Raw genomic sequence first — 57671 nt, 5'->3', positions numbered from 1 at the left:
AATATCATCTGAGAAAATATTACTTCTTAATTTTCTTATCAAATTCTCCATCTTAATTTTTTTCTTATTATATCTGCTATTAAGGAAATGGATTGACGGTAGCAGCTTAGCCAATTGATTTGTATCGACACTGAAGATTTCATTTAACCTATTAACCCTACCAATTAAGTTTGTAACCTCTTTTTCTCTTAAACCATTTGAATGCATTATAAATAGGGTGTCAATAGGCAAGTTTATTCCTTCCAAAATAACTTTGTTGGCTATTACTATATTTAAATCAGTATTTTTTTTAAATTTGTACTCTAGGTATTCCTTTATAATCTCTGGCATTCTTCCATGTAAATAAATAATCCCTTTTTTCAACAACTTTGTGATATAAAAATCTTTATGTACTAGTTCCTCTAATTCCTTAATTAAATCCTCAGTATCACTACTCACTTTTTTAATTGGAAAACTATGGGATAGTTCTTTGGAAAATTCCTCAATTTTTCTGGGTGCTTTATGATAAATAAAATTCTTATTACCTTTTTTCTTCTTTATATAAGTTATATACCCAGGTTCATTTCCGTTTATCGCTATATCACCAGCTGGATAAAACTCATTTACAAATCTGTTATATAAGAATATTCTTTGATCTTCCCTATATTCATATAGCTCTGGTTCCTTCATATTAAATTCTATTTTTTGTTCAACTATTTCTTTTTGAAAATCCAATCTAAGGTTATTACTATCATTTATGAGAGGTGATAAATAAATTACTTTTTGGTTTTTATTTTTTTTGGCATTAAACCTCAGAAGTCTTGAAAGTAAAATACTCCTGCTATCTCTTTCAAATAAATTGTGTGCTTCATCAATATAGAGTATATCAAACCCTATATCATGATTTTCCAACAATCTTAAGGCCCTTTCTTGAGTTAATACGCCAACAAAACTTTCTTCGTCTCGATACATCTCATCGTGTATAATTATTCTACGATTTAAATCAGATGTCCTCACTAATTTATAAGTTTGAGCCAAAAGAGACTTTGTGGGTACAATTATACCTATCTTATTATGGTTTAAGTTACTTTTTATATGCTCTATAATCACCGAACTTTTCCCATAGGAAGTAGGAGCGATATAACTAATATTTTGACCTTCATGATTTAATAATCCTTGTCTCTTCGTATGTTGCTCAAGTGTTTCAGTATAGTTATCGTAATGATACTCATCTAATTTCAAGCTTGCTAATTCATCTACTAACTTCATTTCAGGTATTAATACATTTTCATGTATAGCTTTTGCTATTGGAAAGAATCCAAAGTTGATTGCGAAATCATAAAGTGGCCTATAATCTTGATAAGTTGTAGAATATTTTAAAATAATATAATATGCAAATTCTAAATATGATGTATGTCTTTTATCAGATTCATAACTTTTGATGAAAAGAATTGCAACAGATAGAACATAGGTTTTTTCTTCATTATTTAATTCATGACCTAATGTTAATTTTTCAATGCAATCTTTAAACATCTTTATCTTATTTACTCGTGTTAGCTGCATCTTTTCTTTGCTGTCCATAATTATCCTCCCTTTTAGGAACATCTAAGAAATTCATGAATAAATCCAGAGATCTTTTTGTGCAACATAAAATTATTAGTTTTTTATATTTAAATTTTGAAATACCTTTAATAACCTTTTTATATATTTCTTCAACATCGTACTCTTCCCATTCTCCATTTAAAAACACGGTGGCAGCTGGCATTATATTAAAATTTTCCGGAGTATGATACTTTTTGGTTACGAAGTCATTTGAAAAGCTCTGTAATATTGATAGAATTGTATCAGTAGAATCGACATCTTTAGAATTTGCATGTTGGTATGCGTTTTGCCATGGATCGTTTTTAGCTACTCCATTCAACTGATCCTTTAAACTTGTATATGCATCTTTTATTTTATCCGAATGAGAAACGCTTTCATGTCTTGCATTGCCGGATTTACTGTCTAATATCCATTCCTCATCTTCTCGAGAATAGTAACCGTCAAATCCCTTTTTGACAGAAGTCTCCTCCATATTTAAAAACATACACTCTTGCCTAAAGTTAATGCTTCTTAAATATAAATGCATAAAAAATTCAGCAGTGGCACCGTTTCTTGTTCTTTCATCCTTTCCTACAAAAAAATTATACGCTGTCTTTTTAATAATTTCTAAAGGGGTTTTATTCTTTTGACCTCGACAAATACTTACAAAATTTTCATTTATAAACTTGACTAACTTGGAATCAAAATCTTTAATGCTAATATAATGAAATTCAACAATATTGTTAATACTCCTTATCTGACTACTAAATAGAGTTTCTGACAAATGTGTCACCTTCCTTTTTAGATTAGCTATTTTTTCTTAATTAAACTTAGAAAAGAGATTTAGTTCTTTTTCCATTTTAGATTTTGAATATTTTATACATCCATTGTATCAAAAAATATACTAATATTGGAAAACTTTCTAATTAATTATTTTACTGCTAAATAGCAAGCAAAAAAAAAATAAGAGCCTAACCAAGTTTTTAGTCTCGATTAGGCTCTTAGATTGCTGCTTTTCTTCCGATTTCATATGCTACTTTGGCTGCTTCAAATAGCTTCTGATTATTCTTCATCTTAGCTTGTTTCATAATGACCGCAGCATAGTCTTTCAAAGTTATGTCGAGTCTCGTATCAGAAGTGAACAATACAAACATAACTGGAGATAGAAAGACAGTTGGTTCCTTCAGCATGACTTTCATAGCTTGTTCTGGACTGTACTTTTTTCTCTTTGTATTTTCAAGATACTCTCTAGACTTATTAAACGGTTCAGATTCAGTTGTTCCTTCTAGCATTCTAATCAAATCTTCAATCATTTTATCGTCCTCCTGAAACTGCTTTAGCAATTATGCTTTGAATGTCTTCATCTTCTTCAATAGAATCGAAATCCATTTCGAACATATTCACATCATTAAGAACTGAGCTTGTAAGAAGTTGTCTTGATGCTGGGTCTAATTGCAGGTCTTTCAATTGCTGACTTAATCCTCGTTGAGTCGTATTTCTGACTGTTACTAAAGGACTTACAATAACTTTCTTCATACCTGTGTTGTCTTTTCCAATAGTCGTAGTTCCGTTCTCTTGAAGGTCCCTTTCAATCTCTGAAAGTAGATCAATCGTATTAGAAAGAGATACAAGTGAATACGTATCTATTTCTTTCAAATGAACGTTTAGGGAAAGTTTTTCAAGGTTTGCAAGTAGAATTTGATAGACAAGTTCGCTTCGAAGCTGAAAATGTTTCGGTGGAGATAAATCAACTGCTTTGAATTGCTCTTTCATTTTTTCTTTCTGTTGTTTGTTCTGTTTCTGCCTAAATGGATTCGAATCTTTCTTTAAATGACTCGGTTTAATGTTCATCCAATCACCCTTTCTAATTTTCACTGGAGTTCTCAAAATGTACAGGCGTTAAAAGTTACACTCCCACAGTTATTAAACGTATATTACTGTTTTTGTTCTGGAGGGTAGGCGGTACTTCTCATCCTACATAAATTTTTCATTCAAACCATCTTCTAATGAATCCATAAGAGACTTCTCCATTACCCATTGATCTTAAGGATAGATTCACTCTATCCAATAGGTTCGTTCGTGTCATATCCTTACCTTTGTTCTTTATCTCATCTAAGTAGTAATCAATTAAGATTGTTGCAGCTGCAAACCTAAACTTATCTTCATCTATGATTCCCCGTACTATTTGTAAATGATTTAGTTTCTCTTTCATTTGATATATACCATCCTCTCTTACTTAACTATTACTAATTGAGTTGTTAAACCCTGTAGGGATATAAGCCAAGTGCTTAACTCTTCATATGGAATATCATTATCGAATGTAGTTATTGTGCAGTTACTAAAGAGCTTCTCTCCAGACAGTAGGTCGATATATACATCAACTTCATTTCCTTGAACGTATTCTTCTCTTAATGTTGCATATGCCTCATCATCAGTAATGAATGCTTTATTACAGGCTATTGAGAATACTTCTGTATCAGTGCCTTCTACTGAATGACTTAAGGTAGCATTTCGTTGGGCAGCTAATGCTATATTTGTTCCTGCTTTATGGATGTAGACTTTACATTTCGTTCCTGGTCTTTTTGCCATTCTTATTACCTTCTTTCAATTAAAATAAAAAAAGAGCTAGAAATTAATCTAGCTCTCAGTTTATGAAATATTTCGCATAAACAATTATGCTGAAATTGTTCCTTTAGCAACAGCTTGGTAGTTATGAACTGATCCATCACAATACATTTCAGCCATAAATAAAGTGTTACCAGAAACACTTACAATTGAATCTTTTCCAAGCTTTGTAACAACAACATCGTTAGAAATCGCTAATGTATAAGCGTTTGCAATGTCAGCAAAGATAATTGGAACTTGTCCGATTGTATCTCCTGCAGCAATAGCATTAGTTACTTCAATTTCATGTTCCCATAAAGTTGCAACAACTTTATTATCAATTGTTTTCGATTTAACGATATATTCACCGTTAACAATGATTTTTGCAACTTTCTCAAAATATTGCTCAGACATATACCATTTGCAGAATGGGCGATATTCTGAATTAACTTTTAAATAAAGAGCTCGAAGTAATAATTCTGTTGGAGCAATTGCAATATTTACTGATGGTACTAATACGTCAGGAGCAATACCGTGCAAACCAGTTAATGTTCCATCACCAACTAAAATTTCTTCTTCAATTTTTTTACCAACCCGACTAACTAATTTTGACTTGCTATGTTCCTCTAAAACTCCAACCTCATTTAAAAGAACATTGCTGAATCTTTGTGCGATACCGATTCTCTTCGGACTTAACTTAGTTGCTTCTGCTAAGTTTAAGCTGACTTCTGGAATAGGGTCCCCATCAAGAACAAATTCCGCATCCGATAATCCTGTCTCGTATGGAAGTTTCAGTTCTTGGCCAACAAGCTTAATTTTACGACTTTTAGCTACTACATCGCTTGTATTTTCTAACAGCTCTGTGATCGGTGCGACTTGTTTCGAAATAGTTGATTGGCCTGCCCCAACACTTTGTAATTCTCTTATTTCTTCCTTTAATTCTTCTATCATTTTTTGTTCCTCCTGTAATTTTGAAAGTTCATTTCTCTTTTCTTCTAATACCTTCTTTGTTCGTTCAAGATAGGACCTACTAATATTACTGTCACTCAACTTAAACATTCGTTCAGCACTAGAAACACTAGCTTTTTGTTTTTCAAATTCAATTTGAGTTTTTCGAATTTGAAGGTCTAAGTCTTGTTCTTTTCGAACTTCTTTAACTTCTGGTTCTTCAACTTGAATTTCTTCAATTTCTCGGATTTCAGGGTCTTCGATAATTTCTATTGACCTCGCAGCAATAGTAGACTGGCTATACGCAGGGTCTTTCACAACCGAAACTTCGTATAAAAGAAGTTCTTCGATAGTACGTTCATAAAGATCTCCTGCAGTCTTTTTCCATGAATCGCGAATATTTTTAAACCCAAAACTCATGTTTCGTAAAATTCCAGATTTTATAAGCTCATACGAATCCTTTCCGTAACTTGTCTTAGCAATCTTAGCTGTCATTTTAAGACCAACAGAATCTTCTTCTAAATGAAGACTTCCGTTTCTCGTACTAGACAAAATCTGATTTGACTTATGTTCAAGCAAGAAATCGATGTCTCGTTGCTTATTAGCAATAGCCCTTTGGAAGGCACCTCGTCGTATTTTTTCTTTGAACCTCTTACTAGAACCAAGTACTTCTGAAAGTTGCTCCGTTTTATTGACATAGCCTGATACAATCATTTCATCTTGATTCTCTGAAACTAACTCAACATCCTGAACACGCAGTTCCATTTTCATATTTTCTACTCCCCTTCTAGTTCCTCAAAACATTCAGCAGCTAAATCTTCTAGTATGGAATCTGTGATAAAGTTTCCATCACAAGTTCGGTCTTCTGCTGTACGAAGAACTTTTCCTTCTGAATTTTCTAAGGTATATATTCGTCCGTTTTTAACCCATCTATAATCATTTTCATCGTAGTTTAATTTCGACATTAAATGTCTCCTTCGAATTAATATTTTGCTTTGAAAGCAAACTTAAAAAATCGCAAAAAAAAAGCCATAAAAGTATGACTTTTTCGTATAAAATAGAGAAATTCAGTAAATTTAATAAGAGAAGAAGTCAATAATCGGAGTAACTGACTTGCTCTCTTATTATATTTAAAATTGGAGGTGTTGAATGAAAAGCTAACCTCCAAGAAAAGGAGTCGAAAAAGAGGAAACTAGCTAAACATTCAACTTAATTCATGAATATTAAAACCTTAATTGAAAAACGTTCTACTCAACGAAGAAATGTAAATACTTCATAGGAATGAGGGATAAGAAAATAGAAGTAAACTTATCTCTCTTATAATATATATATATATATATATATAGCTCAGATAAGTTTTTATCTCTCTAATGTATATATATATTGCTAGTGTATTTTGTACGTACTATTTATATTTAAATGATTAAAAAAATAAGACAGCCATTAGCTGCCTCAATCAAGTCAAAGTAAGATGAAAAAACTTCATAAGCTTCTTTCGTAGGAACTTTAGAAATTGATTTTTTAGGAGTTCCTCCATAAAGCTTTCTGCAATCACTATAAGCAATTTTATTAGCTTCTTTCTTATACTCTTCAATTGCTTTAAGTTTTTCACTTTTTAAAAAATTATCTGATTCAAGAACGAGTAAGAAATCGGTTAAGTACTCCGAGTACTTATCATTAACAAATTTTATCATTTCAAAATATTCATTCCGATCAATTTCTTCTCGAAATCCATCATCTATTGAAACAACATAATAAGTATATTTATTTGGATCCAACACTTTAGAATACAACTCCGCAGTCTCCGTATTAAAAGAAACTCGTTTTTCTTTTGGTAGGACTGGAGGAAGAAACTTGTACTTTCTGAATAACCCAATGTATCTTCCAACCGTGTGTCTTTCAAGAGTTCCTGGAATCTCATAGCCAATATCTTCATATCCAAGAATTGTACAGTTCCTTTTCAATAGAACATTTAGTATTTTTTCAGCAGTACTTTCTCTTGGAAAACTAACTTTGCAATCAGATATTTTTTCACATAGCTTTATGAATTCTGATGATTGTTCTTCTTTATAATCAATAATGTCATAAGCAAAAATTCCTTTTGAAACTTTATATCTGTCGCTATGAACGTATTCTTTCAAGTTGTCTTTATACGTTCGGCGCAAAGTATTCGTTTTAATGTTAAGAGATTCAGCAAGCTCTGTTTCAGTGTAAGTTTTTAATTCTAGCATATTAGGATGTCCTTTCTTGTTTCACTTCTTAGGATGGTAAAAAAACTGTCAAAGTAAATGTTCCAACATATATTTATATTATTGTGGTAAGTGTTCATTGACAGTTTTTATTGATTAAATGAAGATCCTCTTGAAATTGAAAAGTATCTTTGAAAACATAGACCATTTTATCTGGATGAAATTTATTGGATTCGATATGTAAAACTTTATGCCCCTTCTTAGAAAGCATCAGAGCAAGTGTTTTTTTGAATATACGTTTTTTAGACATTTGATTATCTCTCCTTTTGGATGTTTTGGATGTTTTGCTGGAATAAAAAAACCTTCCAATAGTAGGAAGGTCATTCTTCAATTACTTGAAAAATAGGTGATGAAGCATTTTGAATTTTGTCTTTTAAATACGAGTAAATTAATCCTCGTGATATCGCCGATTTATTTAAATCTTTCGATTTGCAGTAGTTAGAAAATTCTTCATATAAAAATTCTGGAATTGAGAAAGAAATGGTTTTAGTTTGCATCTTGGTAAGCCTCCGATAAATTGGATTTATTTTATATAACTAATATATCCTGCTCACGCAAAACGTAAATCACCCAGAGAAACTTTTTTAGAATGAATTCTAGGGGACTTTTAAGAAGATTAATATATATCCATTAGTCAGATAATTAGAGTCCAGCACGGGTCAATCTGGAGCTTCTGAGTATAGGTATGAGGGTTGATTATAGATATATAAAATGAAAATTTTATTATTTATTCTTTGAATTAACGGACTTAGATCATAATTTATTGTGTTAAAATAAGGAAGTTAATTAGGGGAACTATCTAAATATTTACTTAAGGGGGCATTTATATAGGATACTGTATTTATTATCAAAAATCAGATCAATATTTACGTTTTGATAAAGAAGAACATGTAATACCAGCAGGTTTAGGTGGGATACAAACACTTGAAAAAGGCTCGGTATCAGATGAAGCAAATGAAAAGTTTAGTAAACTTGAAACAGTGGCCTTAAGAAATTCCTTTATTGGTTTTAACAGGATGAATAATGGACCGGGTAAAAGAGGCAGCTTTAATGTAAAAAAGATCAAAAATCCTATTGTGCGAGTGCTAAAAAAAGAAGAAGGAAGTCCTGAAGATTTCCTGTTAGGATTTATATTTACAGGGATGCATTACATTATCCCACAAATAATTATTAATTTTGACGGTGACAAGATTTCTACAAACTATATGTCTAACACTTTAAGTGAGAAGTCTGTTGATGATTTCCCTCAAAATTTAACTAAAATGCTTATGCATTTTTTCAAAAGTAAGAAAAGGTTTTATAAACAAGTTATTATGCCATTTTTTTATATGCCATATAGAAATAATAAACATTTTGTCAATATTGGTTATTATCAAGGGAAATGGTATGTTGCAACATCTCACAAACAGTTAAATATGGACTTTGTAGCGCTTACTGTGTTACCAATGCTAAATAAACCACTCCAAGAATCTAACAAGTTGAACAAGCCGGAACTATTAGATAACGTTATCTTAAAATATAAGGATAGAATTGATACAGATGCTTCAAAGTTTTATTTTTTATATTTAAAAACTGCCTTTAATGCGTTAACTCTATTTAAAGGAACAGATTTTATAAGTAATGAGTTTTTTGATGAAATTCGTGAAAGTATTATCGAATTAAAAGATGTAAAGAAATTTGTATTACCGAACGATAAAGTTATGTATGAAACTGAAATTGGAGAATATGCTAAAAACATTCCTGATAAAGCCCATTATGTAATTATCTCATCAAGAGATAATATGCTAATTGCATATGTTAGTTTCTATGGTGAAATTCCTGGAAGATTTAAATTAACAGATAAATATCAAGGCGAGGATTTTATAGACGGACTTATTTGTGATTGGAAGAATAGAAAAGAACTTCGTTTTGAAGATTTACAAGTGTGAACTTTTTAGGAAAAGGCTATAAACTAAATAGCTAGTTAAAGATGAAGACAAAGAACTTAGACCACATCAAGTGGTCTATTTAAATTAAAATGCTGATTTAATATAAAATATTGATTTTATGTTTAATAAGAGCATTAAGCTCGAACATTCAATTTGATTTAGAAACTTTAGTTTGTCTGTCTAAACGCTTCATTGAGTATCCATATAACTGACTTGATTCTGAAGGGATCCATCCCTTAATAAGTGAATAAAGACCTGAACCCAAAGCTCCGCCAATTTTCCATTCTAAAAATATTTTGGCCTCTCCAACGGAACTAAAAGTTCCTAACTTCTGATTATTTTTATAAAGCTCGCAAGGGATTCCGGCGTGGTTACTTGGATCGTAGCTTTCAGAATGACCAAAATTAATATCTCTTAATGGGATAGTATACAATTCCTCTGGATACTCTTTCTGGGGTGCGAACTCAAAACGATACTGGTTTGTATAAGGAAATTTCCTAGAAGAGAGTTTCGGAGTAGGATAGGCATTAGTCGCTAAGCTTTCTCTAGCCCATCCTATACTCATAATGTTATTTGAATTAGACCATTTTATAGCTTCGTTCAAACTTCTAAACAATGCAATTTCTTCCTCACTCTTTTCAGTCTTTTTGTAAAGTAGAACCGGTCTTCTGTCCCATTGATTGGGCATATTTATCCCCACTCCTTAGATTAGCCCAGATTGATTTTTTATATCTTTATATTTAATTATATTAAAGGATATTTATAATTCAATCTGAATCATTCTGTAAATCTTCTTTGAATGATTATCTTACTTATTCTTAATACAGAACTCGAATGTATCCAGATTATCATTTCTACCGGTTCGTAAAGGTGGAGTAATTACTATTCCTCCTCTTCCTTATGAATTCGGTTAAAGTACATATCATGTACTCCAACTTTTCTAGAAAGGAACTCAATATCTTTTTCAAGATTAGAGAGTCGTTCTTCCTTCTTTACTTCTGAACATTTTCTAGAGTTAAAATACTCATCATACATCATATCCAATAATTTCCAACGTTCTCCATTTTCCAATTCACCAATCATTTTTAAGACTTCTTCTGCTTTCATGAATTGCACCTCCTATAAAATACTCTGTATTGAATTCTATCCTCAACCTATATAAATATATATAAAATTAATTCTGATACAATACAGAGCCACTGAGGACCTCTGAGGGTCTATTGATTAATCAGAGTAGAACCTTCTTTATCTTTAAGTGATTTTAAATTTTTATAAACCCTTTTAAATCTCTGCTCAATATTCTCTTCAAACTCTTCAATTCGTTCTTCATTCAATCTGTCTACCTCTTTTATAGCAGCTAAGAGCTCTTTTTTTGTATCTCTAAGAAGATGTATAAATAATAGATCTCGTTCAATTATAGCTGATTCATGTATCTTACCATACTTAGGCTGTTGTGCTACTCCTGATTCTTGTACTAGTTGCACTGCTGCTTTATTCACTGACATACCAGGTTCGTTCTTCAACAATATTAACCTACGAAACAGATTTACATCATCATAAGAAAAAGTTAATTTTCCTTTTTGATTTCTCTTAAAACGATAATTTTTTTCTTCCATAAGTAAATAATACTTTTTAACAGTAGATGAACTTACTCCCAACATATCGGCCACACTAACAACAGTAAAAGAATTGTCCATATCAGTTATAACCTCCAAAATTTGTTAAAACCATTATAACTCAGTTCTCTAACCAATTAAAGAAGTTGGAGGTTTTTTTATTGGTTTTGTTATAGGAATTACTATTAGTTAGTTCGTACATCACATTTTCATAATCAGCGAACTCTTCAGATCTTTTGTACTCATTATGATTCGCAATTTTTTCGAGACATTTGTAAGCAAAGCCTTTAATCTTATCCTCTGGAACATTTATGTAACGCTCACTTTCAATTGTGTCATTAACGAATTTTTCTATTAAGGTATTCCATTGTTTTTTTGAATATCTACCTAATGAAAACTTTGTATAGAACTTATTAGATTCATTAGTTAATAATTCTCTAAATTTATCAGATGATAAAGGTTTCTTGAAATTACAATTGTAATTATCTTTATTTGTATTTATTTCTTTGTTATCTTGTTTATTTGTATATGTACTCTCAGTACAGTTCTCTGAGTATTGTACTATAGGTACTTTAGTAAAGTCGCTCTGTTGCACCGAAAGTACAACAGTAATTTTTTCAGTAATGACAAGGTTTGAGTGAATCATTGTATCTAAACTTTTTATTACAAATCCTTGCTTTTGAAGTCCTTTTATCTGATCAATAACGAATTCATCGAACTCATCTTGATTAAATGGTACATCTGATACATTGTAAAAATAATTCTTCTTTCCATCTTTGTAGCAACTGAATCCGATAGCATATTTTTTCTCAGCTAGTTCTTTCCATCCCGCATCAACATTTTTTCGTGAATAAAAACCTTGGAGCTGAGTTTTGTACAATGTCCAATCTTCTGGCAAACTCATGATATGAGATAATAGTCCAACAGCTCTTAAATCTTTTAAATCCCCCTGTAACGGATTATTGTGAATTTGAGCATAGTTGGAAGTCTTTCTTCTTTTGATAATAGACATGTTTTCTTCCCCTTTGACACTGCTAAAAAAGACATGCTAAAATATAATAGCAGAGGTCTATCTTCTGTGTTTTGTATTAAGGGAGTGGGAAGGGTCCTAATCTTACACCACTCTCTTATTTAATTATATCATTTTCAGAATATTCCGAACACTAAAAAAACGAGAGATAATATATCCCTCGAATTTTAAATTCTCTTATGAAATTCTATAGTAATTGTTGGTTCAACTCGTTCTACTTTTGTGTCATGATTACTACTCATGTTGCTGCTAAAATTAATCTTTTTAATAATCTTTTTTAAAAAGGCATTGGTTTCAGCATTTTCTAAATCATTTATATTGTTGAGAGTAAATAAATTTCTTTCTAATCTTTCTAGATCTTGATCAGTATTAGATAGATTTTCAAGTTGCATATTAAGTAATTCAATTTGGTTTTGGATATTCTGAATTTGTTCATTAACTTCATTTCTTAATTCTTCAAATTCTTGCTTTGTAATTTCTCCATCAGAACGCATTATTGCAAGGTTCTTACTCCTCTTACTAACCCTATTTAAAGAATTTTGTAAGTCGACTTTTTGTTCCATTAACTTCTTCTCTAGAGTTGAGGTGTCTCTTGCCTTTAGTCGTTCTAATGTTTGCTCAAGCTCAGGTCTTAATTTTTGAACCGCCTTCATAACTGCTTCTTCAATTGGAAGATACTTGTGACCCCTATCTTCACATTTGTTATTGTCGATTTTATACGAGCAAGTTTTTAGAAAATCAGTGCCATTTCCATCTTTTTGAATATATCTTTTTCTTCCGCAACAATTGCAGTATATAAGTCCATGCAGTTTTCGAGTTGCTATACCTGTTTGTCTGAACTCACGATTTTTTTCTCCAACTACTTTTTGAGCTTCAAAAAACTCTTGCTTCGTAATGATGCCTTCATGTGCATTTTCAACAAATACTTCATCAACAACTTTTCCATTAACTCTCCTCTTCATGGATACGCAGCCATAATAAACATCGTTCCTTCTAAGTATTGCAATATGAGAAGTAGTTAAAATTTTTCCTTGTCGACTTCTCCACTTTAATGCATCTAATTCTTTTGCAATGCGATTTGAAGAATATCCTTGTAGGGTTTTCTCAAAAATAAATCTGATTATACGTGCTTCATCTTCTCTGACTACAAGCTTCTTTTCCTCATTCTTGTCATACCCAAGAGGAACTTTATTGCTCATCACCCATTTCCCTTGAGCCGCCGCAGCCAATCTTCCTCTACCCATACGTTTACGAATTTGTTTCCATTCATAATTCGCCAGTAAACTGGAAAAGCTAAATAATAAATCATTTGACTCATTATTGAAGTCAATCTCACCAGATGGAGTCAATATTTTGATTTCGTTTAAAATGAAGATTCGTTTAATTTGTTCTGCATGAATATTGTCACGAGTAAGTCTGTCAATATCCATAACTAGTACGTAATCATAGTCAGGAAGGTTTTCTAGTAATTTATTGAGTTGAGGTCTTTCTGTATCCATACCAGAGGAGACTTCTTCGTAAAGCTCATAATGTAAGTTGTTTTTTTCGGCCAACTTAACCAAAGCAGTTCTGTGAGAATATAGAACTTCCTCGACACCTCGATTTTCTTCATCTCTCGAAAGTCGTAGATAAATAGCTGAAAGCATAAATATCCCCCTTTTTATGTACTACTAGTATATCATTCGATTATTTAGCCAGTAAATAAAAAATTTTACATCGGTTATTTTCCCGACTGTCCCATACATTGTTATTACGACTGTATCACCTAATTTAAATTTCGGCTGTTTTTTCTTGCCCATAAGAGACATCCCCCAATATGGTCCTTATCGTTTGATTAGTAAATTATATGCGCAAACAAACAGGGAGGTTAATGGAAAAGAGCGGGCGCTTTGCTCATTTAAATAATAACTTGCCACCCTTTATCAAGGGCAGGTTCAGCCAGTAAGACACTTGATGCTTCTTTTACTGCCACAAAAAAAATCCGCCTCATTTTATGAGACGGTTGGTAGTGGGAATAATGAGGGTCACTTTCGTCCCTTCACTGTATATACTCTCTATTTGAAATTTGCCTTTTAATTCCTCCATGATTTGGATGCAGGTTGCTACCCCTAACCCGTTTCCATCCGCTTTAGTCGTATAAAAGGGCATGCCGATATTTTTTAAATTTTCTGGACTGATCCCTTTTCCATCATCTTTGATCATTAATTTCACATATTGGGAATCGGCGGTTTGCTGGAGTTCGATCGTTCCGCTTGAATTGAAGGCTTCACAAGAATTGTTCAGTACATTCAATAGAACCTGTCGGAGGCGATTTCTGTCGGTATAAACAAAAACGGATTTTGTCACACCATTAATAAATTTCACATGATAGCTCTGAACGGAAGATGTATAAGTATCCAGTATTTCATCAAGGAAATCCCTTAGATCCAAATTCCCCCATTCCAGTTGATGCGGTTTTGCCAAATCCAAAAGTTGGGTCACAAATGCATTGACCCGGTCGACTTCAAGAAGCATGATGTCACTGTACTTTTTGATTACCTTTTTATCATGATCCCCGCTCTTCAATAATTGGAAAAAACCCTTTATTGTCGTCAGCGGGTTCCTGATTTCATGGGCAACCCCTGCGGCAAGCTGGCCAACATACTTTAACTTTTCGGTCCGGACGATTTCCTTTTCGCGATCTTCAATCGTCTCCATCATGTCCTGGAAGGCAACGTTCAATTTTTCCATTTCCTCGAAGCTTCTATTGCCGGAAGCGGTGAATTCCTTTCCAGCAATGAAATCCTCTGTCGCCTCAACTAGATCCTGAACGGGCCTGACAATCGATTTCGTAAGAAGATAGACAGCAAGGATAATGAAAACAAAAACGATGCTGTAAATGGTTAAATATCGTGTTAATAGGTCATTCAAAGGCTGAAACACCTGTTTCTTATCGGCACCTACAACTACAAACCATTTATTCTCCGTTTGTACTTCGGCATGGACAGGCTGAATGGAATAGATTTTTTCGCCATTCTCAGCACTATACAGTTCATCCGATAACGACGCTTCCAGCAAATTTCCTTTTGTTAACCCCATTTCATCCAAGGGAGAATCCGGAAGCACACCAGGCGTGTGCTTTTTGGAAATGATGGTGCCAGCTTCGTTCATCATGAAAAAATCCACAGAGTACTTATCGCTAATATCATTAGCCTTTTTCTCCATCATCTCCCAAAGCCCTTCCAATCGGAAAGCCGGAGACACGACTCCAATCAATTTCCCTGTAACATCATGCACAGGTGAGCTCAAGACGATTATCGGCTCCGAGTATGCTCGGGTTTTATAGAGGTCTGAAAGGAATTCATGACCTTCCATCGCCTCTTTAAACCAAATTTTCTTGGCGAGATTATCCCCCATCATTTTATTGGAAGTATCTACCGTTACATTTCCTTCCAAGTCTAAATTCAATACTCCGTAATAATCGCCTTTTGCATCAATGAACTTGTTAAGTTCAACTGACTTTTCTTCTTTTGGAGCGCGGGAATCCATGATTACCGGATTTCTACTCATCAGCTTCATATCACTGATCCGTTCGTTCAAATAGCTATAGGTTTCATTGACAATATTCATTGAACCTGCATTCAAACTATTATTCGCTTCTTTTTCGAGCAGCGAACGTTGAGAATCATAGGAAATGACCCCCAAAATCAGGACAGGTGCACTTGCAATAAGTATAGAATAAAGCAAAATACGGGATTGAAGGCTTTTATGCATCCTTCCGTTCCTCCCTATTCCTGATCACCCTGCTGGAGTCCTTCTTCAATTTGGACGTATTTTTCCCAAGCATGATCAAATACAGACATACTTTCGAGGTAGTCAGCATTCAATTCTAAATAACTGCTCACTTCATTATAATCAGTCGACTGTTTTGGAAAGCTGTGATCCTCATAAGCGTGATTGGCAAATTTAGTAATATCGTCAATTTCCTTCGGTTGTCGAAATTTCATTAAATATAAATAAAATGGTCTCATAGTGTCGAGCTCCCCCAATAATAACGTTGATTTCTGCTTAAATATATCGGAATCTTTCCCTTCCGTCCACTCTTTTGGGAATCGCTGCGATTTTCCTGGATGATGTTAAGGGACAAACAACGGTTTCCACCAGTAGTATCAATAGCGGTTCCTCGTTTGTAGACACTATCGGGCTACCATTCTACAAGTGTTAATAATGAAACTTTATTGAAAACATTTCCTGTTCGACTATGTACGGTATTGACGCTTTCGCTTTGGGGGCGGTCATGCCTGTCCGGATGAATGAGACATTGATAAATTAGACCATCAAACAAGGCTTTGCGCCTTTAAATGAGAAAAACCCCCTTCATTCAGACACTCGTTCTGCTAGAATGAGGGGATTAGCAAGGATATTCACCAATATTTACGAAAAGTCAAAGTAGTTACGTTTCAACAGCCTTTTCATGTTCATTAACTCACTGTACTTTGTCTGTTTTTCAAGCTGCTTAGAATCGATCAGAAACAATTGATCTTCAATTTCCTTCACGATTTCGTCACTTTGAAATAGTGCATCGCAATGCTCACAATGGGAGGAAGGGGTTTCCGTAATCTCTACCGCTCTCGTGCCATCCGGCAATTCCCAGTATACGGTTCCATTAATCGCCGTCAGTTTCCCTTTCTCGCACCACGGACATGTCTCCATGTTATTCATCCCCCTTTGGCGTGCTCTTTTTTTGCTGTGCCTGAAATTTCTTTTCCTTTAACAAATCCCGCTTTTCCCGCTGGTTCTTCAATGAAGCATGCTCTGGATTGGTCACATAATTTTCCCTTCGATTCATCCGTTTCAATCCTTCAGGCACTAAATTGAAATGCTTGTCGTTCATTAACCCAGATATGCCTATATCTGACCGTTTCCCCTCGATATCCGGATAAACTCCTTGGAAGTAATCGTCTGCCAAACCAGGTGTATAATGCTCCGGTTCTGGATAGGTAGTTATCACGCCCTCGAAATTGCGGAGAACCGTTTTAGTTGGAGATTGCGAAAGAATATAATTGGGCTGAAGCGTGATCTTCCCTCCTCCTCCTGGCGCATCGACGACGAATGTGGGGACGGCATACCCGGATGTATGTCCCCTGAGTCCTTCAATGATTTCAATCCCTTTTGAGATGGGCGCCCTGAAATGACCGATTCCTTCAGAAAGATCGCACTGATAAATATAGTAAGGACGGACACGAATCTTGACAAGGTCATGCATCAGCTTCTTCATGATTGCGACACTGTCATTTATCCCTGCCAAAATGACAGCCTGATTGCCCACAGGAACACCTGCATCGGCAAGCATCTCACACGCTTTTTTTGACTCTTCGGTAATTTCTATTGAAGTGTTGAAATGGGTATTCAGCCAAATCGGGTGATATTTTTTTAAGATGGTACATAAATTCTCCGTTATTCTTTGTGGAAAAACGACAGGTGCCCGGGTGCCGATTCTGATTATTTCAACATGAGGGATTTCTCTTAAGTTTTTGAGGATATATTCAAGGATCGTGTCATTGATAAGCAACCCGTCCCCGCCGGATATAAGCACATCCCGCACGGCTGGAGTGTCGCGGATATAGCCGATTGCCGCATCCAATTGTTTTTTTGGCACGCCCATGCCGATTTGCCCTGAAAACCGTCTTCTCGTACAATACCGGCAATACATTGAGCACTGATTCGTTACCAAGAATAAGACTCGATCAGGATATCGATGGGTCAAACCGGGAACAGGCGAGTCCTCATCTTCATGTAAGGGATCTTCCATGTCGTATTTGGTTTTATGCATTTCCTCCGAAATCGGGACCGACTGCATTCTGATCGGACACCGTGGGTCATCTTTATTCATTAACGAGGCATAATATGGCGTAATGTTCAGCGGAATCGTTTTAGTGGAAATCCTAACACCTTCCTCTTCATCGGGAGTGAGATCGATCACTTTCTTCAAATCATCAACGGTGCGGATCGTATTCGTAAGCTGCCATAGCCAGTTGTTCCATTGTTCTTCGGTTACATCTTTCCATAGCTCTATATCTTTCCAGTTACGCTCTGGCTTATATAAGTCAAATAACATGGTCATACCTCCTGAGTTATGATAGTAGTATTAAATGCAAGAGAGGTGCCAAAATGACCGGGAAAATTTCCATTACCGATAAAAAAATCCGGCCTGCAGCGATTGCATCCGGATTTTTTGCATTCAAATATGTTTCCTGATTTTATATTGCAGCGTCTGCCGCGGAATCTGCAAAAGCTTCGATGCCTGAAAAACATTCCCATTTGTTCGAAGGAGTGCATCGGTAATCAATTTTGTTTCCATCTCAAGCATCGCCTTTCGAAGCGGAAGGATCTCTTCAGGTGGAGATGTTCGTTTTTTTAATAATTGGGGCAAATCTTCAAGAACCATAATATCCTGCTCGGTATGGTTCATCATGTATTCAATCGTGTGTTTCAGCTCCCTTACATTACCCGGCCATTGATACTTTTGAAAAAAAAACCTGGTCTCCTCATCGATCCCTTTAATGGTTTTTTCTAATTTCGTATTATAAATGGAGATGAAATACTCGGTAAGAAGCTCAATATCTTTCACACGCTCTCTTAGCGGAGGCAGCTCGTAACTCAAGACGTTCAACCGGTAATATAAATCTGGTCTTAGCTTGTTTTCTGAAACGGCGTTTTTTGGATTGATATTCATCGCGGCAATGATCCTCACATCCACCTGCACGCTTCTTGCACCCCCTATCCTCCTGATGAATCCATCCTCCAACACCCGCAGTAGCTTTGCCTGCAAGTCAATTGGCATCGACTGCAATTCATCCAAAAACAAAGTTCCGCCATCGGCCAATTCAAACAATCCCTTGCGCTCCAAAGCACCCGTATAACTACCTTTAGCCGTACCGAATAGGAGCGACTCCAACAAACTCCCCGGTAAAGCTGCACAGTTTTGGGCGATGAAGGGCTCATTTCGACGGTCGGAATCTCTGTGGATGCTTTGGACAAAAAGCTCTTTTCCTACACCACTCTCCCCATAAACCAAAACCGAGGAAGAAGATCGAGCTGCCTTCTTCCCTTGTGATATCAAGCTTTTAAACTGTGGATCGCTCGTTAAAATTTCCGAAAACGAATGCATTTGGCCGATTTCCGTCTTCTTTTCTGGATTTTCACTTGTCTTGAGCGAACCTTCCAAATCTGCTAACCTTTGAGATAATTTCTTTACACTTGAATAGTCCTTAGCGATTTCAATGGCACCAACGATAACTCCTTTTACATTTATCGGGAGGGTCGTATTTAGCGTCTCTATGATTCGGCCATGTGCATTTACATAGGATTGGCTAAAGTTGTAGATAGGTTTTTCTGATTTGATGACTCGCAGTAAGGTGGATGATTTATGATTTAATGAGGGAAAGGCTTCCAGCAATGGTTTTCCTAGCACTTCACTTCTATTCATTCCATCATGTTTCGCTGCAACCCCGTTATAAAAGATGGTCTGTCCGTTTGGATCTATCACATGAATCCCTTCATCAATCGTATCCAATATTGCTTCCAGTACCTCACGTGTAATAAATGATTCACTCGGCAACATATCCCCCCTCAAAAACGTTCTTGCTACATGTATATGAAGGAATGCCAAAAACTTGCCATGAACCGCCTAAAATTGAGCAGTCATGTGTAATTTTTCACCCATAGATTCATATCTTCAAGTTTATCGAAGATGTAACAATTATTGGCGAGGCGCCCACGATAGGAGTAGCCATGCTGATGCAGTGCCGCATTCATCCCGAATGAGAGCGACCTGGCAATTGAATAGATGCAATATATTTCATGTGAAATGAGATAGTCTTCAATTTCAGCAATTAAATGCTTCATCAACCCGTACTGCCGATGTTCCGGCAATGTCGCACAATCGGTGATTTCTGCATTATGGTAAAAAGCATCGATTTCAGCTGAAGCGGCGCTGACAAGCTGCCCATCATGATGATAGATATAAAAAACCGTTCCGTTTTCGATGCATTTTTTTACATATGCCGGATCATCCATCGGAGTGGGATACACCTCGAAAACTTTACCGTACAGCTTTGCGAGTTGTTGGGCATCCGATAGCTCCGCCTTGCGAACTTGATAAGCAAACGGCGGTTCATCCCGCCCCACTTTACTCGGCAGGTTCAAAACATCGCTGAGGATTCGATCTTCCTTATCCCATTCATCACTGTTTCGCCGTTCATTCCTGGTATATTTCACAAGGAAAAAGCAGTCGCTTCCCAAAAAGAACTTATCGATGCTGCCTTCGTATAAAAAGCCCCGAGAAAGTAATTCCTGAAGGTTTTCCTTACGTGCTTTGAAAATGATCTTCTCGGCTGCCATCTCATTGGCCACCTTTAAACATTCCACGATGCATTCTTGAAAATGACCGAGATAATCATCCACCCTCACTCGCTTATTAAAATGGTCGATCGTCAATTGTATGGTGCAGCGCTGCTTTTTAATTTTTTTTTCAATAATTCCCATTTCCATTCATCCCGCTCCTTTCACACTCACTTACCATTGTAACAAAAGGCCTGACCCTTTTTGGATTCAGACCTCTCGGAAATTGATTATTTTTGTTCGATCTCACACCAATCAATAATGGTCAAGGCGATGATTTCAGCAGCCTCCATCATTTTATCCACTTCTATATATTCGTTGGCATCGTGTGCCATTTTCGTCTCTCCCGGTCCAAATACAACGACGGGGGTTGATCCTAACTTCGACAGATAGCCCCCATCCGTAGCCCAAGGAGATGCTTCTACAATCGGTGCTTTTCCCTTCACCTTTTCATAATTTGTTCCAATCGTTTTCATGAGCGGATGGTCCGTTTCGAGAATGCCAGGCAGCCATCTGGCACCAAACCATTCCAATGTAATCGGCTTTTCCTTGAACCATTCATCACGTTCGTTCATCGCCTCGATCCGCTGTATGAGCGATCTTTGCGCCTCCTCCATGGTTTCTGTAGGGGCAATGCCGAATCGTCCTTCAAGAACGGCCATATCAGGGACGGAAGAAGGCCAATTGCCGCTATTCATGCTTCCTATGTTAATTGGAATCGGGATGGGGACATTTTTATAGAGCGAATGACGGAGTGCCTCATTCCGTTCTTGTTCAAGTTGCTTGATTTCCTTCAAGACGAGTACTGCTTTATCAATGGCGCTAACTCCTTCATACCTTGTGCCGCCATGAGCAGGCTTCCCTGTTACGATCAGCCGAAACCACATCGATCCCTGCTGTAGGGGAAAGAGTTTCATATTGGTAGGTTCCGGGATGATTGCCCCATCCGCTTTGTATCCGCGCATGACTGCAGCTAGTGTCCCGGCACCGCCGCTTTCCTCTTCAATCACACTCTGAAAAATCACATCTCCCTTTAATTGGATGCCGGACTCGACAATCGCTTCCATTGCCAGCAATAAGGAAACATTACCGCCCTTCATATCGGTCGTTCCCCTTCCGAATACTTTTCCGTCCATTAATCTGCCACTATACGGTTCGTCTTGCCATGCTGAAAGATCTCCTTCAGGAACTACATCAATATGACCGTTCAAAATAAGGGACTTCCCGTTACCGCTACCCCTTTTTATCGCGACAAGATTCGGATTTCCTTTAAAATCCTTGCGGTCACAATAAAAATGAGGATGATTTCGTAACTGCTCATCCCCGATTTCCCACAAATCTATTTCAAGTCCAAGTTGCCTGCACTTCTCGACTACAATGGCTTGTGCACTTCCTTCCTGCCCTCTCTTGCTTGGTTCCTGGACCAGCTTTTGCAGCAATTGAATGGCCTTTGTCCGTGAATCACCAAGCCACGTTCTTATTTTGTCCTCATACATACCCATTCTCCTCTCTCATTCTTGTAAAATATGGATGTTGTCGGACACAGTAAAGGAGGCTTCGGTCTTATACCTGATTTCACTAATGCTGCAGGCTGCAAAAATATCGGTTAATAGGAGGCCTGTCTTCGTTATCGAAAACACGCCAAGCTCGGTGATGATCATATGTACGCATTTTTTAGCCGTTAACGGTAACGTACATGATTCGACTATTTTAGATATCCCCTTTTTATCACAATGCTCCATTAAGACAATGACCTTTTTTGCCTTTGCCGCCAGTTCCATGGCACCGCCCATGCCCGGCACGCGACTACCCGGGACAATCCAATTGGCAAGGTCCCCCGCCTCACTGACTTGAAGGGCGCCTAAAATCGTGATATCCACCAAGCCCCGCCGTATCATGCCGAATGCAACCGTGCTATCGCAGTAGGAAGCCCCGGCCCTGATGGTGATTGGCTGTCCACCGGCATTGCAAAGAGAAGCATCTTCCTTGCCCTTGTCAGGAGCACTTCCCATTCCTACAAGGCCATTCTCGGCATGAAACATCACATCATGATCATGGGTGAGATGATTGGGGACAAGTGATGGAATGCCGATCCCTAAGTTGACCAGCATTCCATTGCTGATTTCAGCTGCACCCCGTTTAGCTAATCGATTTCTGTCTTTGATTCCCAAGCCCATTTCCAATCGACTCCTTTCGATGGAATGATATGATCTACAAAGGCTCCCGGTACAATGATGTCCTCAGCATCCATCGAGCCAAGCGAAACGATATGCTTCGCTTCGACAATCGTGATTTTGCCGGCCATAGCTACGAGCGGATTCGTATTTCGGGCGGTTTTATCAAATATCAAATTACCATATGGATCTGCCATTTCTGCATAAACAATCGCGATATCAGCCGTTAATGCCGGTTCAATTAAATAATGTTCATCACCAAGCTTGACGGTCTGCTTGCCGTCCCGGACGATATCGGCCTCTATGCCGATATCCGTCAATATTCCGCCCAGCCCCATCCCGCCGGCCCTAATGCGCTCGACAAGCGTCCCTTGCGGCGAGAACTCCACCTCTAGTTCACCATTGTTCATTAATGAACCAGCGTTGGGATTGGAACCGATATGGGAAACGATGATTTTTTTTGCACGGCGTTGTGTGACCAGTTTTCCGATGCCTATCTCGGGGAAACCAGTATCGTTACCAATCAAGGTAAGATGCTTTATACCTGTCTCCAAAATCAGATTGATTAAGCCCGGAGGTGTCCCTATACCACCGAATCCCCCATAAAGGATCGACTGGTGATCTTTGAAAAGATGGACAACCTCTTCAAATCGGCAAATTTTCCCGAATGTGTTTTCTGGCACAGCGACTCACTTCCTTGTTAGGATCGCAACTTACCAATCGTTTCATTTAATTGCTGAAAAGTTATATCGAGCCTCATTAACAGTACTGCACATTCTTCTTCCGTGATCGTTAGCGGCGGGGAAATGATGATTGCAGATCCGGTTACACCGTCAAGGCCGGCTGCTGCAGGATAGAGGAGAATCCCATTTTTCATGCCCAATTCAATGATTGATTGGGTCACAGCTGCCGGTTTTGGAAAGGGAAGCTTTGTGTCCATGTCTTGGACGAATTCGAGGCCAATCAATAAACCTCTGCCACGGATATCACCGATAAAGGAATACTTCCGCGCCAGCTTCCTCAGGCCATTAATCAGATCTTTCCCCCGGTCGGCCGATTTCTCGACAAGATCATGCTCCTCGACGTAGTTCAATACGGCTAACGAAACGGCACACGATAATGGATTCGCACTAAGCGTGTGCCCGCCTATGATGGACCTTGATCCTCCCATTATCGGATCCATCACTTTTTTGGTCATGACTGCCGCAGCTATCGGAGTATATCCGCCGCTCATCCCTTTACCAAATGTGACGATATCCGGTTCTACATCCCAATATTCACAGGCAAGCATCTTACCGGTCCGGCCAAAGCCTGTCATGACTTCATCGGCAATGAATAATATCTCATTCTCCTCGCAGATATCCTTAAGTTTTCGAAAATAACCGTCAGGTGGCACGATGGCCCCGCCGGCAGCGCCGATGACAGGTTCGGCTATGAAGGCCGCAATATTGTCACTGCCAATTCTGCGGATCGATGCTTCCAATTCCGCGGCACAGGCCATTCCGCACGTATGGGGGTCAAGCTGAAGTGGGCACCTGTAGCAATATGGCGGAGACACGGAAGGATATGATTCAAGCATGGAGGTAAATCGTTCCCGACGAATCGGATGACCAGACATCGAGAGCGCACCCATCGTAATGCCATGATAACTCATCCATCGCGAAACGATTTTTTGCTTCTTTGGCTTTCCTTTTTCCTGCCAATGCTGAATGGCAATTTTCAAGGCAGTTTCAGTCGCTTCGGAGCCGCTGTTTACAAAAAAGCTATACGTCAGGTCTCCTTTCGTCAGTTCAGCAATTTTGTTGGCAAGTTTTTCTGCGGCCTCACTGGTAAACTGTGACCGATAAACAAATGAAACCTGTTTAGCCTGTTTGACCATCGCCTCCATCACTTCCTGCACACCATGGCCGATATTGGCAGTAACTGCACCGGAAGAAGCATCCAAGTAATCCTTACCTTCTTTGTCATATAAAAAAACGCCTTGACCATGACTGATGGTCGGGTAGGCTCCGCCTAGGACCGGCTTAATTAATGAGGACTGCTCCATAAGCCCACACTCTCCTTCTCTTAAAAAAACACATGCATTATAATAAAGTGTATGTCCTGTGTACGGTAATCTTGCTAAGGAAATTGCCTCAGGCTTGTAAAGGGAAGAATTGTCCCAAAAACGGACAAAAAAAGTGTATCCACGAGAGATACACTTTCATACTGTAGACAAACTCGATGGAAAATTGAGTTTGTCTGCAGAATTTTTTAGGGTGTGTACTTTCTGAACGTTATATCCGTGCGTGAAAACGAAGATGGAATCCAATTACCCGCAGTTTTATACTTAGACCGTTGCTTTCCACTACAGGTGCTCGCTTTCCGCGGGCGGTCCGGGAGCCTCCTCGGCTTACGCCTGCGGGGCCTCACGAAGACGCGCATTTCCCGCAGGAGTGTCGCGCCTTACGTTTCAATCAAGTTAGTTCTACCAAGTAGAAAGAACCCTTTTTGCTAAAGTTTTAATCGTTTTACAATTGAATGATAAAAAACTTGAGGTGATGGGGATGTTTTCTAAACTTACTTCTTAAACTGTGATCATCTTGTTAAGATTACTTAGATCCACTAGTGCCAGTGAATCATTTGTTTCGTAGAATCGAGCGTGTCTTCGCAGATGCAAAAGAAAAACGTGGTTAGCGGAACTACTTTAAGAATAATAGGAAAAATATCCATACAGGCAACACTTACTTTCACTGCCATGAATGCATCGAAGATGGCCAATTGGACATGGAAAGTTCCAAAACCAAGCTCTTAGATTAAGTGGGGAAAATTAGAAGGAATATCAAAAGGGGTTCGGAATTTTTAAAATTCCGAACCCCTTTTGTGTACAAACTACAATGCGGGTATTAGGTTTTGTTCACGAATCGTTTCCAAAAAACTTTCATCCTTTAAAACAGCCAGCACATTTTTATAAAAAGCAGTTTTATCGATAATGGAAGTATGTACATATTCATACTCTTTTAAAGATGAATGACGCAAAACATCTTTCATGCAAGAAAGACATACCTTTTTAGTTCCTAGCTTATAGTAGTTCAAGTTGCTTGCATCCCCATTGGAAGTGTCTTCGTTACAAACGAAGCAAGTATGGCTCACTCGGCCCTTTTTATTATACTCGGCCAAAGCCCCTTCTAAACGACTGGATGCTTGAATTGTTAATAACACATAATCACCTTTTCTATTTTAAATCTCTTAGTATTATATCAGAAAAATATAGAATTTGAACAATTAGACTCATATTCCCTAATAATGCTTATTAAACAAGGAAATTTCCAGAGCGAATTAAATGCCTCTCTCCTAAAAAACGCCAAAAACGAAAATATATTTCTGCCTGTCCAAACAGGTTAAAACACCGTCCACCTCTGAACGGCGCATTTATATGAATTTATGAAGTGATATGAATCGTTGCTTTTCCGTTCTTCACATTCATAGATGCCTTTGAACCGTTCGCCACTGTCACGAATGGGTGAACATGGCCAAAATTGGCATTTGCGATGACAGGAATGCCCTTTAGCTCTTTTTTTGTTGCAATGATCTCCTGCAACGCATAATCGGTCATGCCCGATTCCTTTTGGAAACGGCCGATGATGATTCCCTTAATCCCGCCTGCATCTGGCTGGTGCAGCAACGATTGTAAATCTCGATCAAAACTGAATGGATGACTTTCTTCGTCATCTTCTATGAATAGGATACGATCTTCAAGGGAGGGCATGAACTCTGTACCTTGTAATAGATTGAGCGTACAAAGATTTCCGCCAATGACCGTCCCGGCTGCATCCCCTTCCTGGATGACCATGTAGCCCTCATTCGGGTGGAAGGTGCGGTCATCCTGTTCCAAATGCCAAGAATCATCACTCCACGTTTCACTTGGTGCTACATAGAAGCCTTCACTTCCGATTGTGGCCTTTTTGAAATGCTCCATCGTATATTCAAGCCCGGCCTTCATCCCGAATGTAGAAAAATGCGGTCCAGAGTATGTAGTTAAGCCAGTTTTTTTATGGATGGCCAATAAAATGGCGGTTATGTCACTATAACCCATCAACACTTTAGGATTTTTTTCAATCAAATCGTAGTCGATATATCGTAATAATTGATTGGCATTATAGCCCCCAATGGCTGTGAAGATTCCTTTTACATTCGGATCTTTGAATGCTTCATGTAAATCCCCGATCCGATCCTCGATCGAATTCGAAAAAAAGTCATCGTGGAACAAAGCCGTTTTGCCATAGGTCACCTTAAAACCAAGCTCCGTCAACCTTTCTTCGGCCAATCTCCGTTGCTCGCCCTTGACAATCGCCAAGCTTCTCGAAGGTGCAATCACGCGTATTTCATCCCCTGCTTGTAAACGGGAAGGTTTCATATCTATATCCCCCTTAATTACATCTGTCGTTATTTTAGCAGAATTGGTCAATAAAGAAAAACCAAGACGCTTAAGGCTTCTTCACCTCCATGATATGGTCTGTCCGCTTTCTAGATTGTCGTCCATTTATTAGACATTTTTAAGTCAGGTTTAAATCGGGGAAAATCCCTTACCCTTCCCTAAAAATGAAGAAAGACCAGCTTTTCAACTGGTCTTTTCGTTATTCAATTAGCAACAGAATGAAGCACCGATGATAATCAACAGAATGAACAAGACAACGATTAATGCGAAGCCTGATCCAAATCCGCCGCAACCGCCACCGTATCCACCGCCACCGCCGCAGTTACCACCATAACCGTATCCTCCGCCATATCCACCATATCCGTACATTAAGTTTCACTCCTTTTAGAATTCTGTTTTCTCTTTACACCTTACCATATGTCAATACGCCCGCCTTGGTCTGTGTATTTGCCTATTTTTCTTGATTTAGGTAAAAATTTTCGAATCAACCGCTTCATCATTCAAGGAATGAGCCAATAAAAATAACGATGAAAAATGTCAAAAAACGTTTGATATTTTATTGTGTTACGTTGAAATTGGGATATAATAAGGAAAAAACAATTCTTAGCCTCTTTAAGGTATCTCATTCCTGTAATGGATACATAAAGGGTTAAACGGGGGAACACAATTGAAAAAGAACGCAAAATCCTTCATCCCTTTCGCTGCCATCGCCACGATTCTTCTTATCAGCTATATCCTTCAAAAAGTTCCTAAAACCTATGGATCAGATGATTCGATAAACGTTTACCAAAAATTCCAATCAGGACAGCCCATTCAATATCTTGTAATTGGTGACAGTATCGGCAGAGGATCTGGCGCTGAAAATCCTAGCTTGACATGGTTCAAGCAGTTAGAAAATAAAATGAACGAAAACGATGATTCCCGCTTACACGGAGATTATGTAGTCCAAAGTGGTTCTACAGCTTTTGAAGGGCTTTTTAAGCTTTCCCAAAGAAGAGAGCGTGAACATAAGGATTTGATTTTCATCGTATTTGGTGAAAATGATCGCAAATATATGAGTGTGGATGATTTCACCATGACCTATGAAGCCCTGATCAGAAAGGCAAAACGTCTCCATCCTCATGCAGAATTGTTTACGATAACGGAAAGCTCCTTGAAGCAAAACGAATTTGCAGTCGCAATCGGGCGTTTATCCCACCACTATGGTGCCACCAATGTGGATATGCGGCCAATATTCAAGAATTCCGGTTTAACGGAAAAACAGTTGACTAAAGACCTCGTTCATCCAAATGGTCTTGGCTATAAATTTTATGCGAATGCCATTTATGAACGTTTCAAGGATAACGTAAAACGGGAAAAGACTGTTGCAGCGCTTCCCTCCAAGCTTCACGCCCATGCTGAATTAGAACTATCGGAAGTTACTCACTATAAAAAAATGGAGGGCTTCCGGCCAAGGGGCGGCTATTATACTAGCAATGAAAAAGGCAGTGTGCTAGATTATCGTTTCAACGGAAGCATTCTTGGCGTAAAGCTGCTTAGAAGTCCGGATGGCGGAGAGGTTAAAGTCTGGATCGATGGCAATGAAATAACGACATTGAATACATGGTGGCCTTTCGCCCGGGAAAGATATATATTCATCACAAACGGGCTTGAGCCTGGTACACATACCGTCCGTTTTGAGGTCGCAGGCAGAATCAAGGCACTCGGACTCGACCAAGACACCATTCCGTATGTCCGGATTGCATCGACCATCACCGATTAAAATGAGGAAGTGGAAAAACCCCGATTATTATTAATCGGGGTTTTTTTTATGCTGACTGTTTTCATTCATTCAAACAGCTTTTTGTATTCTCCGTACCCTTCTTTTTCGAGATCTTCGAGTGGAATGAACCTTAATGATGCGGAATTGATGCAGTATCGTAATCCGGATGGTCCCGGTCCATCATTGAATACATGACCAAGATGAGAATCGGCAGTTTTTGAACGAACCTCGATTCTTCTCATCCCGTAACTCGTATCAAGATTTTCCACGACTTCCTCTTCTTTAAGCGGTTTTGTAAAACTTGGCCAACCGCAGCCTGAATCGAACTTTTCTTTTGAAGTGAAAAGAGGATCGCCAGAAACGACGTCCACATATAACCCGGCTTCCTTCAAGTTCCAATATTCATTATTAAATGCTGGTTCGGTTCCATTGTTTTGCGTGACTTCGTATTGTATCGGTGAAAGTTTTTGTTTCAATTCTGCTTTATTTTTCATTATTATCCCCCCAGTGGTTTTGGATAAATGCTTTGCGGCCCGAGCCGATCGAATATCTTTCATAATGCTCAGGCTGCTTTTTATAATAATGCTGGTGATAGGTCTCTGCTGGGTAAAACGTGGCAGCTCGTATGATCGGCGTTACGATTGGTTTCGAAAATTTGCCGCTCGCCGAAAGCTCGGCTTTGGATGCTTCAGCAATTTCCCGTTGCTTTTCGTCATGATAAAAAATTGCGGTTTGGTAAGAACTGCCCCTGTCAAAAAATTGCCCCCCGGCATCTGTCGGGTCGATCTGCTGCCAAAACAACTCGACAAGCTTCTCAAATGGATAAACTGTTGGATCAAAGGTGATTTGAACAGCTTCAAAATGTCCCGTGGTTTCAGAACAAACTTCCTTATATGTAGGATTTTCCGTTGTCCCGCCGGTATATCCGGAAATAACGGATTCAATACCAGGCTGCTCATCGAACGGTTTCACCATGCACCAGAAACACCCGCCTGCAAATGTAGCTTTCTCTAATTGCTTCGTCAAAAGAAATCCTCCCTTTTTACAAACGATTCATTTAATGAATTTTAACGCTTTTATTTTGTCCTGTAAAATAATATGCCGTTTCATTCTTCATCTTAATGCATAAGGCAGACATACAACCAGGCATTCCTCCATACGCTGTAGTCATAATGGAAAAATGCGAGGTGTTTGGAAATGAGCGATACTCAATCATTTTTACAAAAAGCGAAGACTTTTGATTTATTATCGTCTTATTATCAATACAGCAATCCACAGCTACATGAGTATTATTCCCATAAACACTTGAAAACTCTTCAAAAAGCAGCTCAACGAATAAAATATGAACAAATGAAAGTCATACTCCCTGCACAAGTGAGGATTTTACAAGCAGCTTCTGCTGCACCCTCCATTGATGTTCATGTAAACGGAGCATCCCTAATCAAAAATCTATCATTTAAAGAGAGCAGTGGCTATCTCTCCTTGCCCTCTGGAACGTCCCAGTTGGACATATACCGAAGTGAAGAAACCCGTTTGCCTCTGCTCAGGCAGCAAATGGAGCTCGAAGGCGGGACATCTTATACGCTGGCTGCCGCTTTTGCCAATGAGTCCTTAACGATTTCACCATTCAAAGATCTTCCATATGTTCCACAACATGAAGCGAAGTTTCGCTTCATCCATTTATCAGCCGCCATACCGCCGGTCGATATTGCCGTCAAGGATGGCGATGTCGTGTTTGAAGCAGTCGCTTTCCAACAAGCAAGCGACTACCTCACGATCCATCCCATGATCGTTGATTTAGAAATAAGGGAAAAAGGGGGGAAACAAATCGTTTCTTCATTGCTCAATACGGAATTCAAGGAAAATACAGCTTCTACCCTTTATATAACCGGAGTGGACCGTGAAACAGACTGGCTAGAAACCTTAACGTTATCTCCATAAAAGAAAAAAACCAGGACATGTCGATCCTGGTTTTTTATCACTATTCACACTATCGCTGAAACGATGAAGGGACGGTCAATAAAAACGAAATGTCATCCTGGTCAAGATTGAAATTCTTCGCCTTGACCCTGATGTCACTTTTCAATTCCATATCCTGTAACGACACGTAAATACTTTCGTCATTTGGTCTAATGCTGACCCACTCCGGCATATTGTAGCGTTCATTAATTAAATTCATTACATATGAAACAGGAAGGTTCATTTGACCGACAGCAATCGATTTTTGCTTTAAGATCAAGTCGCCATTCTTTTGGGCTACAGGCTCAAATGTTAATTTCATTTCCACTTCACGATTGAAAAATGGCATCGTTCCATACAATTCGACCTCGTCCGTCAAATATACTTCGTAATGCATGGAACCTGTCAATCCTTCTTTATCAAGATACTGATTGATTAATCGTGTCAAATCTTCGCGATTTGTGTGAACTTGAAATTGGATATCTTCTTCGTGGCTAACCTTTGGTATGAGTTCTTCGTCTTTAGCCGGTAAATTAACTAAAATCAGAACGGACAGGATGACCAGGATGTTTATAGCTAATAGTGAAATAAACAAAGTCTTCCATTTGACCTTTGTCATTCTTGGTCATCATCTCCTTTGGCACTTGCTTCCAACGTGTCCTTTCCAATAGTGGTGATATCCATGTCATTATAAATTCTTGTCGCAATCAATTCATAACCACGATCATTCGGATGAAAATAATCCTCAGCATAAAGCAAATCTTCCTCGGAATTCTTGAAAATGTCTGCTATTTCAATAAAATGAGCTGACTCATATTCTTCGATAATGTCTTTACCACTTTCATTCCAATCATTCATGATTAGATCAAGTTCATAAAAATCGCCGAACCACTTGGAAAATGGATTATACACGCCAACAAGATAAATTTGGGCATGGTCATTTTCGGAGCGCACCTTATCAAGTATCTGCCTTAATCTTTGTTCATACCCTAACTTGGCCGACTTAAACTGATTCAGTTCCAGATTCGAGAAATTCTTTTTAAAAACCTTCATGATATCATTGCCACCGATTGTGACAACAATCGAATCAGCTTGTTCGATGTCTTCTTTTATTCTTGCCTTATCCAGTCTTTTCAAAAGTTGGTCGGTCCGATTTCCACGTATGCCATGATTAATCATCTCTACGGAAGTAATCGATGGTTCTTTTTCCAGCTTATTTTGTAAATAAGGCAGATACCCGCCATTATCTTTGCTATCACCGACGCCTTGAGTCAAGGAATCGCCAATTGACACGATTTTCACAGGATCCGGAAAAAAGCTGGCAGGAATCGTTTCCTTTTCACTCAGCTTAACGATGCTTTTCTGCTGAACAGATGGTTGCTTTGAAGCGATATCACTTTGACCGCAACCTGAAATCCAAACTATACATATGAAAAGACAGGTGATTCTGTACCTCATGACCCTCACCTTCCTACCCATATATTATATCATGAAGAAAAAGCAAGATTGCAAATAATATACCTTCACCATCATAAGCCATCCTACCATATGATATGAAATAAGTTGTTAATTAAAGCTAGTCCTATAAAATTTAGCATGTTACTTTGCATGTAAAATCATTCTTAAGTTGAGCCGTTTCCTCAAAAACTAATCGACAGACCCACAAACCCCAACAGTGTAGGCATGGAAAATAAGAAAGAACAGGTCATGTAACCTGTTCAATAATTCTGTAAAATTTTTATATGCTTAATTATGTCCTCAAACGGGATATCCTGCAGCCCCGTATAATCCCTAATGATTTTTCCTTCTTGATCCATAAGGAAAAAGCTCGTTCCATGAATCACTTGATCTTCTTTTTCAGGTTTTTTGACGACCGTCTTGAAGTTATCCAGTGCAAATTGCTCGATTTCTTGTTGGTCATACCCAGTCAAAAAATGCCAATTTCTATAATCCACGTTAAATTGATCACCAAACTTCTTCAAAACATCCGGCTTATCTATTTCCGGATCAACAGAAAAGGATACGAATTCCACATCCTTTATCCCTTCATCCTTCAATTGCTGTTGCAGCTTCGCCATATTGGAAGTCATCGGCAGACAAACTGTCTCGCAGCTGGTAAAAATGAAATCTGCTACCCAAACCTTACCTTTGAGATCACTTTTTGAAAAAGGCTTACCTTCTTGATCGCTGTAGCTAAAATCTTCAATATCCCAATTTTTCGCATCAGGTACACCCGTTGATCCGCATGCCGTTAATAGCATAAGGATCGATGCCCCTATAGCTGCCACCAGCACATGCAGCTTCCTCATCCTACCCCGTCCTTTATGTATAAAATATTCTGATACTTCATCTATTCTAACAGAACCATTGAAAGGAGGACAGTAACTCTTTCTATGGAGCGAAAATAAATGCTTTAGGTTTTACAACCGCGGTTCAGTCCCAATAATACATGATCGCCAAGGCGCCTTCACCTGCATGGGTACTGACAACGGCGGTCGTTTCTTCTATTTTTATGTCTTGGAAGCCCGATAATTCACTAATCGCCTGGCGGACTTTATCTGCCATTGCAAAACCATTTACATGGACAAAACCAATGCCCCTGACTTTTTTACCTTCCGTATCTTCTTTGAATTTCTTGATGAGGAGCTTTACGACCTGTGACTGGCTTCTAGCTTTGGAAACGGAATGCAGTACACCATCCTCCAAATGAGCAATCGGCTTTATGTGAAGCAGGGAACCAATCAAAGCAGAGACTTTCCCGATCCTGCCACCCTTAACAAGATTATCAAGTGTTTCTATGACCATGACCAAGCTTGACTGTTTCTTAATCTGCTCCAGCCTTTCAATTATCTCGGTTACGGATTTCCCTTCCTTGGCAAGTTTTGCAGCTTCGATCACCTGGAATGACATCGCTTTAGAAATGAATTGCGAATCAAAAACGGTAACCTTTGCGTCTGACATGCTTGCCGCACTCTCCGCCGAGCGTACAGTACCGCTCATACCACCGGTCATATGAATCGACAGGATCTCCGTGCCGTCATTGCCAATTTCATCGTAGACCTCTACAAAAGTTCCTACCGCAGGTTGCGAGCTCTTTGGAAGTTCTTTTGCCTGATTCATCCTTTGCAAAAATTCAACTTGCTCGATTTCAACCTTATCCAAAAAAGTCTCCCCATCAATGGAAATCGATAAAGGAACCATGGTGATATCATAATATTCCAGTTCTTCAGGTGTCATATCCACCGTCGAGTCTGTTACAATTTTAATTTTATTCATCAATACACATCCCTAAATTAACATATCTATTGTATTATACCTACTCAAGGCAAGCTTTCAAACTTTTTTTATATCAAGGGCTTCACCTCGAAAAGATTACACAAAAAAAGACCATTCCATACACTAACCTTACACATATGCCGCTTCATTAGATATCTCTTGTAATTCGTGGCATCTGTTGTATCGGATAAGTCAGCGATGGAACAGTCCGCATTAAGCATTATTAAGTAAATTCCCAGGAAAAATTTTGTTGTATACAGGCCATTTGAGTACGGATGCTAAATATTGCTTAAATGAGTAACATTGTTTATGATCTTTATTGGCAAAAACTTTCTTTACGAATATTTCCAAACGCATGGTCAACATAAAAAAATTCGGATCACTTGGCAGTAAGACAGGTATTTCTGATATTGTGACCTTATGTCCAAAACAATCTTTGAATTCCAAGCATTTGAACATCAAATTATCAATCCTCATTTTTAACCGATTGCTTACATTATACACAATAAACCCAAAAGTATAAATATTCAAATGTGTAAAAATACGGACAAATCATGCACGTTTCGAGAATTCAAAAAGGCCCATGATGGACTAATCCCTTCATGGACCTTTTTTCATATACCTTCTTCGATATTACCGTCGCGCATTCCTTCCCGCTTCAGCTTGCGCTTATAGACGACCTTGGATAAGGAAATGCTGATTTCATACAATAACAGCAATGGAACCATTACAAGGAAGTCTGACACAAAGTCAGGGGGCGTAATCGATATGGCGATGACCACCAGTACAAAGTATGCATATTTCCTTAACTTTTGCAGCACGAATGGATTGATGATGCCAATGGAGGTCAAAAACATCGTAACGACAGGAAGCTCGAACAGTACTGCAAAGGGCATGGTCATATTAAAGACGAAAGAAAAGTATTTTTCCGCCGTGAAACTCGTTATGAACATCCCATCCCCCAATTCTATCAAGAACTGGAGGATCGTTGGAAAAATAACGAAATAACCGAAAGCCAGTCCTCCGATAAATAGCAGGAAAAGCGCTGGGATATAGGAAAGCGTCGCCCGTACTTCATTTGGCATCAAGGCTGGCTTAACGAATAACCAGATTTGCAGGGCAATTATCGGTATCGTTGCTGCGATGGCTACCACGCCTGAAAGCATGAAGTAAATCCAAATGATATCACTCGGACCCAACACCATCAAGTCAAAATCTAAATCCTTCACGAACCAATGATAAATCTGTTCAACATAAATAAAACTGGCGATAAAAAAGATGAGAAAAGCAACAGCAGTAATGATGAGCCGCTTTCTTAATTCATCAAGATGATCGATGATATTTAATTCTTTATCTTCCAAAATTGATCACGCCTTCAAAATCAGTATCAAAGTTTAAGCATAAAGGCGCAAGACGAATCCATCTTACGCCCACCATTTAATCATTCATGATTTTTTTGTTGTAATTTCTTATCTTCTTCATAATCGCCTTTTGTTAATTCACTCGTGGACTTTTTAAATTCACGAAGCGTTTGTCCAAATGCACGGCCAATCTCTGGAAGTTTCTTCGGACCGAATATTATTAGTGCCAATACCAGGATGAGAATTAGACCAGGTACTCCAATGTTCGACATGGATACAACCCCTTTGGTGTTATAATTAAACCTACCTTGATTATAATACCATTTCCAACCATTTGAAAGTAAACCGACTATCCGTCATACAACGGCAACAAGTATCGGCAAAATGCTCGTTATGACTGGGAAGGTAGAATAAAAGTAAAAACCTATGAATTATTCTATCCTAACTTATCATGTGTCCGCTGTTTAAATCAACAGGTGAAATAAATTACTGTCTTTATTGACCTCGACGAATGAGAATCCTTTTTTATTCATTCTTTGGATGAGTCCCTCATAATCATTCCTTACTTTCAACTCGATCCCCACCAAAGCCGGCCCGCTTTCTTTATTGTTTTTCTTCGTATATTCAAAACGGCTAATATCGTCATTCGGCCCTAACACCTCATCAAGGAATTCCCTTAATGCTCCCGCGCGTTGTGGGAAATTCACGATAAAATAATAAAGCAGCCCTTCATATAATAAAGATTTCTCCTTAATTTCCTGCATCCGGCCAATATCGTTGTTCCCTCCGCTGACCATGCAAACAACCGTCTTCCCTTTAATTTGCTCTTTGTACAAATCCAAAGCCGCTACGGATATTGCCCCTGCTGGCTCGGCGACGATTGCATGCTGATTATATAAATCAAGGATCGTCGTACAGATTTGCCCGGAAGGAACGACAACGATATCTTTGAGGTTTTCTTTACATAACCGATATGTCTTCTGGCCTACGCACTTGACAGCTGCACCATCGACAAAGGTATCTATGCTTTCAAGCTCCGTAACCTTCCCTTCCTTAAAAGAATATTCCATCGAAGCTGCATCAAGCGGCTCCACTCCAATGCATTTCGTATTGGGAGAAACCAATTTGAAATAACTGGATACACCAGCCATCAGTCCGCCACCACCGATTGCCGCGAAGACATAATCAATTTCATCTTCACAATCATTGAGGATTTCAACAGCGGTCGTACCCTGACCAGCAATTACTTTATCATCGTCAAATGGATGAATGAAAGTGCGCTCCTCTTCTTCACAACATTCCATCGCCATCGCAAAGGCATCATCGAATGTATCACCGGCCAGAACGATTTCCACATTATCCTTGCCGAAAAGCTGCACTTGATCGACCTTTTGCCTTGGCGTCGTGGCCGGCATAAAGATTTTCCCGTGGATCCCTAACTGACTGCAGGAAAAAGCGACACCTTGTGCATGGTTACCAGCACTGGCACATATCACACCATTCCTCGTCTCATCAAGGGTCAAACTTTTCATTTTGTAAAATGCCCCTCTTAATTTAAAGGAGCGGACATGTTGAAGATCCTCGCGTTTTAAATAAACATTACAATCATATTTATCAGATAGCCTCTGATTTTTTTGTAGAGGAGTATGTAGAACAATGTCTTTCAGTTCTCTGTAGGCAATTAGAATATCTTCCAATTGGATCCCCCTATTCATTGATGCTGTCTTATTCATAACAATCCCTCATTTCCTTCCTAATCAATTCAATCATTATAGCACTTTACTGTCGCTAATGTAATTGATTTTTCTAAAAATTCTTTCTTTTGTTCATACCATAAAAAAAATCCGATCATGGGTTTTCTCCATGGTCGGATTTGTCGGTTATTTTTTTTGTAGAATATTAAAATCATGTGCAAAGCGATTTTTTTCATCGACGTTTCCTTGAATCGAGGAGATCTTTTCCCAATCATTTTCATCAATTACGGGGAAGAACGTATCACCCTCAAAGGTTTCATGAATCTCGGTAATGTATAATCGATCGGCAAATGGCAGGATTTCTTTAAAGATTTCGGCCCCGCCAATCACAAATACCTCGTCATCTCGATTGTCTGCATACGTTTTGATTTGGGAAATATCATGTAAGACCACACAGCCGAACGCCTTGAAACCCTGATTGCGGGTAACGATGACATTTTCCCTTCCAGGCAGCACCCTGCCAATCGATTCGAATGTTTTTCTTCCCATGACAATTGGATGGCCCAACGTCACTTTTTTAAAATATTGCAGATCTGCCGGCAAATGCCACGGCAGTTGATTATCATTACCAATCACACGGTTTTGATCCATGGCGACTATCAACGAAATCATATGCTTACCTCACCCTTAATATGGGGATGTGCTTCATAATTTTCCAGTACGAAGTCCTCGAAGCTGAAATCAAAGATATTTTTCACTTCCGGATTTATTTTCATGATTGGCAATGGTTTAGGGTCACGAGTCAATTGCAGCTCCACCTGTTCCAGATGGTTAGAATAAATATGGACATCCCCAAATGTATGTACAAATTCCCCCACTTCCAAATCGCACACCTGAGCAATCATCATCGTTAACAGGGCATACGAAGCTATATTAAAGGGAACTCCTAAAAAAACATCCGCCGAACGTTGATATAACTGGCACGAGAGCTTGCCGTCAGCCACATAGAATTGAAAGAAAGCATGACAAGGCGGCAAGGCCATCTCATCCAATTCCCCAACATTCCATGCACTCACGATCAACCTTCTTGAATTGGGATTCGTTTTGATTTGCTCGATCAATTCGCTGATTTGATCGATTTGCCTGCCATCAGCCGTTCCCCATGAACGCCATTGATGACCGTATATCGGTCCTAGTTCCCCAGCTTCATCGGCCCATTCATTCCAGATGCGCACGCTATTTTCCTGAAGGTAGCTTACGTTCGTATCTCCCTTCAAAAACCATAATAATTCATGGATGATCGCCTTTAAACTAACCTTTTTCGTCGTCAGGACAGGAAATCCTTCTTTTAAATTGAATCTCATTTGATAACCAAAGGTACTGATCGTTCCTGTTCCCGTACGATCGCCTTTTTGAGAGCCATTTTCCAGGACATGCTTACATAAATCCAAATATTGCTTCATGCTTTACCACCTTTTCTACATTCATTCATCTTATTTTAACGTAAATCGGCTCAAATGTTTAATCTAATTGTTTAATAAACTGGTAGGTTTCGGGTGCTTTTTGTTTCAGTAATTCGTTTTGTTCGGCGTTTACATAAAACATGGCAAACGTTTCAGCGAAATACTCTTCAGGATAATCAGAAAAATACGACTGACCCGGAAACAGCCCATCCACTTCCTTACCCCAAATCGTCAAATAATCCATATCTTTCCTAATTCCTTCAAATACAATATTATCTATGGAATGCGCCAGTTCATGGAGCTCCAAATTGATGGATCCATGCCCGTTGCCTTTATTGCTCGCTCCAATCTTGACCAATACGGTATGAGATCCGCCCATGCCAGGCACATCATCCCAGGTCGTTTTTTTGTTGATATACCCCCGGGGCGTCTCTCCTTTTAACTTAGCGGCAGATTGATTTTCAGTCAGGCTTCCTTCAAATAATTTAACCCTCACACCACTGTCAGCCGTTTTCACCAATAGTGAATCGGGCAGCTTATCAATTCTTCTCACGATTTTGAGCGCTTCGCGTTCATCGAATTCCCCTTCTGGAAATAAAAATATTTTTTGCAAATCTTTATTATCCTTAAATAAATCAGCTTGTCTCAAAAGATTATTTTTAGGCAAACTACGCCATTTCACTCCATCTTCCTTAGCTAATGAATAGGAGAGCATGGATAAAAAAAAGGCAAATACCGCTATTATTATTAGCCATTTTTTACGTTGCATACTCTTCTCTCCTTCCTTCATTTCACGATTATCCCTCTAAAACTATTATTCTAGTATAACATATACAACAGAAGCGATAACTCCTTGTTTTATTGGTAAATTTGGCAGCAGTTCATCTCGCATGAAGCACCATTGCTGCAATCTTTCATATAATAAATATATATAATGTGTAAAAGGCTTAAGGTGATTTCATGGAAACCAATAATAAAAATGCCCTTTTGAACGAAAATCGGGAACTCGCTGAAGAAGTCCTTGATATTTACAGTTTAAAAATTTTCATCATTCTCGACCTTTTACTGTTTTCCATTTTCTTAGGCATCCTGCTGCATCCTCTACTGTCTTCTCTCTGGCTCAATTTTTTATTGCCTTTGCTCTTCTTCACTACTTTTACAGGCCTTCTTCAAATCCTTGATTTGCTCCACAAAAAAAGCTGACACCATTTACTAGGTGTCAGCTTTTTTATGGGGGTATACCATTTGACCGTTGATTTTCACTGAAGCTGAAAGCCGAGGAGGCTCTCGGACCGCCCGCGGAAAGCGAGCTCCCGCAGTGAAACGAAACGTTCATAGTAAAAATCATCAAAGTCAGCTTTTTTCAGCTTTTTTCTTTTTTAAAGTGTAATGCTAGCGTGGTGCCGAAAATCAGCAGAATGAAGGCAAAAAATATTGCGGGCGGTATTTCAATTCCCACAACGGCTATCAGCATTTTAATTGAAATAAACCCGATAAGCACATAGGCCGCCGTTTCCAATTGCGGGACCTTATCAATCAATTTCAAGAATACCCCTGCAACCCCCCTCATCATCAGGACTCCAATCACCCCACCGGTAAGGAGGACCCACACTTTTTCACTCACTCCGAAGGCAGCCAATACGCTGTCGACGGAAAATGCGATATCCATCAGTTCTACTGACGCTACCGTTCCCCAAAACGTACCAAACATACGAATCAATAAGCTGTTTTTACTCATTCCCTCGATCGCTTCTTCATCCCCGGCTCGTCTTCTTCTTTTATTCCGGAAGTATTTAAAAGAGAGCCATCCGAGATAGGCCGCTCCAATTACTTTCACCCACCATAACTTAATGAGGAAAACACCGATACCAATCGCTACGAACCTGAAGGCATATGCACCCAATAAACCATAAAAAAGGGCTTTTTTGCGCTGTTTTACCGGAAGATGCCTGACCATTACGGCTAATACCAAAGCATTATCCGCTGATAGCAATCCTTCCATCAAAACGAGCGTTCCAATCAGTCCCCAGCTCACTGGATCGGATAAAACCTCGACCCACATAGGCCAGTCGAAAAATTGGGCATATGTTTGAATGATATTATTCAACAACTCTGACATGTTAAAGACTCCTCTGCTCCGATTCCTGCATAATCAATGATCATTCTTCATTATTCCCACTAATGCCTGGGATAATATCCCCTATTTGAAGCTGAACACAAAAAAATACGTTGCATGACAACGTATCAAACACTGCTTTTTACCTTACTCTTGCATTGAAATAAAATCATGATTTTAACCTAAGAAAGCAATTGTTTACCTGTCCATTCAGGCGGTGTGTTTTTATCCCAATATATTTTGCCCATATCATAATGAGTGGCAAACGCATCATGATGAGTATGATAGTGAAAATTGAACCAATACCCTTCAAGCGGAGGATTTTCCTGCCTGACGTGGAAGCGGATGATATCCTTCCCGCTTAATGAATCATAAATATTGAAAATCTTCTCTGCCCTGCCTGCACTTGGCTGTTCGGTAATCGTTAATTGCTGTAATTGTTCATCTGGAAAATGTTCGGCCATTTCTACAATGGCCTCTTCCATTTTAGGTAATATCGCCAACTTGAATTCGTCGCCGATTTTAGGGTTGATCTTTTCGCCAAATTTCATAAATGCGTTTTCCTCTGCTTTATCAAGTAATCCTGATAAAAACTCTTCCCGGTTGAATTCCTCTTTCCGTTCAGTCCGATTCTGTGAAGCAAGATAGGCTAAGCCTTCTTCTTCGACCAACCCTTTTTTGGTATCCTTTAACGAATCGGCTTCAGCAAGCCACGCCAAATCTGTTGGGGTGACAAGGCCGAACGTCAAAACGGATACTAAAATGACGAGACTTTTCCTGAACCAAGCGGTTGCTTTCAACTTAACACTCCCCCCTTCTTGACTTCATTTTCTTTATATTTAGTATACTTTTATTTTTTGGCAATTACGAATATATAGTGTCCTATGTTTGAAAAATTTTAAAAAAGGATACATACCTATATAACGCGATATGAACCCAAACTTTTTCACTAAATATCGAAAACGCGAATTTAAATGAAGGATTTTGACGATATTTGGAGAACTTAATTAGATTCAAGTCTTTTTAAGGAGGGTCTTATATGGCTTTAACCACGACTGCCATGGTGGCTTTATGTCTTGTAACATTAGCATTTTTCGTATATTTATCATTTGCCGATTAAGAATAAATGAATACTTACGAAAAATCTCCTTGTCATTCTCCTACGATGGCAAGGTTTTCTTTTCACACATAAAGTCGCACATAGTGCTCATAAAAGGACTGGATACTGGAGGAATGACTTTGGACAACAATAAACGGACCACTAAAGAAGAAGATTATAAACGGGAAACGGCTTCAGGAGATGCCGGAATGGTCGTGACCGCCCATCCCGTAGCTACGTCGGTTGGTGAAAAAATATTACGTGAAGGCGGGAATGCCGTTGATGCGGCGGTTGCCATCCAATTCGCCCTCAATGTTGTAGAGCCAATGATGACAGGCATCGGCGGCAGCGGTTTCCTGATGGTATATAACGCGAAAGACAAGGTTACAAAAATATTCGATGGTCATGTAAGGGCACCTAAAGCGGCCCATCCTAACATGTTCCTTGATGATGATGGTGAAGTCATCCCATTTAGAGAACGGTCGATCAAGGCTACGGCGATAGGTATTCCGGGAATCTTGAAGGCGATGGATGAAGCTCTCTCAGAGTACGGAAGCAAGCCACTTGAGGACCTGATTGAGCCTTCGATTGAATTTGCCGAAAAAGGTGTTCCTGTCAATTGGGTGCTCTGTGATGCTCTTGAAAACTTTGAATATCGATTAGGCGACGAAGCCCGTAATTTCTTTATGCCTGAGGGTAAACGATTCAAAGCTGGAGACTTACTGATCAAAGAAAAATTGGCAAATACGTATCGAATATTGCAACGCGAGGGAATTTCCGCTTTTTATGACGGGGAAATCGGGAAAGGCATCATTTCCTGTATAAAGGAACTGGGCGGTTTCATGGAGCTTTCCGATTTACAAAACTATAAAGCCACCATTGACGAACCGATGTATGGGACGTACAAGGATTATTCGATCGCTTCATCCATGGCTCCAAGCGCGGGTGGCTTCACGGTCATTCAAATCTTGAAAATCCTGGAGAGCTTCCACATAGAGCAATATGATGTTCATTCTTGGGAGAAGTATTATTTAATTGCCGAAGCGATGCGCTTAGCCTTCACCGACAAAAAGGCATTTCTTGCTGATCCGGAATTTGCGGAATTACCACTGAAAGGTCTCATGCACGATGACTATATAGCGAAACGCCGCTCTTTCATTAATTTTAAGTCGAGGAATAACGCCATCGACTTCGGTAACCCTTGGATCTATGATTCGGTCAACAAAACCGAAGTGATTCCGCAGCCCAATGACGAAGATATCAGTGAAACGACACATTTCACGGTCCGTGACAGATGGGGCAATATTGCCGCTTGCACGTCAACGGTGGAACACCCATTCGGATCGGGAATTATGGTTTCCGACTATGGCTTCATGCTTAATAACGAATTGACGGATTTCGATTCCGTTCCTGGCGGCATGAATGAAGTGCAGCCGAACAAGCGGCCTGTCAGCTGCAAAAGTCCGACCATCATTTTTAAAGACGGAGAGCCGATTTTAACACTTGGATCACCTGGAGGACCGACCATCATCAGTTCAGTGGTTCAAACGATCATTAATGTGCTCGACTTGAACATGGACTTGAAAGACGCCATTGAAGAACCAAGGATTTTCACGCCGATGGGTCCGCACATCGAATGGGAAGCAGGCATGGACATGAACAGCAAAGGGCAATTGGAAGCAATGGGATTCGCCTTCAATGAAGTACCCCATTCCATCGGGAACGTCCAGGCCATACAAATCAACTCAGATGGCTCTAATTATGGCGCTGCCGATTCGAGCCGAGAAGGCTGTGCCATTGGTTTGGATGAAGCAGATTATAAGCTTGATCAGAGAACGGAAATGTAGCCAAAATGGAATTTTGATGTTTTTCTCTTTTGAACATCAAAACCGAATTCCTCAAAGCGGGTGCTGCGGAAGTGGTCTTTCAACACGACTCTCTTTCGCGCCACCCGTTTGGCTTGTTCCATTAATTCCATCGATAGCGCCTTACCTTCCGCAAAGTGAGTCAGCCCTTTAATTCCATGTGATTCAGCAATCGTTTCCTCAAACATGGGATCAAAATAGACTACATCAAAATGTTTATCAGGCATTGATTTAAGCATTTCATAATGATCGGCATGAATGACCTCAATCCTTCTCATCGCTTCAATCAACTTTTCTTCTGCATCACTCCACATTTTCAAACCATGTTCTACTAGCAGGGCCAAATATGGATTGCCTTCCAATGCAACGATTCTTCCCTGTGCCCCGATTGCAAAGCTCGCGACAATCGCATCAGAGCCCAAGCCCAGCGTGCAATCCAGCACAGAGCTGCCTGCGGATATATCTCCGGCAAGGAGAAAAGGATCACTTTCGCCGCGAATGATCCTTTTCATGCGGATCATGGCAAGGTTCGGATGAAAGAAGAATGGTTCCTTCTCGTTGTATCGATATAACTCCATTCTTTTTTTTCCATATACTAGACAGTCTTCTTCTCCGTTTTCACATTGAATATCGCGCACCGAGCGCTTTTTCCGGGCTATAAAGGGGATATGTAATTCTTCTGCTACCCTTTTAGCTAACATTACCGCCTCTTCATCGGCTCTACCTGCTGTTGTGACAAACATGCTCCTACCCCTTTTTTACACGCATAAATTTGAAAGGAATGCCCCGTTACCGGGACATTCCATTTCATCACTTATTTACTTGGCTGAATGCCGTTAATAAATTTTCCATTATCGCTTCCATTGGTTGCCCTTCAATATCATGACGAGGAATGAAGTGTAAAACCTCTTTGCCTTTTAGAAGAGCCATAGATGGTGAAGAAGGTTCTATTCCGTCGAAGTATTCCCGCATTTTAGCTGTTGCTTCCTTATCTTGACCGGCAAAAACCGTCACAAGATGATTCGGCTTACCCTCTTCTGCTTGAAGAACGGCTTGGGTGGCAGCTGGACGAGCTAATCCTGCGGCACAGCCACAAACTGAATTAACGACCACTAGAGTGGTACCATCTACAGAATTCATAAAGTTTTCAACCGCTTCAGCGGATTCCAACTCTACAAAACCTGCTTGAACCAGTTCTGCACGCATTGGCTTCACCATTTGTTTCATATATTCATCATATGCCATCGACATAAAAAAACCCCCTAGATTACAATTCTTCAATTAGTTAATCATACTATATTTTTGCGTGAATATGCAATAATAACGCTTACTTCTCATTGAATTCAATGCTATGGCTGAAGGCTTCTTTCACCTGCAAGAAACATGGTAATCCTTTTCATTTCAATCTGACACTATACAAACACAAACAGAGTTTGTCTTCAGTTTTTTTATTGAATAATTGTATTGTTACCTTTGGACAATGGAGAACTATTAAAATACTCAACAACCAATGAAAATGGCTATTGAGAGTACAAATTGCCAAAAGGAATTTCAAAAGGGGTCCGGAACTTTTAAGTTCCGGACCCCTTTTGTCTACAATCTGAGCAAACCCCATGAGGTCTGTTTCATTTAGAGCATACTGCCAAATTATACTTTCATGACTCCGCCTGAGCTTGCATTCGTTACAAGCGCGGAATAGCGTCCTAAGTAGCCTGTTTTCACTTTGGACTCGAAGCCTTTCCAATTGGCTTTGCGTTTTTCGAATTCTTCAGCGGATATTTCCAATTGGATGGTCCTGTTTTCCAAGTCCAGCTCGATGATATCACCATCTTCTACAAAGGCGATTGGGCCTCCCTCAGCGGCTTCAGGAGAAATATGACCGATGCTGATGCCGCGGGACGCACCCGAAAAACGTCCATCGGTGATCAAGCCGACTTTGGCTCCAAGGCCCCTTCCGACGATTTGGGAAGTGGGTGCCAACATTTCCGGCATACCTGGGCCACCTTTAGGTCCCTCATAGCGGATGACCACTACATTCCCTTCCTTCACCTTTCCGGTTATGATTCCCGATAATGCATCTTCTTGGGAATCGAAACAAATCGCAGGTCCTCTGTGATACCCACCAACCGATGCGTCAACGGCCCCCACCTTAATGATCGAGCCTTGCGGGGCAAGATTTCCAAACAATACCGCAAGCCCCCCACGCTCAGAATGCGGGTTTTCAAGAGGGTGGATGACATCTTTGTCCATGATTTCACAACCGACAACATTTTCACGGAGCGTTTTGCCTGAAACGGATAGGCAGTCCCCATTAAAGGCACCTGGTTTTTTGAGCAGCTCGTTGATGATGGCACTGACACCACCGGCATTATGTACATCTTCAATATGATAATCCGATGCCGGGGCAATTTTCGCTAAATGCGGTACCCGGTTCGCGATTTCATTGATGCGCTCCATTGGATATTCGAATCCTGCTTCATGTGCCAGTGCAAGTGTATGGAGAACGGTATTAGTTGATCCGCCCATGGCCATATCCAAGGCAAATGCGTTATCGATGGCATCTTTCGTCACGATATCACGTGGCTTGATATCCTGCTTGATGATTTCCATCAATTGTTTCGCCGATTTCTTAACGAATTCTTTACGTTCCTCGGCCACGGCCAAAATCGTGCCATTTCCCGGAAGCGCAAGTCCCAGACCCTCAGCGAGACAGTTCATGGAATTTGCCGTGAACATACCCGAACATGATCCGCAAGTCGGGCATGCAACTTCCTCGATCTCCTGCAGATCCTCTTCATTGATGTTACCTGCTTGATAAGCACCGACACCTTCAAAAACGGATGTTAATGAAAGAGATTTTCCGTTTTTATCTTTACCTGCTTTCATGGGCCCGCCGCTTACGAATATTGTCGGGATATTGACACGAAGTGCTCCCATCATCATTCCCGGTGTTATCTTGTCACAGTTTGGAATGCAGACCATTCCGTCAAACCAATGTGCCGATACAACCGTTTCCACCGAATCTGCGATGATTTCCCGGCTAGGCAAGGAATAGCGCATGCCGATGTGACCCATTGCTATACCATCGTCCACTCCGATCGTATTGAATTCGAAAGGAACACCGCCCGCTTCACGAATGGCCTCCTTGACTATTTTTCCAAATTCCTGAAGATGGACATGCCCTGGAACGATATCAATATAAGAATTACAAACCGCAATGAACGGTTTGCCGAAGTCTTCTTCCTTAACCCCTGCTGCACGCAACAAACTTCTGTGAGGAGCACGATCGACTCCTTTTGTTATCATGTCACTTCTCTTGCTTGATGTAGACATTTTGTTGTACCCCCGATTTCCACTAAATGTTTAATAATTCAGATAATATAGTTTTTAGTTTACTCTAAAAATTCTAACATATCTACATTCAAATGCAACCATTCAACACGAATAATCTACAAAAATCATTTTACTAAAATAATAGAGAGCAAATTTATATCTTTTAAACTCGGTAATATTGAAAAATGTTCCATTTTTTAGTGTTTTGAAATTCGACCTGAAATTGTCCAACGACTTCAAGAATCGCCCCTAAAATGTAAAAAGGGATGCGAATTAAATCATCCGCATCCCTTTTGGCTTTATTTTTTGAGATCGTTTTACGTTTTTCCCAATGTATCACTTGTCATTAGCTTGTCTTGATTCGGTCATTTGCTTCCATACCGAGCCTTTTGCTTCTTCCCCATTTTCTATCCGGTCAATCGCCATCTTGATCTGCAGGGCAACTTCAAATTCAGGGTCCTGTTCCGCTTGCTTTAAGTACGGAAGGGTTGACTCATCACCGGCTTCGTATAAAAACATCGCCGCCCTCCATCTAACCAATTTATTTTTATCCGAGAGTGATTGCGACATTTCTCCCATCGCCTCTTCAAAACCCAGGTCGGATAAACAGTCACCAGCCGTCCGTCTTACAGCAGCACTCTTATCCTTCAATGCCTTGTAAAGACTTGGTAGCACTTTTCTATCCTCGATCATCCCCAAGTAAACTACCGCAAGCCTTCTGATGGAGACCTTACTGTCAGACAGTGCCATATCCAATACCGGGATATCATCGACCATTGGATCTTCCATTTGTTCCAGAGCCTGATAACGCTTTTCCCAGCTTTCGTCATTGAGCAATGCTGCAGTCAGTTTTACTTTTGGCCGTTTCACGAATGCTTCTTTCTTATCGGCGGTTTGTTCAGTTGCCGCAACAAGCTGTTTAATCCGTTCTTCCGGGTAAGCGGCAATTAGCTCGTCCGATACTTCCTTGACGATATCTTCCATATCTCCATATCTTACACCGTAATCCTTCCATTTCCGAAGCAAAACTACGTTATCATCTTCTTTTTGCGCAGCGGAAATCCCCTTCAGGAAATAATCCGGTAAGGCAAAACGTTTTTCGTGTTGGCTATCACTCGCTTTAATTTGCATCGGAATGCCTTTGAATTGTTGGATCGCTACCGTTACTTCACCATAATGTTCATTTAGGATCGTTTGCTCGTTTTGTTCTTCCGTTTTTTCTCCGAACACCTGTCGGATTCCGATCAAGATATCTTTCCAATCAAATTTCGCATTGCGTTCAACTGCCAAAAAGTCCGCAACATGATAGACACCCTTCACTCCATCGATCGTAAATAAATCTTTAATAAGCTGAGGTGCTTGTTCAGCTTGATCCTTTTTATAATTATTGCTTTTACCTGCTAAAAGCTCTTCGGTTAGATTGATTTTCATTGTATTCGGACTTGGTGTAGGTTCTATCGATTTTATTTTCATATTTATCTCTCTCCTTTTACAAAACGTTTTCATGTACTAGATATTATCACAATGAAGCTATATTCTCATGCAATTGAGATTGGCAAAAAAAAGACTGGACCACGTTTTTTACCTTGGTACAGTTCCCGCTTATTCAGCTTCCAATTTTTCCGCTAAATACGTCCATCTTTCCATTAAATGCTCGGATTTATCATTTAGTTCCTTTTCTTCTTCAAGCAGCAGGCGGACTCGTTCAAAATCGCTCCCGGCTGCTGACATTTCCGTCGTGATGTCTTTGAGGCGCAGCTCGACTCGTTCCATGTTTCCTTCAATTTCTTCCCATTCCTTACTTTCGGCATAGGTTAGTTTTTTCTTTTTCTTTTCCGTGCGGTTAGGCTGAGGCTCTGGCGTTTTTACAGGTGTCGCCTCTTCCGACTTTTCTTCGAGAAACTCGGAGTAATTCCCATAATAGAAATCGATCTCCCCTTTTTTCTTGAAGACAAGAAGCTGATGGCATGTCTTATCCAGGAAATACCGATCATGCGATACGGTTATGACGACACCTGAAAACGTTTCTAGGTAATCTTCTAAAACGGTTAAGGTTTGCGTGTCCAGGTCATTCGTCGGTTCATCCAATAACAGGACATTTGGTGCGGCCATTAATATATTCAGGAGATATAATCGCCTTTTTTCGCCACCGGAAAGCTTACGGATTGGCGTTCCATGAGATCCCATCGGAAAGAGGAACCGTTCAAGCATCTGTGCGGCGGAAATGAAGCTGCCATCTTTAAGAGCAATTGAATCGGCCGTTTCGCGAATATACTCGATCATGCGAAGGTTCTCATCCATATCGACGCTTTCCTGCGTATAGTAACCAATTTTAACGGTTTGCCCCATTTCCAGGTTTCCTTCATCGATCGGCTCCCGTCCCGCCAATATATTCAACAGGGTCGATTTTCCACTGCCATTATTGCCGACGATGCCAATTCGATCACCCGGTTTAAAGAGGAAGGAAAAATGGTTGATGATGGATTGATCACCAAAGGATTTAGAGACATCTTGCAGCTCCAGAACCTTTTTCCCAAGCCGGGCACCACTCAATTCCATTTCCAGGCTCTCCGTTTTTTGCTTATCCTTCACACCCGATTCCAACGTTTCAAAACGCTGGATACGAGCCTTCTGTTTCGTAGTCCGAGCTTTAGCACCTTTACGGATCCAGGCTAGTTCTTTTTTGAATAAGCTTTCCTTTTTCGTTCTCTCGGCAGATTCGTTCTCTTCACGAATGGCTTTGGACTCTAAATAATCCGCATAGTTTCCTTTATATTCGAAAAGCTGCGTTTGAGCGATTTCCCAAATTTTATTGGAAATACGATCAAGAAAATAGCGATCATGGGTTACGAATAAAACCGACTTCTGGTATTTCCCCAAGTATTCTTCCAACCAAGTGATGCTTTCGAAATCGAGATGGTTCGTAGGCTCATCCAAAATCAGTAAATCAGGGGTTTCAATCAATGTTTTTGCCAGAGCCGCACGTTTTTTCTGGCCCCCTGACAGCTCTCCCAACTTCCGTGAGTGATCGGGAAGGCCAAGCTTGGTCAATATCGTTCTGGCATTGGCACTCGTATCCCAGGCGCCAAGCGAGTCCATATCCTGTTGCTGTTTTAACAATCGATCCTGAACAGCGCCATTCTGTGGGTCCAGCTGGAGTTGAACCAGCGTTTTTTCATACTCCTTGATTAACGAGAATACTGGTGTTGAGCTTTCGTACATATATTCCATGATCGTCAATTTCTCATCAAAATGCGGATCTTGTGATAGATAAGAAATCGTGTAATCGTTCGGATGATCCTTCGTTCCCAGATCACTATCTTCCAATCCGGCAATAATATTCAACAATGTCGATTTACCGGTGCCGTTAATACCGACGATCCCGATTCTTTCCCCTTCAGTGATCGAAAAAGATACATCTTTAAAAAGGAGTTTCTCTCCTTGGGTTTTCATAACTTGTTCCATGCTAAAAACTTTCATAAGCGTACATCCCATTCCTTATAAAATTCCTTTAAATATCCAACCATAAATTCATGTCTTTCACTAGCAATCTTTTTGGCGGTACTGGTATTAAGCATTTCTTGCAGTCGCAGCAATTTTTCATAAAAGTGATGAACGGAAGAGCTTTTCCCCTCCCTATATTCCTGCTTGGTCATGTTTTCCCTTACAGGCAACGAAGGATCATACATAAGTCGTCCCTTTTTCCCGCCATAAGCAAATGTCCTCGCAATCCCAATGGCACCCAATGCATCCAATCGGTCCGCATCCTGAACAATTTCAGCTTCTATCGATGAAAGCTTCAGCTGCCCCGAACTAAATGAAATGGAGTCGATAATCCGTTTAATGGCGTCAACGATATCGCTGTCCAATTTTATTTCCTCAAACCACTCATCCAACTTTCCCCAACCAGCATGAACATCTTCGTTTAATTTATCATCCGGGATGTCATGAAGCAGGGCCGCCATTTCAATGATGAATTCATTCCCTTTTTGTTCTTCTTTTGCAATATGTAAAGCCAGCTTCCGAACACGATCGATATGAAACCAATCATGGCCGCTGGCATCTAAATTCAATTGATCATGTACATACTTCTCCGTTAAACTAATCATCGCTTGTTTCATTTCACCACTCCATGTCCTTACCATTTTATCATGGTTCTCAATATTGTAGTGCTTTAATCTTCATTGAACCAACTGATTCCAATCGTCTGTTCCCCGGTATGGACACCTATCGCACTGCCAAGCGGAGATATATGGGTAATAACGGGGGGAAATTCATGTGATATCCGCTTTTTCCACCTGCGGGCTTCTTCCAACACCCCACCATATAAGATGGTGCATTCTTTTACTTTACCCATTTCGATTGCCCGGCGAAAATCTGCGAAAATTTGATTTTCCGCTTTTTTGAGGTTTCGAGGCTTGGATTTAGTCTGAAGCAAGCCATTTTCAATCGAAATGATGGGCTTGAAGCTGAGAAGACTTCCAAGAATATACTGTGTGTTCGTAAGCCTGCCGCTGCGATGGAGCTGATCCAAAGAACCGATCACCACATAGGTTTCATGATTATCCGCATACATCCTCGTTTTCGTAAAGGCTGAATCGATGGAGTGCCCTTCATTTATATAGTGCATCAGCTTTTTCAAGATTAAGATCATCGGAAAGGAAATGAGTAACGTATCAAATATGTTAACGGGAATCGTAACCATTTGTGCAGCTTGCCTGCTCGCGGAAACGGTACCGCTCAATTCACTTGAAAGATGCACAGCTATAATTCGATCATAGCGTGTTTCAAGTTTTTTGTATAACTCATGGAATTTGCCTACCGACGGCTGTGAAGTGGTTGCATGAATTTTTTCCTCCCGCATCCTTCGGTATAGTTCATCAGGTAAAAGATCGACACCGTCTTCATATTCCTTCCCATCCATGATGACGATCATCGGAACGACGTATACATGCTCATTCTTTGTTAATTCTTCGTCCAAGGTCCCCGTACTATCCGTTATCCAGGCAATTCGTTCCATCCTTTCTCCCCCCTAAATTGGTGTCTCCTATACTATTCAACCTCCTCACCAACTGTCTCCTTTCGATAGCTTGGACTGACAAAAAGAGCCCAACAGAACATGCTCCTTCTGATGAACTCGTGTTGTTTTATCATAATAATTTTTTTAAATCACTTTCAAGCTCCAAAGGTTTTGTTTTGGGCGCGTATCGACTGACGATCTTTCCATCACGGTCGATCAGAAACTTCGTGAAATTCCATTTTATTGATTTCGAACCCATCAATCCTGGAGCATTTTCAGCCAAATAGCTGAACAATGGATGAGCTTCCTTTCCATTTACATTCACCTTTGCAAACATCGGGAAGGTTACACCATGATTCAATTTACAGTAAGAATCAATTTCAAGATCATCGCCCGGCTCCTGATTCAGAAATTGATTACAAGGAAAACCTAGTACCACTAGACCGTCCTCTTTATATTGTACATACAAGCTTTGCAAATCATCATACTGTGGCGAAAAACCGCATTTGCTGGCAGTATTGACGATAAGCATCACTTTCCCTCTGTATTCCTCAAGCGAGATGGTTTCGCCATTGATCTTAATGACTTCAAATTCGTAAATGGACATGAATGATCTCTCCCTTTATGTGGTGATGTTATTCTACCGTATTCGAACGTATCTTTACCAATATTAATCATCCAACTCTTCCGGTCATCCCGGAATATTCACCGCTCGTATGGATTGTATCAGATACTCTACCATATCTTCCAAGTCTTCCATCTGCTCTTCTTTTATAAGCCTTCCAAACGATACTTTAAATAAAGAAGAATGAACAGGTTCAGATTTTTTACTGATCGTTTCGCTCGTTTTCACTGTAATGATCCTTCGATCTCCCCAAATCTTTTCCAAATCATTCAAAAATGCTTCGACTCTCACTTCATCAAGCTTTGTCGGAAAAGAAATGAATATATCAACCGTACAACCGGAATGCGTTTCATTCACATTGGAATCAAGCAGCTCCGAACTTAGATTCTGAAGTGTTGCGTGTATCTCGATGGCACCGCTGATCGATTGGGGCGCTATTGCTTCCTTTAATTTCATCTCAATTTTATAAGATCTTGACATGGTAGAAAGGTTCACTAGTTCATCACGGCTTATGACCAATATATCTCCGATGAAGTCACGATCATAAACCGCCCCTTCCAATACTACCTTCATGTTCTCGAATGCTGTAGGATCAAACAACCTGCATACACCTCTCCCAATTTTTCAATTTATGTATTCATAATCTCCCCATTTTATCATTCTCCGGCAACTTCCTTCTGATTTTTTAAGAAATTATTAAAATAGCTTTTCTATTCAATAATTTTCTATATAATTAAAATATTATGATTTTTGAAAAAGGAGGCTAATCATGCCAATCAGAATTCCGGAACAACTGCCAGCTAAAGAAATTTTAGAACAGGAAAATATCTTCGTAATGGATGAGGAAAGAGCTACCAATCAGGAAATCCGCCCATTGAATATATTGATTCTGAATCTTATGCCCGAGAAAGAAAAAACGGAAGCTCAATTACTGCGCTTTCTTGGCAATACACCCATTCAAGTAAATATATCATTTTTGCGCTTAAGCACACATGAATCGAAAAACACAAGTAAATTTCATTTGGATCAATTTTATAAATCATTTGATGATATCCGCACAAAGAGATATGACGGCATGATCATAACAGGTGCTCCAGTGGAGAAACTGGAATTTACAGACGTTAACTATTGGGAAGAACTGCAAAGCATCATGAATTGGTCTGCTGAAAATGTCACGTCGACCTTACATATTTGTTGGGGAGCTCAAGCAGCTCTTTACCATCATTATGGAATAGGGAAATACGAACTGCCAAAGAAATGCTTCGGCGTATACACTCACGAGGTACTGCAACCAAATGAAAATCTGGTTCGCGGATTCGATGACTTTTTCATGGCACCTCATTCGCGCTATACGGATATTGACTACCAAAAATTAGTGAATCACCCAGAATTGAAGATTTTGGCACAGTCCGATCAAGCAGGCGTTCTGATGACCGCTTCTGTTGATGGGAAGAGAGTTATGGTGACCGGTCATTTCGAGTATGATGCCGATACACTCGGAGAAGAATACAAACGCGATAGGGAACGTGGAATCGATACACCCCTTCCTGAAAATTATTATCCTGAAAATGATCCGAACAAGGTACCACTTCATCGCTGGAAGAGCCATTGCAGCCTAATGTTCTCTAATTGGCTTAACTACTATGTGTACCAATCCACCCCATATGAATGGAATTGAAAGGGTAAGAAAAATGAAGCTTACTCTTTTAGGTGAATATCCAGGAAACAAAAAACCTGAGTCCAAGCCTCAGGTTTTCATGTTTCATGATTCCTTATTGCCAAAATATACTTCTTCAAATGGTTGGACGACCACAAACCCCTGACCTACGAATTTCATTTGAACAGATTCACCGCTTCCTCTTCCAAAAAACGACTTTAACGAGACATCCGTTACGAATTCTGGTTGTAGTTCTCCTGACCAAGCTACTGTGGCATTTGGATCCGTATAGACAGGATTTCCAGGTTCGACCATTAATGTAAGCGGCTCATAATGGGAAGTGAATGCGACCATACCTTTGCCCTCGAGCCTGACATTGAACAAACCACCCGCCAATAACCCGGCAATGCGTCGCATCATTTTTATATCCCATTGAATACTTGGCTCAAATGCGAGTAAATCGTTCCCATTCACACAGATGGATTCGCCATTCAACTGGATAATTGAAATCTTCTTTCCTTGATCTGCAACATATAGCTTGCCGTTTCCGGTCGCTTTCATTAAAGAAGCACCTTCACCAGTTAACGCTTTTTTGAACAGTTTACCAAGACCGTGCTCCAAAATCCCTTCCCGCTCGAACTTTATTTGGCCGCGATAAGAAACCATTGTCCCCATCTTTGCCCAGATTTGCTGTTCTAGGTTGATTTCCAAAATTCGTTCGGTTTCAAGCTCAAACAAGCCTTGCCCTTTATCCTGCTGCTTTGTCTTTTCAACAAATTGATCGATTTGATACTTCTCCATCACTCAACCACCTCTTTTTGAAGGAGGAATAACCACATGAACGATACCGCTTGCTTTAAATCCTTCGAGAAATGTCCTAGTTTAGTATAGTCCACCCCTCTCTTCGCAACTCCGGTATCAGCGACCGTTTTCCATCCTGTTTCCGTTGCCATTTTCTCAAATTCCCATGGCAGCATGGTATTCATGATCACTTCGTCCCCTAATAACCGTTGGTAACTGAAGTTTTTCCGTGGTTCCGCTGTCGGACCAAGTATACCAACACACATATAACCTCCAGGCCTTATTACCCGTTGAATTTCCTTCATCACGGTTAAAGGTTCGCCCGTATACTCCAACGAATTAATGACCATAGCCGCATCCATTTCTTCATCCTTGAAAGGGAGATCATTAAAATCTCCTTGAATAAATGAAAGATTGGAGTGACGAACCGTTTTCCCTTTTGCAAAATCTATCATGACACTGGATAAATCGATGCCAGTCACTTCGAATCCCGCTTGGGCCAGTTTTAAAGAACCAACTCCATCTCCACAGCCTATGTCAGCCACCTTCAATCCCGATTGCACATAGTCGGAAAAAAACGGAATAATATTTTTCCGGCTACCCGTCTCCCACATTTCTTGCGAATTCTTCACCCACTTAGGAGCAAAGTCATCCCATTCCTTTTTCGATTCCTTATGCCAAGTATGTATATTCATTAAGCATTCCACCTCCCATTAAGCCCCCTCTTTATATAAGTAACTGAAACAATATCCGATTCCTGTTACCAATAAACTACGAATAAGAGGGCTTATGTATAACTATTCTGTTTTTAGTTTATAAATCCTTTTTTAACGAGTTTTGCACCATCTCCTTACACACCCTGTGTGATAAAAATGAGGCATGCCGTGTTTTAGAAAGATGTGATTTTACTTTAAGGACAAATAAAAAAAACTGCCAGTGGCAGCTTATTTTGAATCTTCTTCATTTCGTTTTTGTATCTTTCGTAAATCCTCCACACGGCCAGGAGATTCTGCAAAAAATTCGACTAGATCACCTATTCTATCGATGGCATTCCAACTAAGGTGGTGTTCAATCCCCTCAACATCTTGATATATATTTTCCTCCTTGACCCCGATCAACCTTAGCATCTGTTCTAAAAGTTCATGACGGTAAACGAGCCTTTTTCCGACCTTTTTCCCATTAGCGGTTAAAACGAGACCTCGGTACTTTTCATAAATTAAATATTTTTCCTGATCCAGTTTTTGAACCATCTTTGTAACAGAAGATGGGTGTACAGAAAGATTTTCGGCTATATCGGAAACCCTTGCATACCCTTTTTCTTCAATAAGTAAATAAATTTGCTCTATGTAATCCTCCATGCTCGGTGTAGGCATTCGGAGACCTCCCATTCAAACGCATATCTAGAAATTTTACTATATATACGGCCCCGAAACAAGCAGTTATCGTCTCAGGGCGCTTTTAATCAAGTTTCTTCATGTTTATTTAATGGCTTGTTCGGTCGGGAATGTAAAAGTGATCTTCTTTTCGGACTGGGACCAAGATAAAATCGCATCAAAGGTCTTTTCTCCTTTTTTAAAACCGCTTATCAAATCCGTTTCCCCACTCGCCAACAGCTTTTTAATATTAACCTGACTGATTTTCTTATTGAGGATCTTTTTGGATATCGTAAAGTTACACTTCGTTTTTTGATAACTCACACATCCATAGAATTCCCCTTTATCGACGATTTTGGAACCACATAGCTTACAACTGCCCACAGATGCCGAGCTTCTCCTTTTAGAACCGCTTCTTTGAATGGATTCGGTATCCATCCCCTGGAAATCCCAACTTCCAGACGACTCCACAGCATCACTGATGATTTTTGCGGACATCTTTTTAACGGCTTCCATAAAGGCTCCGGCTGAAGCCTTCCCTTCACCAATTTCCCTTAATCGCTGTTCCCATTTGGCTGTCATCTCTGGCGAAGCGAGGATCTTCTCCCCGATGGCGGTAATCAGCACCTTTCCTTTATCCGTTGCATATACCTGGTTCTTTTTGACGTCGATGTATTTACGGTCTTTAAGCATGGTAATGATACCGGCCCGGGTGGCTTCGGTACCAAGGCCTTCCGTTTTCATCAGCACCTTTTCCAACTCTTCATTATCGAGGTGTTTTCCTGCCGTTTTCATCAAGGTGATCAACTGGCCTTCCGTATAGCGCTTTGGCGGCTGTGTTTTTCCTTCCTTCACCTTAATTTTGGCGACATGTCCGGAATCCCCTTTTGAAACGGACGGCAATAGAACATCGTCGTCCTCCTTGTCATGTTGGAAAATCACTTTGCGCCATCCTTCTTGAATCTGTTGCTTGCCTTTGGAAATGAATTCGGCACGCTTATCGACAAGCGTTTTAATGGTGGTGTAATCAAAAATGGCTTTCTCATAATGTGCCGCAATCAACCGGCGTACCACCAAATCATATATATTCCGTTCTTCAGCGGAAAGGCGCTTTGGGTCGGTAACCTGCTCCGTCGGAATTATCGCGTAGTGATCCGTCACTTTTTTTTCATTCACGAACCGTTTATTATGGATGATGCTCTTTTGGGGCAATGGGAAAAGTGATTCATATTCAGAAAAACCACTTAGCTTTTGCAATATATCGGGAAAGGTCTCGGCTTCCCCCTCCGTCACATAGTTGGAGTCGGAACGTGGGTATGAGACGATTCCTTTTTGATATAAGCTTTGAACGATATCGAG

The 57671-nt window shown here is 39.7% G+C and carries 62 protein-coding genes and 1 pseudogene (2 of these 63 cut by a window edge); 6 read left to right on the top strand and 57 right to left on the bottom strand.

Annotated features, from left to right (window positions below; genetic code table 11):
• The 11 genes from ASU00_RS07120 to ASU00_RS25355 all read right to left on the bottom strand — a co-directional run.
• On the bottom strand, positions 1 to 1560 hold the 5' portion of the coding sequence (locus ASU00_RS07120) for a DEAD/DEAH box helicase (RefSeq protein ID WP_057912765.1). The gene continues 891 nt to the left of window position 1, outside the view; 1560 of the gene's 2451 nt are visible here — the first part of the coding sequence; it begins with the start codon at positions 1558 to 1560; its stop codon lies beyond the left edge, outside the window.
• Positions 1520 to 2344: a hypothetical protein gene (locus tag ASU00_RS07115; protein WP_057912764.1), complete on the bottom strand. Its 825-nt coding sequence runs from the start codon at positions 2342 to 2344 to the stop codon at positions 1520 to 1522. The genes ASU00_RS07120 and ASU00_RS07115 overlap by 41 nt, the downstream gene beginning before the upstream one ends.
• A gap of 217 nt (positions 2345 to 2561) precedes the next feature.
• Positions 2562 to 2873 (bottom strand): hypothetical protein, encoded by a 312-nt coding sequence (locus ASU00_RS07110; protein ID WP_057912763.1) that lies wholly within the window; start codon positions 2871 to 2873, stop codon positions 2562 to 2564.
• A 1-nt stretch (position 2874) separates the two neighbouring features.
• Positions 2875 to 3411: a P27 family phage terminase small subunit gene (locus ASU00_RS07105; RefSeq protein ID WP_057912762.1), complete on the bottom strand. Its 537-nt coding sequence runs from the start codon at positions 3409 to 3411 to the stop codon at positions 2875 to 2877.
• Between the two features lie 136 nt (positions 3412 to 3547).
• A complete protein-coding gene (locus ASU00_RS07100; protein ID WP_057912761.1) occupies positions 3548 to 3772 on the bottom strand; it encodes a hypothetical protein in 225 nt (74 codons plus the stop codon).
• 20 nt (positions 3773 to 3792) lie between these two features.
• Positions 3793 to 4149, bottom strand: a complete 357-nt coding sequence (locus ASU00_RS07095; protein WP_057912760.1) for a hypothetical protein — start codon at positions 4147 to 4149, stop codon at positions 3793 to 3795.
• A gap of 84 nt (positions 4150 to 4233) precedes the next feature.
• Positions 4234 to 5883, bottom strand: a complete 1650-nt coding sequence (locus ASU00_RS07090) for an HK97 family phage prohead protease (protein WP_057912759.1) — start codon at positions 5881 to 5883, stop codon at positions 4234 to 4236.
• Positions 5884 to 5888: 5 nt separating this feature from the next.
• Positions 5889 to 6077: a hypothetical protein gene (locus tag ASU00_RS07085; RefSeq protein WP_057912758.1), complete on the bottom strand. Its 189-nt coding sequence runs from the start codon at positions 6075 to 6077 to the stop codon at positions 5889 to 5891.
• Positions 6078 to 6527: 450 nt separating this feature from the next.
• Entirely contained in the window at positions 6528 to 7343 is an 816-nt protein-coding gene (locus tag ASU00_RS07080) for a hypothetical protein (RefSeq protein ID WP_057912757.1), read from the bottom strand.
• 94 nt (positions 7344 to 7437) lie between these two features.
• Positions 7438 to 7611 carry a hypothetical protein gene (locus ASU00_RS25360; RefSeq protein WP_161809709.1) on the bottom strand — a complete coding sequence of 58 codons (174 nt, stop codon included), beginning with the start codon at positions 7609 to 7611 and terminating at the stop codon, positions 7438 to 7440.
• Between the two features lie 70 nt (positions 7612 to 7681).
• A complete protein-coding gene (locus ASU00_RS25355; RefSeq protein ID WP_161809708.1) occupies positions 7682 to 7858 on the bottom strand; it encodes a hypothetical protein in 177 nt (58 codons plus the stop codon).
• Positions 7859 to 8377: 519 nt separating this feature from the next.
• Between ASU00_RS25355 and ASU00_RS07075 the strand changes: the two genes are divergently transcribed.
• On the top strand, positions 8378 to 9289 hold the full coding sequence (locus tag ASU00_RS07075) for a hypothetical protein (protein WP_057912756.1): 912 nt from the start codon (positions 8378 to 8380) through the stop codon (positions 9287 to 9289).
• Positions 9290 to 9437: 148 nt separating this feature from the next.
• Here the strand turns inward: ASU00_RS07075 and ASU00_RS07070 are convergent, their stop codons facing one another.
• From ASU00_RS07070 to ASU00_RS07000, 15 genes are all read right to left on the bottom strand, one after another.
• On the bottom strand, positions 9438 to 9977 hold the full coding sequence (locus ASU00_RS07070) for a hypothetical protein (protein ID WP_057912755.1): 540 nt from the start codon (positions 9975 to 9977) through the stop codon (positions 9438 to 9440).
• A 194-nt stretch (positions 9978 to 10171) separates the two neighbouring features.
• Positions 10172 to 10396, bottom strand: coding sequence for a hypothetical protein (locus ASU00_RS25665; protein WP_057912754.1), 225 nt, complete (start codon positions 10394 to 10396; stop codon positions 10172 to 10174).
• 110 nt (positions 10397 to 10506) lie between these two features.
• Positions 10507 to 10986 carry a hypothetical protein gene (locus ASU00_RS07060; RefSeq protein WP_057912753.1) on the bottom strand — a complete coding sequence of 160 codons (480 nt, stop codon included), beginning with the start codon at positions 10984 to 10986 and terminating at the stop codon, positions 10507 to 10509.
• Between the two features lie 40 nt (positions 10987 to 11026).
• Entirely contained in the window at positions 11027 to 11917 is an 891-nt protein-coding gene (locus tag ASU00_RS26055) for a hypothetical protein (RefSeq protein WP_236712624.1), read from the bottom strand.
• A 185-nt stretch (positions 11918 to 12102) separates the two neighbouring features.
• Positions 12103 to 13581 carry a recombinase family protein gene (locus ASU00_RS07050; RefSeq protein WP_057912752.1) on the bottom strand — a complete coding sequence of 493 codons (1479 nt, stop codon included), beginning with the start codon at positions 13579 to 13581 and terminating at the stop codon, positions 12103 to 12105.
• 340 nt (positions 13582 to 13921) lie between these two features.
• Positions 13922 to 15688: an ATP-binding protein gene (locus tag ASU00_RS07045; RefSeq protein WP_057912751.1), complete on the bottom strand. Its 1767-nt coding sequence runs from the start codon at positions 15686 to 15688 to the stop codon at positions 13922 to 13924.
• A gap of 14 nt (positions 15689 to 15702) precedes the next feature.
• Positions 15703 to 15945 (bottom strand): YozE family protein, encoded by a 243-nt coding sequence (locus ASU00_RS07040; protein ID WP_057912750.1) that lies wholly within the window; start codon positions 15943 to 15945, stop codon positions 15703 to 15705.
• Between the two features lie 403 nt (positions 15946 to 16348).
• Positions 16349 to 16627, bottom strand: coding sequence for a YokU family protein (locus tag ASU00_RS07035; protein WP_057912749.1), 279 nt, complete (start codon positions 16625 to 16627; stop codon positions 16349 to 16351).
• 1 nt (position 16628) lies between these two features.
• Positions 16629 to 18032, bottom strand: coding sequence for a lysine 2,3-aminomutase (kamA, locus tag ASU00_RS07030; protein WP_057912748.1), 1404 nt, complete (start codon positions 18030 to 18032; stop codon positions 16629 to 16631).
• A 123-nt stretch (positions 18033 to 18155) separates the two neighbouring features.
• Positions 18156 to 19535 carry a sigma-54 interaction domain-containing protein gene (locus ASU00_RS07025; RefSeq protein WP_413783510.1) on the bottom strand — a complete coding sequence of 460 codons (1380 nt, stop codon included), beginning with the start codon at positions 19533 to 19535 and terminating at the stop codon, positions 18156 to 18158.
• Between the two features lie 83 nt (positions 19536 to 19618).
• Positions 19619 to 20467 (bottom strand): putative beta-lysine N-acetyltransferase, encoded by an 849-nt coding sequence (gene ablB / locus ASU00_RS07020; RefSeq protein ID WP_057912746.1) that lies wholly within the window; start codon positions 20465 to 20467, stop codon positions 19619 to 19621.
• An 80-nt stretch (positions 20468 to 20547) separates the two neighbouring features.
• Positions 20548 to 21819: a peptidase gene (locus ASU00_RS07015; RefSeq protein ID WP_057912745.1), complete on the bottom strand. Its 1272-nt coding sequence runs from the start codon at positions 21817 to 21819 to the stop codon at positions 20548 to 20550.
• Between the two features lie 9 nt (positions 21820 to 21828).
• On the bottom strand, positions 21829 to 22494 hold the full coding sequence (locus ASU00_RS07010; protein ID WP_057912744.1) for a 3-oxoacid CoA-transferase subunit B: 666 nt from the start codon (positions 22492 to 22494) through the stop codon (positions 21829 to 21831).
• Positions 22461 to 23174, bottom strand: coding sequence for a CoA transferase subunit A (locus ASU00_RS07005; protein WP_057912743.1), 714 nt, complete (start codon positions 23172 to 23174; stop codon positions 22461 to 22463). Before ASU00_RS07005 ends, ASU00_RS07010 begins: the two co-directional genes overlap by 34 nt.
• Before the next feature lie 17 nt (positions 23175 to 23191).
• Positions 23192 to 24538, bottom strand: coding sequence for an aspartate aminotransferase family protein (locus tag ASU00_RS07000; protein WP_057912742.1), 1347 nt, complete (start codon positions 24536 to 24538; stop codon positions 23192 to 23194).
• A 587-nt stretch (positions 24539 to 25125) separates the two neighbouring features.
• On the opposite strand from ASU00_RS07000, the pseudogene ASU00_RS26050 reads away from it, so the two are divergent.
• Positions 25126 to 25285 (top strand): annotated as a pseudogene (locus ASU00_RS26050) (IS5/IS1182 family transposase); the annotation flags it as partial.
• 77 nt (positions 25286 to 25362) lie between these two features.
• On the opposite strand, the gene ASU00_RS06995 reads toward ASU00_RS26050, so the two are convergent.
• The 3 genes from ASU00_RS06995 to ASU00_RS24380 form a co-directional block, all read right to left on the bottom strand.
• Positions 25363 to 25692 (bottom strand): hypothetical protein, encoded by a 330-nt coding sequence (locus ASU00_RS06995; RefSeq protein ID WP_057912741.1) that lies wholly within the window; start codon positions 25690 to 25692, stop codon positions 25363 to 25365.
• A 220-nt stretch (positions 25693 to 25912) separates the two neighbouring features.
• Complete coding sequence (locus tag ASU00_RS06990; protein ID WP_057912740.1) at positions 25913 to 26887, bottom strand: S66 peptidase family protein; 975 nt, start codon at positions 26885 to 26887, stop codon at positions 25913 to 25915.
• A gap of 228 nt (positions 26888 to 27115) precedes the next feature.
• Positions 27116 to 27277, bottom strand: a complete 162-nt coding sequence (locus ASU00_RS24380) for a YjcZ family sporulation protein (RefSeq protein WP_082630188.1) — start codon at positions 27275 to 27277, stop codon at positions 27116 to 27118.
• A 298-nt stretch (positions 27278 to 27575) separates the two neighbouring features.
• Between ASU00_RS24380 and ASU00_RS06985 the strand changes: the two genes are divergently transcribed.
• Entirely contained in the window at positions 27576 to 28670 is a 1095-nt protein-coding gene (locus tag ASU00_RS06985) for an SGNH/GDSL hydrolase family protein (RefSeq protein WP_057912739.1), read from the top strand.
• A gap of 65 nt (positions 28671 to 28735) precedes the next feature.
• On the opposite strand, the gene msrB is transcribed toward ASU00_RS06985, so the two are convergent.
• Both msrB and msrA read right to left on the bottom strand, forming a co-directional pair.
• Positions 28736 to 29167 (bottom strand): peptide-methionine (R)-S-oxide reductase MsrB, encoded by a 432-nt coding sequence (gene msrB, locus ASU00_RS06980; protein ID WP_201786281.1) that lies wholly within the window; start codon positions 29165 to 29167, stop codon positions 28736 to 28738.
• Positions 29154 to 29645: a peptide-methionine (S)-S-oxide reductase MsrA gene (gene msrA, locus ASU00_RS06975; protein ID WP_377364902.1), complete on the bottom strand. Its 492-nt coding sequence runs from the start codon at positions 29643 to 29645 to the stop codon at positions 29154 to 29156. Before msrA ends, msrB begins: the two co-directional genes overlap by 14 nt.
• 222 nt (positions 29646 to 29867) lie before the next feature.
• Here msrA and ASU00_RS06970 point away from each other — a divergent pair, with 222 nt between their 5' ends.
• Complete coding sequence (locus ASU00_RS06970) at positions 29868 to 30611, top strand: DUF4397 domain-containing protein (RefSeq protein ID WP_057912736.1); 744 nt, start codon at positions 29868 to 29870, stop codon at positions 30609 to 30611.
• Positions 30612 to 30660: 49 nt separating this feature from the next.
• Here the strand turns inward: ASU00_RS06970 and ASU00_RS06965 are convergent, their stop codons facing one another.
• The 13 genes from ASU00_RS06965 to ASU00_RS06900 all read right to left on the bottom strand — a co-directional run bounded on the left by ASU00_RS06965 (position 30661) and on the right by ASU00_RS06900 (position 41339).
• Positions 30661 to 31248: a YpmS family protein gene (locus ASU00_RS06965; protein WP_057912735.1), complete on the bottom strand. Its 588-nt coding sequence runs from the start codon at positions 31246 to 31248 to the stop codon at positions 30661 to 30663.
• Positions 31245 to 32087, bottom strand: coding sequence for an SGNH/GDSL hydrolase family protein (locus tag ASU00_RS06960; RefSeq protein WP_057912734.1), 843 nt, complete (start codon positions 32085 to 32087; stop codon positions 31245 to 31247). The genes ASU00_RS06965 and ASU00_RS06960 overlap by 4 nt, the downstream gene beginning before the upstream one ends.
• A 260-nt stretch (positions 32088 to 32347) precedes the next feature.
• A complete protein-coding gene (locus tag ASU00_RS06955) occupies positions 32348 to 32938 on the bottom strand; it encodes an SCO family protein (protein WP_057912733.1) in 591 nt (196 codons plus the stop codon).
• A 124-nt stretch (positions 32939 to 33062) separates the two neighbouring features.
• Complete coding sequence (locus ASU00_RS06950) at positions 33063 to 33905, bottom strand: DegV family protein (protein WP_057912732.1); 843 nt, start codon at positions 33903 to 33905, stop codon at positions 33063 to 33065.
• A gap of 213 nt (positions 33906 to 34118) precedes the next feature.
• Positions 34119 to 34364, bottom strand: coding sequence for a DUF2535 family protein (locus ASU00_RS06945; RefSeq protein ID WP_236712621.1), 246 nt, complete (start codon positions 34362 to 34364; stop codon positions 34119 to 34121).
• 155 nt (positions 34365 to 34519) lie between these two features.
• Positions 34520 to 35266, bottom strand: coding sequence for a twin-arginine translocase subunit TatC (gene tatC, locus ASU00_RS06940; protein WP_057912730.1), 747 nt, complete (start codon positions 35264 to 35266; stop codon positions 34520 to 34522).
• A gap of 80 nt (positions 35267 to 35346) precedes the next feature.
• The gene (gene tatA, locus ASU00_RS06935; protein ID WP_057912729.1) at positions 35347 to 35538 is read right to left on the bottom strand and encodes a twin-arginine translocase TatA/TatE family subunit; all 192 of its coding nucleotides are present in this window, start codon (positions 35536 to 35538) and stop codon (positions 35347 to 35349) included.
• 192 nt (positions 35539 to 35730) lie between these two features.
• Entirely contained in the window at positions 35731 to 36999 is a 1269-nt protein-coding gene (ilvA, locus tag ASU00_RS06930) for a threonine ammonia-lyase IlvA (RefSeq protein ID WP_057912728.1), read from the bottom strand.
• Between the two features lie 147 nt (positions 37000 to 37146).
• The gene (locus ASU00_RS06925) at positions 37147 to 37632 is read right to left on the bottom strand and encodes a dihydrofolate reductase (RefSeq protein WP_057912727.1); all 486 of its coding nucleotides are present in this window, start codon (positions 37630 to 37632) and stop codon (positions 37147 to 37149) included.
• A complete protein-coding gene (locus tag ASU00_RS06920; protein WP_057912726.1) occupies positions 37629 to 38423 on the bottom strand; it encodes a thymidylate synthase in 795 nt (264 codons plus the stop codon). Before ASU00_RS06920 ends, ASU00_RS06925 begins: the two co-directional genes overlap by 4 nt.
• Before the next feature lie 58 nt (positions 38424 to 38481).
• On the bottom strand, positions 38482 to 39192 hold the full coding sequence (locus ASU00_RS06915; protein WP_057912725.1) for an anthrax toxin lethal factor-related metalloendopeptidase: 711 nt from the start codon (positions 39190 to 39192) through the stop codon (positions 38482 to 38484).
• A gap of 594 nt (positions 39193 to 39786) precedes the next feature.
• Positions 39787 to 40542 carry a TerC family protein gene (locus tag ASU00_RS06905; RefSeq protein ID WP_057912723.1) on the bottom strand — a complete coding sequence of 252 codons (756 nt, stop codon included), beginning with the start codon at positions 40540 to 40542 and terminating at the stop codon, positions 39787 to 39789.
• Positions 40543 to 40721: 179 nt separating this feature from the next.
• Positions 40722 to 41339 carry a YpjP family protein gene (locus ASU00_RS06900; protein WP_057912722.1) on the bottom strand — a complete coding sequence of 206 codons (618 nt, stop codon included), beginning with the start codon at positions 41337 to 41339 and terminating at the stop codon, positions 40722 to 40724.
• Between the two features lie 433 nt (positions 41340 to 41772).
• On the opposite strand from ASU00_RS06900, the gene ggt reads away from it, so the two are divergent.
• Positions 41773 to 43485 carry a gamma-glutamyltransferase gene (gene ggt / locus ASU00_RS06895; RefSeq protein ID WP_152983698.1) on the top strand — a complete coding sequence of 571 codons (1713 nt, stop codon included), beginning with the start codon at positions 41773 to 41775 and terminating at the stop codon, positions 43483 to 43485.
• Here ggt and ASU00_RS06890 read toward each other — a convergent pair.
• The 9 genes from ASU00_RS06890 to ASU00_RS06850 form a co-directional block, all read right to left on the bottom strand.
• On the bottom strand, positions 43467 to 44246 hold the full coding sequence (locus tag ASU00_RS06890) for a class I SAM-dependent methyltransferase (protein ID WP_057912720.1): 780 nt from the start codon (positions 44244 to 44246) through the stop codon (positions 43467 to 43469). The two genes, ggt and ASU00_RS06890, sit on opposite strands and share 19 nt — an antisense overlap.
• A gap of 67 nt (positions 44247 to 44313) precedes the next feature.
• Positions 44314 to 44754, bottom strand: coding sequence for a BrxA/BrxB family bacilliredoxin (locus tag ASU00_RS06885; RefSeq protein ID WP_057912719.1), 441 nt, complete (start codon positions 44752 to 44754; stop codon positions 44314 to 44316).
• 396 nt (positions 44755 to 45150) lie between these two features.
• Positions 45151 to 46836 carry a dihydroxy-acid dehydratase gene (ilvD, locus tag ASU00_RS06880; protein WP_057912718.1) on the bottom strand — a complete coding sequence of 562 codons (1686 nt, stop codon included), beginning with the start codon at positions 46834 to 46836 and terminating at the stop codon, positions 45151 to 45153.
• A 336-nt stretch (positions 46837 to 47172) separates the two neighbouring features.
• Positions 47173 to 48309 carry a conserved virulence factor C family protein gene (locus tag ASU00_RS06875; RefSeq protein ID WP_057912717.1) on the bottom strand — a complete coding sequence of 379 codons (1137 nt, stop codon included), beginning with the start codon at positions 48307 to 48309 and terminating at the stop codon, positions 47173 to 47175.
• A 129-nt stretch (positions 48310 to 48438) separates the two neighbouring features.
• Positions 48439 to 50316 carry an ABC-F family ATP-binding cassette domain-containing protein gene (locus tag ASU00_RS06870; RefSeq protein ID WP_057912716.1) on the bottom strand — a complete coding sequence of 626 codons (1878 nt, stop codon included), beginning with the start codon at positions 50314 to 50316 and terminating at the stop codon, positions 48439 to 48441.
• Entirely contained in the window at positions 50313 to 50957 is a 645-nt protein-coding gene (locus tag ASU00_RS06865; RefSeq protein WP_057912715.1) for an HD domain-containing protein, read from the bottom strand. Before ASU00_RS06865 ends, ASU00_RS06870 begins: the two co-directional genes overlap by 4 nt.
• Positions 50958 to 51010: 53 nt before the next feature.
• On the bottom strand, positions 51011 to 51856 hold the full coding sequence (locus tag ASU00_RS06860) for a DegV family protein (protein ID WP_057912714.1): 846 nt from the start codon (positions 51854 to 51856) through the stop codon (positions 51011 to 51013).
• A 130-nt stretch (positions 51857 to 51986) separates the two neighbouring features.
• The gene (locus ASU00_RS06855) at positions 51987 to 52463 is read right to left on the bottom strand and encodes a glutathione peroxidase (protein ID WP_057912713.1); all 477 of its coding nucleotides are present in this window, start codon (positions 52461 to 52463) and stop codon (positions 51987 to 51989) included.
• Positions 52464 to 52547: 84 nt separating this feature from the next.
• Positions 52548 to 53081 (bottom strand): hypothetical protein, encoded by a 534-nt coding sequence (locus tag ASU00_RS06850; RefSeq protein WP_057912712.1) that lies wholly within the window; start codon positions 53079 to 53081, stop codon positions 52548 to 52550.
• A gap of 169 nt (positions 53082 to 53250) precedes the next feature.
• Between ASU00_RS06850 and metA the strand changes: the two genes are divergently transcribed.
• A complete protein-coding gene (metA, locus tag ASU00_RS06845) occupies positions 53251 to 54159 on the top strand; it encodes a homoserine O-acetyltransferase MetA (protein WP_057912711.1) in 909 nt (302 codons plus the stop codon).
• 84 nt (positions 54160 to 54243) lie between these two features.
• Here metA and ASU00_RS06840 read toward each other — a convergent pair whose 3' ends face one another.
• The 4 genes from ASU00_RS06840 to ASU00_RS06825 all read right to left on the bottom strand — a co-directional run.
• Entirely contained in the window at positions 54244 to 54939 is a 696-nt protein-coding gene (locus ASU00_RS06840; RefSeq protein ID WP_057912710.1) for an AIM24 family protein, read from the bottom strand.
• A complete protein-coding gene (locus tag ASU00_RS06835) occupies positions 54939 to 55634 on the bottom strand; it encodes a class I SAM-dependent methyltransferase (protein WP_057912709.1) in 696 nt (231 codons plus the stop codon). Before ASU00_RS06835 ends, ASU00_RS06840 begins: the two co-directional genes overlap by 1 nt.
• Positions 55635 to 55883: 249 nt before the next feature.
• Positions 55884 to 56312, bottom strand: a complete 429-nt coding sequence (mntR, locus tag ASU00_RS06830) for a transcriptional regulator MntR (RefSeq protein WP_057912708.1) — start codon at positions 56310 to 56312, stop codon at positions 55884 to 55886.
• A gap of 105 nt (positions 56313 to 56417) precedes the next feature.
• Positions 56418 to 57671, bottom strand: partial view of a DNA topoisomerase III gene (locus tag ASU00_RS06825; RefSeq protein WP_057912707.1) — the 3' portion only. It continues 915 nt past the right edge of the window; 1254 of the gene's 2169 nt are visible here — the last part of the coding sequence; the start codon falls outside the window, past its right edge; its stop codon occupies positions 56418 to 56420.

Origin of the sequence: Peribacillus muralis, assembly GCF_001439925.1 — a bacterium.
In the GTDB taxonomy this organism is placed as follows: domain Bacteria; phylum Bacillota; class Bacilli; order Bacillales; family DSM-1321; genus Peribacillus; species Peribacillus muralis.
The sequence above is the reverse complement of the archived record's forward strand: the minus strand, read 5'-3'. Positions and strand labels throughout refer to the sequence as shown.

Excerpts from the sequence above, each read along its gene's own strand:
- ASU00_RS07000 (WP_057912742.1), bottom strand. The coding sequence starts at position 24,538 with ATGGAGCAGTCCTCATTAATTAAGCCGGTCCTAGGCGGAGCCTACCCG.
- ASU00_RS07095 (WP_057912760.1), bottom strand. The coding sequence starts at position 4,149 with ATGGCAAAAAGACCAGGAACGAAATGTAAAGTCTACATCCATAAAGCA.
- ASU00_RS26055 (WP_236712624.1), bottom strand. The coding sequence starts at position 11,917 with ATGTCTATTATCAAAAGAAGAAAGACTTCCAACTATGCTCAAATTCAC.
- ASU00_RS07105 (WP_057912762.1), bottom strand. The coding sequence starts at position 3,411 with ATGAACATTAAACCGAGTCATTTAAAGAAAGATTCGAATCCATTTAGG.
- ASU00_RS06970 (WP_057912736.1), top strand. The coding sequence starts at position 29,868 with ATGAGCGATACTCAATCATTTTTACAAAAAGCGAAGACTTTTGATTTA.
- ASU00_RS07100 (WP_057912761.1), bottom strand. The coding sequence starts at position 3,772 with ATGAAAGAGAAACTAAATCATTTACAAATAGTACGGGGAATCATAGAT.
- tatA (WP_057912729.1), bottom strand. The coding sequence starts at position 35,538 with ATGTCGAACATTGGAGTACCTGGTCTAATTCTCATCCTGGTATTGGCA.
- ASU00_RS07060 (WP_057912753.1), bottom strand. The coding sequence starts at position 10,986 with ATGGACAATTCTTTTACTGTTGTTAGTGTGGCCGATATGTTGGGAGTA.
- ASU00_RS07050 (WP_057912752.1), bottom strand. The coding sequence starts at position 13,581 with ATGCTTTCAGCTATTTATCTACGACTTTCGAGAGATGAAGAAAATCGA.
- ASU00_RS07110 (WP_057912763.1), bottom strand. The coding sequence starts at position 2,873 with ATGATTGAAGATTTGATTAGAATGCTAGAAGGAACAACTGAATCTGAA.
- ASU00_RS07040 (WP_057912750.1), bottom strand. The coding sequence starts at position 15,945 with ATGAGACCATTTTATTTATATTTAATGAAATTTCGACAACCGAAGGAA.
- ASU00_RS06925 (WP_057912727.1), bottom strand. The coding sequence starts at position 37,632 with ATGATTTCGTTGATAGTCGCCATGGATCAAAACCGTGTGATTGGTAAT.
- ASU00_RS06870 (WP_057912716.1), bottom strand. The coding sequence starts at position 50,316 with ATGAAAGTTTTTAGCATGGAACAAGTTATGAAAACCCAAGGAGAGAAA.
- ASU00_RS07035 (WP_057912749.1), bottom strand. The coding sequence starts at position 16,627 with ATGGAGACATGTCCGTGGTGCGAGAAAGGGAAACTGACGGCGATTAAT.
- ASU00_RS25360 (WP_161809709.1), bottom strand. The coding sequence starts at position 7,611 with ATGTCTAAAAAACGTATATTCAAAAAAACACTTGCTCTGATGCTTTCT.
- ASU00_RS07085 (WP_057912758.1), bottom strand. The coding sequence starts at position 6,077 with ATGTCGAAATTAAACTACGATGAAAATGATTATAGATGGGTTAAAAAC.
- ASU00_RS06960 (WP_057912734.1), bottom strand. The coding sequence starts at position 32,087 with ATGAGGTACAGAATCACCTGTCTTTTCATATGTATAGTTTGGATTTCA.
- ASU00_RS06990 (WP_057912740.1), bottom strand. The coding sequence starts at position 26,887 with ATGAAACCTTCCCGTTTACAAGCAGGGGATGAAATACGCGTGATTGCA.
- ASU00_RS07090 (WP_057912759.1), bottom strand. The coding sequence starts at position 5,883 with ATGAAAATGGAACTGCGTGTTCAGGATGTTGAGTTAGTTTCAGAGAAT.
- metA (WP_057912711.1), top strand. The coding sequence starts at position 53,251 with ATGCCAATCAGAATTCCGGAACAACTGCCAGCTAAAGAAATTTTAGAA.
- ASU00_RS06915 (WP_057912725.1), bottom strand. The coding sequence starts at position 39,192 with ATGCAACGTAAAAAATGGCTAATAATAATAGCGGTATTTGCCTTTTTT.
- ASU00_RS06955 (WP_057912733.1), bottom strand. The coding sequence starts at position 32,938 with ATGAGGAAGCTGCATGTGCTGGTGGCAGCTATAGGGGCATCGATCCTT.
- ASU00_RS06835 (WP_057912709.1), bottom strand. The coding sequence starts at position 55,634 with ATGAATATACATACTTGGCATAAGGAATCGAAAAAGGAATGGGATGAC.
- mntR (WP_057912708.1), bottom strand. The coding sequence starts at position 56,312 with ATGCCTACACCGAGCATGGAGGATTACATAGAGCAAATTTATTTACTT.
- ASU00_RS07075 (WP_057912756.1), top strand. The coding sequence starts at position 8,378 with ATGAATAATGGACCGGGTAAAAGAGGCAGCTTTAATGTAAAAAAGATC.
- ASU00_RS06890 (WP_057912720.1), bottom strand. The coding sequence starts at position 44,246 with ATGTTTGTCACAACAGCAGGTAGAGCCGATGAAGAGGCGGTAATGTTA.
- ASU00_RS06860 (WP_057912714.1), bottom strand. The coding sequence starts at position 51,856 with ATGGAACGAATTGCCTGGATAACGGATAGTACGGGGACCTTGGACGAA.
- ASU00_RS06840 (WP_057912710.1), bottom strand. The coding sequence starts at position 54,939 with ATGGAGAAGTATCAAATCGATCAATTTGTTGAAAAGACAAAGCAGCAG.
- ASU00_RS07070 (WP_057912755.1), bottom strand. The coding sequence starts at position 9,977 with ATGCCCAATCAATGGGACAGAAGACCGGTTCTACTTTACAAAAAGACT.
- ASU00_RS06885 (WP_057912719.1), bottom strand. The coding sequence starts at position 44,754 with ATGTCGATGGCATATGATGAATATATGAAACAAATGGTGAAGCCAATG.
- ASU00_RS07010 (WP_057912744.1), bottom strand. The coding sequence starts at position 22,494 with ATGGGCTTGGGAATCAAAGACAGAAATCGATTAGCTAAACGGGGTGCA.
- msrA (WP_377364902.1), bottom strand. The coding sequence starts at position 29,645 with ATGGTGAAACCGTTCGATGAGCAGCCTGGTATTGAATCCGTTATTTCC.
- ASU00_RS07015 (WP_057912745.1), bottom strand. The coding sequence starts at position 21,819 with ATGGGTATGTATGAGGACAAAATAAGAACGTGGCTTGGTGATTCACGG.
- ASU00_RS07080 (WP_057912757.1), bottom strand. The coding sequence starts at position 7,343 with ATGCTAGAATTAAAAACTTACACTGAAACAGAGCTTGCTGAATCTCTT.
- ASU00_RS06920 (WP_057912726.1), bottom strand. The coding sequence starts at position 38,423 with ATGAAGCAATATTTGGATTTATGTAAGCATGTCCTGGAAAATGGCTCT.
- ASU00_RS06950 (WP_057912732.1), bottom strand. The coding sequence starts at position 33,905 with ATGAATAAAATTAAAATTGTAACAGACTCGACGGTGGATATGACACCT.
- ablB (WP_057912746.1), bottom strand. The coding sequence starts at position 20,467 with ATGGAAATGGGAATTATTGAAAAAAAAATTAAAAAGCAGCGCTGCACC.
- ilvA (WP_057912728.1), bottom strand. The coding sequence starts at position 36,999 with ATGAATAAGACAGCATCAATGAATAGGGGGATCCAATTGGAAGATATT.
- ASU00_RS25665 (WP_057912754.1), bottom strand. The coding sequence starts at position 10,396 with ATGAAAGCAGAAGAAGTCTTAAAAATGATTGGTGAATTGGAAAATGGA.
- ASU00_RS06965 (WP_057912735.1), bottom strand. The coding sequence starts at position 31,248 with ATGACAAAGGTCAAATGGAAGACTTTGTTTATTTCACTATTAGCTATA.
- ASU00_RS07045 (WP_057912751.1), bottom strand. The coding sequence starts at position 15,688 with ATGCATAAAAGCCTTCAATCCCGTATTTTGCTTTATTCTATACTTATT.
- ASU00_RS06865 (WP_057912715.1), bottom strand. The coding sequence starts at position 50,957 with ATGAAACAAGCGATGATTAGTTTAACGGAGAAGTATGTACATGATCAA.
- ASU00_RS06905 (WP_057912723.1), bottom strand. The coding sequence starts at position 40,542 with ATGTCAGAGTTGTTGAATAATATCATTCAAACATATGCCCAATTTTTC.
- ggt (WP_152983698.1), top strand. The coding sequence starts at position 41,773 with ATGACTTTGGACAACAATAAACGGACCACTAAAGAAGAAGATTATAAA.
- ASU00_RS06945 (WP_236712621.1), bottom strand. The coding sequence starts at position 34,364 with ATGTTCAAATGCTTGGAATTCAAAGATTGTTTTGGACATAAGGTCACA.
- ASU00_RS25355 (WP_161809708.1), bottom strand. The coding sequence starts at position 7,858 with ATGCAAACTAAAACCATTTCTTTCTCAATTCCAGAATTTTTATATGAA.
- ASU00_RS06855 (WP_057912713.1), bottom strand. The coding sequence starts at position 52,463 with ATGTCCATTTACGAATTTGAAGTCATTAAGATCAATGGCGAAACCATC.
- ilvD (WP_057912718.1), bottom strand. The coding sequence starts at position 46,836 with ATGTCTACATCAAGCAAGAGAAGTGACATGATAACAAAAGGAGTCGAT.
- kamA (WP_057912748.1), bottom strand. The coding sequence starts at position 18,032 with ATGTTATTTGACTTATATAAGCCAGAGCGTAACTGGAAAGATATAGAG.
- ASU00_RS24380 (WP_082630188.1), bottom strand. The coding sequence starts at position 27,277 with ATGTACGGATATGGTGGATATGGCGGAGGATACGGTTATGGTGGTAAC.
- ASU00_RS06875 (WP_057912717.1), bottom strand. The coding sequence starts at position 48,309 with ATGAAAATAAAATCGATAGAACCTACACCAAGTCCGAATACAATGAAA.